This window comes from Bacillus cereus group sp. BfR-BA-01380, assembly GCF_022663535.1.
In the GTDB taxonomy this organism is placed as follows: Bacteria; Bacillota; Bacilli; order Bacillales; family Bacillaceae_G; genus Bacillus_A; species Bacillus_A cereus_BB.
On sequence record NZ_JAKUFS010000025.1, the window covers coordinates 1 to 57671 of the forward strand.

Here is a 57671-nt window from a genome sequence, read left to right on the forward strand (position 1 = left end):
ATTTTTGTTTGTGTGGTTACTTACAATTATAATGGATGGGCGATTTTTTTGTATACTCAAAAAAGAAAGGGCTGCCCATAAGTCGGTTTCACCGACTTATGGGACAGCCTCCTTTTTACTTATCATGTTTTCCCTTTTCTTTTTCATCATGTTTGGAAGAATTGCCATGCTTTTCTTCTTTTTTCTGCTCTTTTTGCTGCTCTTTTTGCTCTTTTTCATGATCTTTCTGTTCTTTTTTCTGTTCTTTTCTTTGCTCTTTGTCGTCTTTGTTCTGTTCTTTATACTCTTGTTTTTGTTCTTTATCGCTGTTTTCTTCTCTATGACCGTTATTTCTTTCTGGTTGCGGCGACGATGGTTGTACGTGAGCTGGCTCTTGTTCTATTTTTTGTTGCTCTTTCGGCTCATTTCTTTTTTGTTGCACAGAAGAAGAGGAATTCGATGGCGAATCTGAATTAGATGATGAATCCGGCTGCGAATGTACTTCCGGATGTTGTTCCTCTTGTACTTGCGGCGATGCAGGTGAAGCAGACGATTTCTTCTTCTCATTTTCCTGTTTTAGATAAATCCCTGTACTGATTCCTTCTTTTTGGGCATTCTCCCGTATCTGCATAGTACTTTCCTGATATGTGACTGTAACATGTTGTTTGTCATACTCTCTCTTTAACTCTTGTATAGCCTTCTGCAGTTGCGGCTCTAGCGATTTTTCTTTTGCAACAGATGTTAGCATGACTTGCTTGTCGCTCGTTAAGTATCCATCCTCTTTGCTTTGCTTTACAATCGCACGCACTACGTCTTGCAAAGGCTCATTTTTCCAATGTTTTATTTCTTTTAAAATACGCTTGCCATCCTCATTGCAAGCTCGTAATTCCGTAACACGAAGATCCTTTGTCACACTCGCTTCTAAGCTCGGGTTAATATCGATAGAAACATAGGCAAGCGCTTGTTCTTCAGGCCGATTGAAGAAAAACAAAAAGACACATAGAAAACAAGCAAAAATTAGCGATGCCGGTTTTAATATAGAAGGAACTGAAAAAGACACTAGTCTTTTTTCTTGTTCATGAAATACGATTTCCTGTCCGATTATATAAGAGCTCAACTTTTTCTTACAATTAATAAATTCTCCATCCGGTGTCAGAACAACTATACTGCGTTTTTTTATATCCATCACAATTCCCTTATTCATTACTCTGCCCCCCCTCTTATATATTCTTGAATGTATATGTAGTTGTTTACAAAAATAATGCACATTGCAATTATGTATTTCCTATGCCTCTCTAGCGTTTTACGACTTGTTCTAACATGCGGTTCAATTTGTTTGAGAGGTAACTTTTTCTTTCGGAACAACTCTTCTATCATTTTCTCTTCTTTTATAATAATCTTTACAATTTCTATTAAATGCTCCCGCGTATCACGGTGCTTCGGAGACTCCTTCGCAAGCTCGGCAAACGAGATTTTAAACTCAGATAGCACGCGTTGAAAATGAAGAATTTCCTCTTTTCGATTGCTGTTTTCTATCTCTTTCATATATTCCGTAAGTGCTGCCTGCATTTCCATAGTTTCCTCTTGCTGGTCTTCTTTTAAAAAGACGAGGTTATGTCTAGACTCCTTACGTATATAATCAATTACATCTCTTTTTATAAGAAGCTCAGCAAACGAAAGAAAAGATTTCCCTTTTTTATATGAATATTGTTCAATGGCTTGATGAAATGCAAACAGTCCAATGCTGTATTCATCGTCCTGCTCCGTAATATAACGACGACAGACAGCCGAAATCGATTTTAGAATAAAAGGCCGATACTGAACGATAAAAGCTTCCTTATCCTCTTCATTTTTTTGTATATTTAGTACTACATCTTCTATTGCCGCTTTTTTTACGACTTTCATCAATAAACTTAACACAGGTAATCCCTCTCCTCCTCTCTGCTATAAATAGCAAAACGGTCACTAAAGAAGTGACCATTTTACTACAGTATTCCCCTACTTTTCTTAGTGCTTTTCTTTATGTTTCTCTTCCTGTTTGTCTTCATGTTTGTTTTCTTGTTTGTTTTCTTGTTTCTCTATATGTTTTTCTTCATGTTTTTCATGACCGACTTTTTTACCGTTATCTTCATGATTTTCCTTTTGTTTGGATTGCTCATGATTCTCATGAGACTCAACAGCTTTATGTACTGGTTGTACTGGTTGTACTGGTTGTGCCGGTTGTGCCGGTTGTGCTGGTTGTGCTGGTTGTGCTGGTTGTGCCGGTTGTGCTGGTTGTGCTGGTTGTGCTGGTTGTGCTGGTTGTGCTGGTTGTGCCGGTTGTGCTGGCTGTGCTGGCTTGTTTTCCTTTGCAGCAGCACGCTCTTGCTTTTCTTGCGCTTTTTCTATTTTAGCAGCAATTTTTGCAAAACTCTTCTCTATATTTTTGGTAATTGCAGCTTTCGCTTTCGGATTTTTCACTTTATCAAGCACTTTTGCTAATGCTTCGATATTGTTTCCGATGTGCACTTTTACTTTTTCTGCTTCTGTTTTTTCTTTATCAGCTGGCTTTTTTGTTTCTTCTTTTTTTGCTTCAGCAGTTTTTTCTGTTTCTTCTTTTTTTGCTTCAGCAGCTTTTTCTGCTTCTTCTTTTTTTACTTCAGCAGCTTTTTCTGCTTCTTCTTTTTTTACTTCAGCAGTCTTTTCTGCTTCTTCTTTTTTTACTTCAGCAGTCTTTTCTGCTTCTTCTTTTTTTGCTTCAGCAGCTTTTTCTGCTTCTTCTTTCTTTACATCAGCAGTTTTTTCTGTTTTCGTTTCTCCTGAAAGTTTATCCGCTTTTTCTAAGTTTTCAGCTGCTTTTTCTAATGCATCTTTTGTGAAATCATCTTTCCCCTTTTCCATTAACACACCCGCTTCAGCAATGCGTTCTGCAGCTTGTTCAGATAGTAACTTTGCCTTGGCTAAATCATTGCTTGCAAGCGCCATTTTTATATCTTCCATCATCGTTTTTACGAAATAAAAGAAATCACCTTGCACTAAAGCCGGCTTTTCTGTCTCTGTTGTTTTTACTGTATCTGTGTTACTGCTAGCATACGCCGCCGTCCCCATTAAAAATGGACTGCATGCCATCATTGTTACCATAGTTCCTTTTAGTAATATCTTTTTCATGTCATTTTTCCTCCATTTGCTTTCTTCACTATACATATTCGGAGGGAAAATAAGTTTTATGGGGGTTAAAAAATATTTTTTATGTAATAAAAATAAGTTTTCGAAAAAAATAAAGAGTTGACTACTTATCAACTTTTAAGGTTACTTATTTTTATAAACAATCTTTTTTTCAAAATAAACAGCATACAATAAAGTGAAACTTCCATCAGTGGGGTTTTCTTCATCCCCCACCTATCTTCTTTAGAAAAGCGGAAGTGGCTCGTCCAGAATGCGAGGGGGATGGAGCTTCTGACGCAGAGGTGTTTTTTACCTCGTAGGAAGAAGCGAAGCCACCGAACATTCTAGCCACTGGAGCTGGCCAACGATTCTCTCTCAACCTTGAGGTGGGGGTCTTACTGCCCACGAATAGCGGGATAAAAATAAAAAAGAGGTGAAGAGCATGCCTGCAATTGTTGACAGCATTGTCATTTCACGATGTAATGGGACTGTAAATTTAGGAGACAAATACAATGTAAATCCTCAATTCCGCAATAAAGAATATCATGGTTCTGGATCATCAAATGCAGCAAAAACAGTGAAAGTCTTTAATGGGGTTAGTACCGCAAATGTCTTTGATAATGATCTAACTGATCAAGATACAAAATTCACATTGTAAAAAACGAAATAAAGACCCCTTTTTTTAAGGAGGAGACCAGAGTATCTGGCCGCGCATAGAAATGGTCAGATGCAAAGTTGAATACAAAAGGAGAAAACCAGTACAAGTCATCTCTCCATAACAGCAACTTATATGTAAAAAAACAGAAATGGATGTATAACAAAAAAGAACAAGTAGCTTCCTAGTATTTATACTAGAAATCTACTTGTTCTTTTCTATTTTTAGCCTCGATACACAATCACTGTTCATAACGACTATTTCTTCTTATATTCTTCAAACGTATGAATTCTTTCAAAAATTGGAGGATGCGTATACATGAAAAATTTCACCAAAGCCGGCGGGTTCACTTGACTTAAGCTCGTCTTCGATAAATATTGAAATGTTTTAACTCCCGACTGACTATCCTTTGTCATGTCTAATGCGTATTGATCGGCTGCCCTTTCTTCAACGCGTGATACGTAATTTGTGGCAGGACTTACCGCAAAGGAAAGCACCGAAGAGACAAGGAAAAATAGTGGTAAAACTGAGAAACTAGCAATTTTTGAAATATGCAGTGTATCGCCCCATTTACGAATACACGCTTGAATAATACGGCTAATGAGGTACATACCAACGAAAGTTAAAACGATATAACTTCCAACACCCCAGTATATATGTTTCATCACGTAATGACCCATTTCATGCGCCATAATAAATAATATCTCTTTATCTTTTAACTGCTCGAGCGTCGTATTCCATAAAACGATGCGAGAATTTGAGCCAATTCCCGTTACATATGCATTTAACGCATTTGTTTTCTTTGACATATCCACTTCATATACATGCTCTGTTGGAATATTCGCTTTGTCCGCTAATGTTAAAATCTTTTTCTCAAGCTCCTTATTATGTAGCGTTGAAAAATCATTATAGAGCGGATCAATGACTACTGGTTGAATGAATGTTAAAAAGATCGTGAATGGAACAGAAAGCGCCCATCCGTACAGCCACCAGCGTTTCGGATATTTTTTAATGAGCCATAATAACACCGTCACAATCAGAAACATAAGCAAAAAATTGACCCAAAAATCAAGTATATGCTCCTTTATCCAATTTGCTGTTGATTGTGTTGAAATGCCGTAATCAACAGATATTTGATGACCAATCCATTGCAGCGGCAATGCGAGCACCGTTGTCACAAGAGATAAATAAAACAAATAAATCGCAATTTGTAGTACGCGGAATTTTGTTGTATCTTTCGCCCATTGTTCAAACCGCTTCGATACACCGAAAATGAGTACAAATAATAAAACAATCCATTGCAGCGGCGTTGCTAAAAAAAATAATAAATCCTTTACCCGCGAGTAATCTTGACTAAGTGTCAACTCCCTTGCATTCATAAACGTTGCTGGATCTGCACTCGTTCCTTTATACGCTTCCGGTATGATCTCATGACTCCATCCAAATAAGTACCAATATATAAATAATGCAAATAGAGCGTACAAAAAAAGTGTCCAACTCATCACTTTTCGCATGATTTCTCCTCCTCATCGCTGCCTGTCTATTATTATTGTAGTTCGTTCCTCGAAAAATAGAACAAGCTAATACACGAATTGTCATGTAATATTCACTCATTCCTTCCTTATTTTTCAGATTTTTCTTATAAAATAAAAATTGGGAGGGATTGGAATGAAGAAGTTATACATTACTTTTACGCTAGGACTTATTATCGCAATCGGGATTGGAATTTTTTATTTTACCAGTTACCGAAAAGCATCAGCGGAAATACCAAAGGGGATTGTTATGGAAGATGTAAACGGAGCATCTGTATCATTTGATCAATTACCGAAAAAATTAAAATTAGTAGAATTTATGTATACAAAATGTCCAGATATTTGCCCTGTTACAACATACAAAATGAAACATTTACGCGATGAACTTGTAAAACAAAAAGTGTTCGGAACAAAAATCGAATTTATTACGATTACCATTGATCCGAAATATGATACGAAAGAAGTGCTAGAGCATTACTCCAAAACATTTGATATGAAGGAAACAACAGGTTGGCATCTGCTGCGCGGCGATGAGGAAGAAACGAAACAACTAGCCGAATCTTTTAACTTCCGCTACCGCGACCCTGGAAGCGGCCTTTACATTCATACTTCTAACTCTTACTTACTAGATGAAAATAATCGTTTAATTGAAGTATTCGGTATGGGAGAGCGCGGGTTTGATAGTAAAGAAGTGTTAGAGAAAATTAAGAAAGCGATGTAAATACAAATGAAAAACCCCCTTTCTTTTTAGGCGGGCACATTTTTTCTTTATAACAGGGACTTGTATGTAAAAAACCAAAACAGATTTATATAAATAACACGATATCGACGCTTTTTTAAAATATATCGACGCAAATGGTACTTTTATCGACGCTTTTTTAAATATATCGACGGTTCGACAGAGAATATCGACTCTTCGACTACGTTCGACATGTATGCACAGTAAAAAGACTGAGCCAAAAGGCTCAGTCTCATTGTATTTTATTGTTTCTTCTGCACTGGCAGCCAAATCTCCAATTGTGCAAGATCATGTTTATCTGCATGGCAGCGCTCATCGTATAATTCAAACTCTACAACACCAGCGTGCTCGTAGCCGGAATGCGGGAACCATTCTGTAAAGATCGTATTCCACGTTTGCTGAATAGATGGAACCATCTCTTCATGCGGAACTTTTGGCGTTGTAAATACTGCGTACGTTGCTTCAGGGAATGTGCGGCACGCCAGCTCACTTGATACACCATCAAAGCTTGTTGCTTCCATCCCAATAATATACGTAAACTCCCCTGTTTCTAAATTAAAATCCGTACACATCCCTAACTCTACAAACTCATTCGTATGCTTACGGTTTGGAATGTTTTCCGACAAATTATTTTGCAAATAATTTTGCCACATGGCTGGGATATCTTTCAGGTTTTTTCCGTCTTTGCTCGTTGTCTTCATTTCATACCCAATCACTTGAAAAGCTGGCTTTGTTTCTATACGAAATTCCATTTTGATTCCCCCTAAATACGGATTATATTTTCGCTGCATCACATTCACCTTGGAATATAACGGTGTTTGAATCTCTTGCTTTTGATATGCACTCGGCGTCATATGAAACAGCTTTTTGAAGGCGCGCGTGAACGTTTCATGAGATTGAAAGCCATGCTCTAGTGCGATGTCTAGAATTTTTTCCTCTGTGTGAGAAAGCTGATAAGCTGCCCGGGCGAGCCTTCTCTTTCGTACATACTCCATCACAGAGTCTCCTACTAGTGCTTGAAAAACGCGGTGGAAATGATAATCCGAAAATCCTGCCGTGCGCGCAAGATTCGCTAACGTTTGCTTTTCCATCACATCTTCTTCAATAGAATCAATTACTTTTTGAATTTGTATTTCATAACATCCCATCTCTGTTCACCTGCCTTATATGTATTATGATAAAGGGAACTTGTGTTTTCTTCTTGATGTTTTTTGCTTTTATTTTATGAAAGCATCACTTGGAGATATAGAACTATGGAACTGGTTCAATCGTCCACTTTCTGAATAGAAAGAAAGCTGCCTCATCAGCAGCTTTCTCCCTATCTATTATATTTTCTTTAATTCACTACCAAGAAATTTCGCAATTTCTAACATGCCGTATTTCCCAACAACCGCTTCAGCATCAGCATTGTAGTTTGTATTCGTATTTATATCATAGGTGAAAATTTCACCATCTGCATTTCGAATGAACTCAATGCCCGCGATCGCTATATCGTTAGCAGCCAAAACAGCCTCATATTTTTGAATGATTGGGTCATCAAAGCCCTCAATAATTTGAAACTTCGGTTTTTCCGGCGCTATCTCTCCAACTGGGCAGAACAAATCGCCAATTTGACAAGCATCAGCTGGGCATAATTCAAAGCCTTTCGATGTATCAACTTGAACTGCATACACAAACTTTCCGCCTACAAACTCACAACGCGTAATATAAGGTTCAGGAGCTTGTATATATTCTTGAATCAGTGTAATACCATCTACTGGTTCTTCAAACGCTGCACTTTCTACATAATCTTTTAAAGAAGCAACAGACTGGAACAGTTGAACCCCTAACCCTTTTCCAGCGCGGTTATGCTTCGTAATGAATGGACGTCCTTCAAATTGCGCTGCCGCTTCTATAATATGTTCCTTACCAACAGCGGCAATTGTCTTTGGCGTACGAATTCCTTGTGCGTTCAGCGCCATATATTGTGCCACTTTACTTACTTCAAGCTGCAATGCTCTGCTTCCGTTGAACACCTTTCGATTATGTTTCTCTAACCAAGCTAATACAGCAGCCGTAAACTCTGGTGCAAAACGGTGATTTCTTGTATGAGAAGAAGCGCTCATACGATTATAAAATACCCCCTGCGGTGGAACAGACGAAAGATCAACATTCCCTTTGTCTAAATGCCATTCTTCATAAGGAAGACCGAGTTCTTCCAGTCTTCTCGTTAGATGCCTTGTCCACTCAGTGTTTTCATGAATAATGTGAACTTTCCCCATAGAAATACCCTCTTTCTAGATGTAATAGTTTCATTATACTATTTGTACAATAGAGAAAAAAGCTGTTCAAAAATTTTACTTGGAACAGCTTCTTTACCTGAAAGAGGGTTAAAAATATTGAATGCTTTCGACTTACAGTACCAATCTAGTGAATAACCCCCTCCTTATCCACCTTACGGTCTGATTGAAGAAGGGGCTTCCTGTTTCTTAGACCGTTGCATAGCGGGGGGTGTCCCACTGCGTCTTACACAGTCTCCGCAGGCGTAGATTATACTGTTCGGACATAACCTTGCCCTACAGTTTGTAGACTTAGTTTGTGATAAGCAATTCTTCTAACCCTTTTTGTAAGATGTTCCGGCTCGCATTATAGTCTCTATCTAATACCGTTCCACACTTTGTACAAATGTGAGTACGAATGGAGAGGGACTTCTTCACGCGATTCCCACAAACAGAACAGTCTTGTGAAGTGTACTTTGGTTCTACTTTGATCAGCACACCGCCATGATTTTCACATTTGTAAGCAAGCATGTTTCGAAACATTCCCCACCCTGCATCAGAAATAGACTTCGATAACTTTCTATTTCTAACCATGTTACGAATATTAAGATTTTCTACAACAATAACAGAATGCTCTTTCGCTAGATTGTAACTGAGTTTATGAAGAAAATCTCTGCGCTGGTTCGCTACTTTTTCATGTAGCTTGCGAACACGCTCGATTTGTTTTATGAAGTTAGCAGAACCTTTTTTCTTCTTAGAAAGTTTCCGCTGTGCTTTCTTTAATTGTTTTTCTTTTTCACGGAGAAATCTAGGGTTTTCATATTCTAAACCATTAGAAAGAACGGCATACTTATGTAATCCCACGTCAATTCCTATCGCACGATTGGTATCGATATCAGATGGTACCACTTGTCTTTCGACACTGAAAATAGCATACCATCTTTTCCCTTGGCGTTTGAGAATCAGTTGCTTGATTGTTCCTTCGAGTGGTCTATGTATTAGGATATCTATTTCTCCCAACTTTTTATTGTATAACTTATCGTTATCAGAAAAAGACATGGCATAACGATGCTTTCTGTTTGGTTTGAATCCAAATTGCGGAAACGTCATACTATTGTAGTCTTTATACTTTTTCTGTTTTGGATACTTTGCATCTTTACGAAAGAAATGATCAAATGCTTTTTTCAGACGTACAAAAACTTCTTGCAAAGGCTGAGAAGGCATCTCTTTTAGAAAAGGATACGTCTTCTTGTCCAATGTAAGTTGTCTTTGCATGTCATAACGATCGTAATTTTCTTTGTTTTGCTTATATTTCCGTTCTTTGTCTAGCAAGGCAGAGTTGTAGGTTTGACGACAATATTGTAGCCAACGGTCTAACACCTCTTTTTGTGCTTCTGTTGGAAAGATTTCATATTTTTGATTCAACAACACTGTCATCCCCTCCTATTCGTTTTGCCCTTGTGTTTTGATGTATTGTTTTAGCATTTCTAATGGCGCACCGCCCACAGTCGATAAACAATAACTTTGAGACCCAAATCATTCTTTACATACATTCTATCTGATTTGAGGAAATTCCTTTTTCATTCCTTTGGCTTACGCCAACCAAAATTCATCCCCTCCCTACTCATTGGGCTTCACACCCTTTTCATTCCTTGAGGAAGGGGAATTCTTTTGGAAATCTATTAAACTGTTATAGTAGTACCATCGAATTTCGTAAACGTGAATCCACAAAACCGTTCATTATAAGTTGCTTTATAAGCGTGAAGAATTCCAATTGCTACTGCTTCACCTAGCTTTAGACCTTCACTCATATCAGAACGCCAGTGGACACCAGCTATATTGCGCCCAATCCCAATATTAGAAGCAAGTTTATTTAATTCGTCTCCCACTCTCAAAGGTTGTCCTAAATAAGGAAGCAAAGAAAGACCATCAGCGCTCGCTACAACCGGCTGTGGAATGACAAATGATTCATTAAAGAAGGCCTTCAATACCGTAACGCCAGCACCCATAATACAAGCATGACCAGAGGGATATGCTGGATGAGTCGGACACCCTTCTGGGTAAGCCATGGGTAACAAATACGTACCAAATCGGTTAAAGACTTCAGAAACAACCTGCGAATTCAATAATTCTGAATGAATTGGATAATGAACAGCACCTGTTAACTCATTATGAACACGGCCCCCAAATTCTTCGGGACGAATTCTGCGATGAACTAAAAATTTTTGAAACCAAGCCGCTTCGAGTGCTGTCTTTGCCGTTCTACCTACTAAATCTAAAATATGCGGAGCACCAAAGGTAGCAAAACCCTTTTGCGTTTTTGAATGCAAATACGGATTACTTTGCGACAATGCCGCTCCTCCAAAACTAAGTAACATTAAACATGCAGAAAGACAAGCTTGATAGGAAAAATCTTGATGAACAAATTCACCTAAATCACGTCCATTACGAATATAGCGTGAAGTAGAATCAAATAACATGTTTTGCGAGGATGAACCATTTTGAATATTCAGCCATTCTTCATAAGAAGTCATATAATCTTTATCCGGCAAGGCAATGCGATATTTTTGAACCATTGTTGCCGCTCCATAAGGTATGTCTTTCCACAAAAATTGAGAGATATAAGGACCCGTTAAATCGCCAGATGTTTCACCGCGGAACAAGGTCCCTGTCGTAACGACTCCCCCAACTTTTGGACCACGAAAATCTGAAAAACTTGAGAGATCAGAAGCAGCAGCGATAGCAAGTGGATTCGTATCATACTCTGTAAAAGGCACATCACGTAATAATGCATGCCAATATAATTCAGCTATTTCACTTGCTTCCCAGGCACTACTAAACATCGGAGGTACAGCTACACTTAAATGATGGCTATCTGCTCCTTCTAACCCATAAGCATATGCAGCTTGCGGATTAGCTAGTTTCGCAGTCCCACCTAAAATTAAGCGCTCAAAAACACTTGATTTTCCCTTCTTCAGTGCTTTAATCCATTTTTTATAAGCGGGCAATTCAACTTCTCCGTAATCATTATGTGGTAAAGCTTTAGAAAAATTAGCAATTTTATTAGAAAAACGTTTTTCATCTCCATTACATAATTGTTTTGGCACAGAAAGACGCTTTTGGTAAATTGCCGCTTCCATACGAATTTCTAGCGCCTCATCGCGACGCTTACCTGGACATATAGGTCCTATTTCACATTCTTTTTCTTTCTTCGATATATCCGCATACGGATATCCAGAATTGTTTACCTGATTACAATCTTTGCTCATTTACTACCACCTTATCGCACTCTGAATTTGTCCTAACTTAAACCATTGTGATTCATTTCATTTGAATTCTATTTAATATATTCATATATTCCTAATTACGGTACTAAATAGACTGCCTTTTTATTAAATTATTAATGGTTAATTGAATGGATTAAGCTTTTATAATGAACAATTTTGAGTGCTGTTCGGGCATTATAAAGTAAAACCACTATCTACAATTCTTTCATCTAGCTTCTTCAAATGATCCATATTTGACTACCTACGGGTTAAATCACAAAATCCTCCGGAACAAACACTTTCACTTCTTTCGGACGCACATATACTACCTCTCCTGCCCGAACATGTAACTGTGTAAATTGCTCCTTGCCTACTTCCGCTTCTAAATACTCTTCCGTTCCTAAGCGCTGCAATTCAATATATACAACCGGACCAACTGCATGTATATATGTAACTTTTGCTTGAATTGCATCTTCACTTTGTTTTGTACATTCAATTGACAACTGATACGGACGCACATAGGCAATCGCATCTGTATCTGAAACATGCGTATGCTCCGGCGCTTCTAATTCAATAGATCCTAAATTCAGTTTTCCTTTATGAACACGACCGTGAAATAAATTCACATTTCCAAGAAAGTCATATACAAACGGACTAGCTGGATTATCATACACATCTTCTGGTGTACCCATTTGTTCAATGCGTCCTTCGTTCATGACAACAATTCGATCCGCAACATCCAATGCTTCTTCTTGATCATGCGTGACAAACACACTCGTAATTTGAAACTCATCATGCAATTTTCTGAGCCATCTTCGCAATTCTTTACGCACCTTTGCATCTAATGCACCAAATGGTTCATCAAGCAGCAAAATTTTCGGTTCGACCGCTAAAGCTCTCGCTAACGCAATTCGTTGTCTTTGCCCCCCGGATAACTGCTCTGGATAACGCGCCGCAAAACCATCCATCTTCACAAGTTTTAATAACGCAAGTACCTTTTCTTCTATTTCCGCTGCTGACGGTCTTAATTTCTTTTTACGCACTTTTAATCCAAACGCGACATTTTCAAAGACATTCATATGTTTAAACAAGGCATAATGCTGAAACACAAAACCAACTTGCCGATTTTTCACATGAATATCCGTTAAATCTTCTCCCTCGAATAAGATCGCCCCTTGATCCGCTTGTTCTAACCCCGCAATAATTCGTAATAACGTCGTTTTCCCGGAACCAGATGGACCTAACAGCGCAACGAGTTCCCCTTTCGGAATTTCTAGATTAATTTGCTGCAGAGCTTGAAACGTACCGTATTGTTTCCATACATTTTGAATGTGAATACTCATCCTAATGTCTTCCTTTCCATTCAATCCAGTTCTTTATAATTAACGTAACGATCGCAAGCAATGACATTAATGACGCAACCGCAAATGCAGCGGAAAATTGATATTCGTTATATAAAATTTCAATATGAAGCGGCATTGTATTTGTAACGCCTCGCACATGTCCTGATACAACAGAAACAGCTCCAAACTCTCCAATCGCGCGGGCATTACATAAAATCATGCCATAGAGTAACCCCCATTTTATATTAGGCAATGTAACAAGAAAGAACATCTTCCAGCCGCTTGCTCCTAGTGATAAAGCCGCTTCTTCTTCACTTGTTCCTTGCGCCTCCATGACGGGAATTAATTCACGTGCTACAAAGGGGAATGTGACAAACACAGTGGCAATTACAATACCCGGTACAGAAAAAATAAGCCGCACACCATGCTCCATGAGCCACGCCCCTAGTTCACCGCGAGGCGTAAATAGTAAGACAAAAACTAACCCGGCAATAACCGGCGAAACAGCAAAGGGCAGTTCAATGAGTGATAAAAGAAATTGTTTCCCTCTAAAGCGAAATTTTGTAATCAGCCACGCTGCCGCCACGCCAAATATCGTATTCAGCGGAACAACGATGAGGGCAACAATTATTGTGAGACGAATAGTAGAAACCGCCTCACGATCTGTAATAGCGGCAATATACACATTCATCCCGCGTTCAAATGCCTTCATAAAAATCGTTGCTAACGGCAACAAAAGAAATACAGACAAATATATAACAGTGACCGCAATGAAAATGATGCGAATCACTTTCGATTCTGTAGTAACGACAGGTGTCTGAACTGTTTTTTGCTTAATCGGTTTCACGAATGACGGTTCCATCCTTTCCTCCCCTTTCTATTCATTTTGTAATCCACGTTTTTGACTCCAGCCTTGAATGATATTAATAGTAAAAAGGAAGAAAAGAGAGACAACCAGCATGACCGCTGCCACAGCTGTTGCACCTGCATAATCGTATTGTTCAAGTTTCGTCATAATCATCAGCGGCGCAATTTCTGTTTTAAGCGGCATATTTCCAGCAATAAAGACAACAGATCCGTATTCTCCTAGCGCTCTTGAAAAAGCTAACGAAAATCCTGCTAATAAGGTCGGCAAAATTTCTGGAAACACAACCTTCCAAAATATTTGTAAACGTGATGCTCCTAAACTAGCTGCTGCTTCTTCCACTTCCTTCTCCATATTTTGTAAGACAGGCTGCACCATACGAACTACAAAGGGCAATCCAATAAAAGTTAAAGCTATGGTAATCCCAAGTGGCGTAAACGCTATTTTGATATGAAACACATCAAAAATTTTTCCAATCCAGCCGTTTTGAGAATACAAAGTTGTAAGCGTAATACCCGCAACCGCAGTTGGCAAAGCAAAAGGTAAATCAATTAACCCATCCAGCAGCTGCTTTCCTGGGAACGAATAACGAACAAGTACCCAGGAGATTAATAGACCAAAACAAATATTTACAAGCGCCGCTGCCAATGAAGTTGTAAAACTAATTTGATAAGAATGCAAGACTCTTTCACTTGTGATAACTTGAAAGAATTTGTTCCATCCTAACTGAGAAGTTTGGATAAAAACGATAGATAATGGGATTAAGACAAATAAACTTACATATAACATCGTAAATCCAAGAGAAAGCCCAAACCCGGGTAAGATTCGCTTCCTATTATTCTTCCTCACATTCTTTCACCTCATTTCCTCAGCTACTGCTATTATTTTTGATAGATTTTATCAAACACACCACCATCATCGAAATGCGTCTCTTGCGCCTTTTTCCACCCGCCAAACACCTCATCAACTGTAAACAATTGTACGTTTGGGGACTGCGATACATATTTTTCAGCTACTTTTTGATCGCGAGGACGATAAAAGTTTTTCGCCGCAATCTCCTGCCCTTTTTCCGTATACAAATATTCAAGATATGCCTCAGCTATTTTACGCGTTCCCTTTTTATCGACAACTTGATCCACGACAGCTACTGGAGGTTCAGCGAGAATACTAATAGATGGTGTGACAATTTCAAACTTGTCTTTCCCTAGTTCTTTTTGTGATAGTAATGCTTCATTTTCCCAGGCAATAAGAACATCCCCAATCCCTTTTTCTACAAAAGTAGTCGTTGCCCCGCGTGCCCCTGAGTCCAGCACTTCTACATTTCTATATAGCTGACTTACAAATTCTTTTGCCTTCTCTTCGCTATTGTTGTTTTTTTTCAAAGCGTATCCCCATGCACCTAAATAGTTCCAGCGAGCGCCTCCCGATGTTTTCGGATTTGGCGTCACAACAGAGACCCCTTTTCTCGTTAAATCATCCCAATCTTTAATTTTTTTCGGATTCCCTTTTCGCACAAGAAACACGATTGTCGATGTGTACGGAGTCGAGTTATTAGACAAACGTTTCTGCCAATCTGCCGGTAACAGTTTCTTCTTACTAATAGCGTCAATATCATACGCTAATGCAAGCGTCACAACATCCGCTTCTAGCCCATCAATAACCGAGCGCGCCTGACTGCCCGATCCTCCATGAGATTGCTTCACAGTAACCGTTTGACCACTTTTTTCTTTCCAATATGTAGCGAAATCCTTGTTGAAATCTTGATACAATTCTCGAGTTGGATCATACGATACATTTAAAAGTTCAATAGACTTTCCTGAGTCCGACTGACTAGTAGATGTTGTCGATGCACACCCTGAAAACAAAAGCACCATCGACAACAAAATACTTGCTCTAATTGATGTTTTCCCCCACAGCTTCATTTAAGACTCCCCCTTGTTTTATCCAATAGAAAAAAGCACACAATCTTTTCACAAAGTGAATGTTGTGCGCCTTCAGTTTCTCTGATCAGCTTTTATTATTTCATTTTTTCGATTATTTCTCTTTATTCTAAATACACAATTCCGATATGTCAACTAAGAAATTGAACGATTTTTACACGAAAAGCAAAACTAACCAATTAGGGGCATTGAAATGGCAAAAGAACCATATAAAATTATGAAAGGAGGAGATTCATAACATGCAGATAATGAACAAACGTTCTCGTGTGAGTATGGTGTATATGATGACCAATAATGCAGTAATAAATCAAATCATTGCCTTTTACAGGGACACGAATGGAATGCTTACCTTTAGGGGTTCCTACCCAACTTATGGAAGAGGTACTGGTATAAGGGAAGTCTCAACTGCAACTGCAAACGATGGCATCGATCCCCTTGCGTCACAAGGTTCCCTAACGGTGTCCCGTGATGGCCGTTTCCTACTTGCAGTTAACGCAGGCAGCAATAGTATCAGTAGTTTCCTGATAACCGACAGCGGAGTACCCGCTCTCGTGGATGTGAAGCCATCAGGAGGTGCTCAGCCCAATAGCGTAGATGTGTTTGGTAATCTTCTCTATGTTTCCAATGTAGGTAATGCCGCTAACAATTTTGCATCCAATATCACTGGTTTTCGTATAGATGATAACGGACACCTTACTCCTATTCCCGGATCAACCCATTCTCTCAGTACTTTCAATGCTCAACCGGCGCAGGTTCTCTTCACTCCAGATGGCAGTAAAATCGTTGTATCCGAGCTTACTTCAAACCATCTCAGTGTATTTCATGTGAATAAAAATGGTACGGTTACAGGACCAATTATTAACGATTCAAGTGGTCAGGGACCGCTCGGCTCTTGTTTTCTATCCTCAGGACTACTTTTAGTTACGGAATCCTTTTCTAGTGCGCTGTCATCATATTCAATGAGCGACAACGGGCTTCTTACTGTTATCAGTGGTTCTGTACTGAACGGTCAGAAGACCACTTGCTGGGTTGCAACAACGAGGAATGAAAGATTTGCTTATACCACCAACACCTTAAGTGGCACCATCACCACATATCGTATAGATTCAAGTGGAACACTATCGGTTGTCGGGCATATTACCAGTACACCAGCAGGTACAGCTACAGGTCTGCCGATAGATGTTGGAGTAAGTAAAGATGACCGCCATTTTTATACACTAAACGGAAATCAGGGTACAGTCTCAGTATTTCATATCCAAGATGATGGTAGTCTTGTTAGATTGCAGGTTGCTGCTTGGACTAAATTTCCTTATTTCGGATCGCAAGGTTTAGCTGTTCTTTGATTCTACTGGGTTCACTCTATTTGGTGGCATAGAAAATAAGACGATATGGACGAGCGAGACCTAAATCATCAAGTTACTGGTGGATTTTTCAAAATTAAAACGCAAACAACATATAAAATTCGTGCATAGTTGTAAATCAAAGCTATCCATTGACAGCTTTTTCTTTTTGTACTATCGGGGTAGGTTAGTTCAAGTAAAATATTTATCTGTGCTCACTTTACTCATAATCACTAACAATAAAGTTGTTAAGAATCATATGTAACGAATGCAACCCTTCGTTTAAAAAGACTGTTCCCACTCTGTTCGTAAAATCCCCATTTTAATTGCATCAAAATATTTACCATCTACCATTCTTGCTTGTCTTATTCTTGCTTCTTCTCTCATCCCTAATTTTTCTGCAACTTTCATCATTCTCACATTTCCGGACCAAGTTGACATCCCTAATCGATGCAATTCAGTAGATTTGAATAAGAAATCAATCCAAAGTTTATAGGCCTCCGTACCATATCCACCGTTCCAGTAATTTTTATCATAAATAACGATACCGGTTTCTAACCAATTCGTATTTTTATCTACCCAATAAGCACCTACTGTGCCAATTAATTGATCTCCAGCGAAGATAACTAGTGTACTAGGCACGTTAGGAATAATTGAAGAGTCTTCCTCCCAACTTTTTAGAAATTCTTCTTTTGTTAATTTAGGTTCGGGTATATACGGACCATTCCATTTCTTCGCTTCTTGTTCCTTCTCTTCATATTTCCAATAGTATAATTCATCAAGATCTCGATGAGTTGCTTCTTTCAATACAATTTTTCGTCCAACGATTTTAATCATAATAAATAACTTTCCTCCTAAGCATCTATCTCATTCATATATTAATTTTATCATAGAATTCAAAACCTCTTCGTTAACTATATAAATAACTTCTTAGCTAAGAAGTTTGTACAGCGTTTCATTTGATTAAGGACACTTTGCAACAAAACCTTACTCTTGATACAATTAATGTAAAAATTGAATCGCATGATTGGAGAGATTTCTCATTAAAAAATTTATAGTATCTTACCTTTATTCTTTAACTAGCTTGATTATTTCGATGAATCTGTTCGGACTGATTATGTCTCCAAGTAAGATAGATTGGCAGGAAGTTTTTGGTCTTACCATAATACTAATAATTTATGGAACACCCATCGTATTAATAGGGTGTATAATTGGCGAATTATTATATAGATACTTTATAATTCCTAAATCAATATCTTTCAAACTAGCTTTCGTTATATATTTTTTATTAGGTAGTATCGTAATGTCATTAAATAAGATTGTTTTTGGTGGAATTCCCCAAAATATTAATGAATTATTCGATTTACAATTCATGATTTTTCCAACTATTTGTTCGATAGTTTTTTTTATAAAAAGAAATACATACAAAGAAACAACAGCAGCTCCAATACAATGAGCTGCTGTTTCATTCCCCTTATACTTGCATCGCTTTTTCTTTTAACGCTCTTCTTAAAATCTTTCCTGTCGTGTTTTTCGGAAGTTCTTCTAAAAACTCAATGCTGCTTGGTATTTTATATTTCGCAAGGTGAAGTGCGCAATACGCCATTAGTTCTTCTACTGTCACATTTGTTGTTTTCGGTACGACGTATGCTTTCACTGCTTCGCCTAAATTTTCATCTGGAACTCCGATTACAACTACTTCCGCGATCGCGAGGGCGATAAAAGTTTTTCGCCGCAATCTCCTGCCCTTTTTCTACAAAAGTAGTCGTTGCCCCGCGTGCCCCTGAGTCCAGCACTTCTACATTTCTATATAGCTGACTTACAAATTCTTTTGCCTTCTCTTCGCTATTGTTGTTTTTTTTCAAAGCGTATCCCCATGCACCTAAATAGTTCCAGCGAGCGCCTCCCGATGTTTTCGGATTTGGCGTCACAACAGAGACCCCTTTTCTCGTTAAATCATCCCAATCTTTAATTTTTTTCGGATTCCCTTTTCGTACAAGAAACACGATTGTCGATGTGTACGGAGTCGAGTTATTAGACAAACGTTTCTGCCAATCTGCCGGTAACAGTTTCTTCTTACTAATAGCGTCAATATCATACGCTAATGCAAGCGTCACAACATCCGCTTCTAGCCCATCAATAACCGAGCGCGCCTGACTGCCCGATCCTCCATGAGATTGCTTCACAGTAACCGTTTGACCACTTTTCCCTTTCCAATATGTAGCGAAATCCTTGTTGAAATCTTGATATAATTCTCGAGTTGGATCATACGATATATTTAAAAGTTCAATAGACTTTCCTGAGTCCGACTTACTAGTAAATGTTGTCGATGCACACCCTGAAAACAGAAACAACGTCGACACCAAAACGCCAGCTTTAATTGATGTTTTCCCCCACAGCTTCATTTAAACTCCCCCCTTGTTTTATCCAATAGAAAAAAGCACACAATCTTTTCACAAAGTGAATGTTGTGCGCCTTCAGTTTCTCTGATCAGCTTTTATTATTTCATTTTTTCGATTATTTCTCTTTATTCTAAATACACAATTCCGATATATCAACTAATTATGAGTACGCCCACTAAACGCTTCTGGGTGAATTCTACAATGAACTACAAATTGTTGAAACCCAGTAACTTCAAGCACTCCCTATTCCGTCCTATCTACTAAATCTAACATGTATGGAACACCAAAAGTAACAAACCCTAATTGAATTAAACTGTTACACTAAATTACAAAAAAATGTCTTTATAATAAATATTATTTTCACTAAAACAAATAACACAGAGAATTGCAATCTTTGTGCCATTCTCTGTGTTTTCATCCGTTAATAAAAATCTAGAATCATTACTTCTTCCAAAAATTAATCACTATATGTTTACAACATTATAGGTTCTTTAATTGTTGGGAAAAATCCTATTCCTATAGCATATTCCAATAATAAATTTATATATTCTTGACTTGGCTCTAAACAAGATATACCTACATGATCTAAATACCTTTGCGTATTTTTACAAGAAGGAATGGATACCGTTCCTTCTTCTACTGCTTCTAATAAAGGCATAATTAATTCTAGTGCTTGTTGATTTTGAGAACTTAAATGAGTAGCAAAGAATTTATCTATATACTCTTGTTCATCCAACAGTCGTATATCATATCCAAAACCTTTTAGATTGTTAATAAATTGCTCCCAATTTAGTTGGACTGGATTACAGATATGCATTGTCTGTCCTATTGTGTTATCCATATAAGATAATTGAGTAATAGCACTACTGCAATAATCCACTGGAGTTAAATCAATATACGTATGAACTTTTGGGGCTGCTTTTGAGAGAAATATCCCTTTCAATAAGCGATAAAAAGCATTTTCATTTATATTATATTGGAATTGTCCAGTAACAGAATCCCCCACCAAATTTCCAACTCGATATATGGTTGCGCGTATCCCTTTTTTTATTGCTTCTCTCACTATTTTTTCGGCTTGAAATTTACTTTCAAGGTACACATTATCTAATATTTGTCCTCTATCAAAGTCTGATTCAAAAAATAAGAATTCATTTGGATCATTTTCAGCATGACCTACCACACTTAAAGTAGATATATAATGAAAACGTGCATCTGCTTTTTTAGCTAACCTTAATAAATATTTTGTAGATTGAACATTTACCTTTTGGAAATGTTCACGTTCTCCATAATGTCTAACATCTCCACCACAATGAATGATAGTATCTAAATCATTTTTTAAAGTATTAATAATTTGTGAAGAAAGACCGAGGTTTATCAAAGATAAATCTCCTTTTAAAAGAATAATCCTTCCTTTCATTTTTGAAAGAATTTCAGTTCCAAAGTAAAATTCCATCCTCTCTTCTAATTTCCCCCCAAGCTCTTGTTTATCATTATTACGCACTAAACAATATATAACCGTTGAAGGTAAATCTAATAATTGCTTTAAAATATGAGCACCTAAATATCCAGTCGCTCCTGTAAGAAGTACTACTTTGGGATATTTGATCAATCCTTTATAAGACATTGATGAAAGATTTGGAATATCATCGTTCTTATTGCTATCTTTTTCACAATAAGAACGATTAGGTACTCTTTCTTCTTTTGTTTCCAAATCACTTATATTTTCAATATGATGCGATAACTTTTCTATTGTTCTATATTGAAAAAAGTCTTGAATTTTAAGGTTTGGGTACAATGATTTTAATTGCACTAAAACTGGCATAATTTTCAGGGAATGTCCTCCTAAATGAAAGAAATTATCCTTAAGACCTATAGATTTAATATTTAAAACTTCAGACCAAACCCTTGCGATATTTTTTTGCACGGTAGTTTTAAGCTCAATTATAGATTCCTCTCTAGAATTATGCTCATCTTTTATTTCTAGCAATTTTCTAAAATCAACTTTTCCATTTGTAGTGACTGGAATCTCAAGTACATGAGTATAATTTCTTGGCAACATATACTCTGGTAATACACTAGATAAATGTGAAGATAAATCTTGATTTGACACTGTTTGATCATCTACTGTTTTATAATATGCTTGTAATAACATCCCATCTTTGCTCGGGATTACAACCGCTTGCTTAATTCTTGGAAACTGTAAAATGGCATCTTCTATTTCTCCTAATTCAATTCGATGCCCCCTTATTTTAACTTGCTTATCTCTTCTGCCCATAAATTCTATATTTCCATTCGGTAACCATTTCGCTAAATCACCTGTTCTATACAATTTATGTTTTGTATCTCCTGAAAATGGATTTGGTATAAATGAACACTTTGTTTTATCTTCTAAATTCCAATATCCTTTCGCTAAACCCATACTATCAATATATAACTCACCTATAACACCAATTGGACAAGGCTGCATATAAGAATTCAATATATAAACTTTCGTATTAGAAATAGGCATACCAATTGGAACATTTTTAAAATCATCATTCACACATGTTGTGATTGGATAGAACATTGCTGTAACAGTTGATTCTGTAGGACCATATTCATTTACAATTTGTATTCTATTTTGAAACATACTTTGCCAATTTTTTATGGCAGTTGCTGACGCAGCTTCTCCGCCCATTATGATCATTCTTAAAGATTTTATCTTTTCAAAGTCTGTTGGAATCAGTGATGTAGATAACTCATTAAAAAACACTGTCGGTACATCTGAAATAGTCACTTGCATTTCTTGAATAGCTTGAATATAGGCTCCAGTTGAATATCGTTGTTCATTACTTAGTAGATATAATTGTGCTCCATTTAATAGAGTTGAAAAAATTTCTGATACTGACGAATCAAAGCTATGTGAATAAAATTGAGTCACTTTATCTACATTTGATACATCAAATACTTCTTTTCTCCATTGAGCTAAATTTAAAACACCTTTGTGAGTTAATAGCGTACCTTTAGGTTTTCCTGTTGATCCTGATGTATAAATAATATAAGCCAAATCATCTGGTTCATTTATAATGTTAATCTCACCATTCACATCAGTTTGTTGTATTTCTTCCATTGTAAAAATATTTATGGCATCTGAATTTAAGTGTTTTTTATATTCATGGTTAGTAATAATCCTACAAGCTTCACTATCTGTTAAGATATATTCAATTCGCTCTTTAGGATACTTCACATCGATTGATATGTAAGCCCCACCAGCTTTTAATATTCCAATCATCGCAACAATACTATCTACACTTCTATCTAAAAATATTGCTACTTTATCGCCTCTCTTTACGCCTTTTTCCCATAAATAATGAGCTACTTGATCGGAATAGTTATTTAATTGCTCATAAGTCAAGGAAGAATGCTCTGTTGATAACGCAATTTGCTTTGGATATAGCTCCACCTGTTTACAAAATTGTTCCTGAATATTTTTGAAATACGGATAAGATTTTTCAGTGTTGTTCACTTTTGTAAATAATTGTTTTTCTCTATTCGATAAAAAATTAAGCTTTTCATATGATACTGTCCGTTGTTTAATAAATCCTTGCAGTATAGTTAAAAAGTTTTGTGCAAATCTTGCAATAGACCCTTTCTTAAATAAATCCATATGATATTCAAATACTACATCCACATGATGTTCACATTCTTCAATAGACATTGAAAGATCAAATTTACTAAATTCCTGCTTAGAAGCTAAGAATTGAAGGCTATATTCATCATTACTTTGTAACATTTCTTTTTGATAGCTAAACATGGTTGTAAAAATTGGATTGCTATTAACACTTCTATCTGGATTTATAGACTCAATTACTTTATCAAATGGATAAGATTGATTTTGAAAAGCATCTAAACATTTCTTTTTAACTATTTGCAATAATTGTTGTAAATTTTTCACATCATATAATTGTGTTCTTATTGCTAAAGTATTTACAAAAAGTCCTTGTATATGTTCAAATGCCTCATGATCCCTTCCTGAAACTGGTGTACCTACAATGATATCTTTTTGGTCAGTTAAATAATGCAATAACTGAATATAAGTAGCAAAAAATAACATATACATGGAAACATTCTCTTGTTCACAAACTTGTTTTAAAGAGTGATGAACTTTCTTATCCACCTGTAGCCTAAATACCCCTCCTTTATTTTTCTTTTTACTAGAATGGTGAAAATCTGTAGGAAGATTTAATACTGGTAACGAGCCATCCATTTCAGAAATCCAATACTTTTTCTCTTTATCCCATTCCCCTGTATCTAATTTCATTTGTTGCCATGCACAATAATCGACATAACGATTATGAATACTAGATAAATTAGGAATTTCTCCCTTATATAAAGTTTGATAGACTGTCATTAATTCATCTAATAAATATTTAAGGCTCCATTCATCTGAAATAATATGATGTAAATTTATATATAGATACGAAGCTTCGTTGTCTATATTAAACAATTGAACACGGAATAATGGTCCTTTTTCCAAGTCAAATGGCAAACAATCCATTTCCTGTATTCTTTTGTTTATATATATCTGTTCCTCTTCTTTAGTAGTTAGAAAAACATCTTCATAATGAAAATGGATAGGAATTGTTTTTAAAATGATTTGTTGCGGTTCTCCATTCTTTTCAACAAAAATTGTCCGCAACATTTCATGCCTTTGAATAAGAAGCTCTAAGCTAGCTTGTAATACATTTTTCTGTAAGCCTGGTTTTATATATAAATGTATAGGGATATCATACACTCTATCTATAGGATTTAATTTATGCAAAAACCACATTCGTTTCTGCGCGTTAGAAAGCTGATAATATTGTTTATCTTTTATTTTGGAAATATTTATATCTATTTTAGTATTTTCATTCTGTTGGTCACTTAATTTCTCAATATAAGCAGACAAACGAGAAATTGTTCGATACTTAAAAATATCTTTAATTTCTAATTTCACATGAAATACTCTTTGAATTTGATTCAATACTTGTACTGCGATTAAAGAATGTCCACCTAGTCCGAAAAAGTCTTCATCTTTACTAATCATTTGTTTTTCTAGTTTTAAAACATATGCCCAAACTCCCGCCAATTTCTTTTCTGTATTACTTGTAGGTGGCATATACTGATCAGCTTTTTTTTCAAGCAAAGATGTTATTTGCATCTCTAATTTCTTTCTATCAATTTTTCCACTTGGTGATAATGGAAATGTTTCACACTGAAATAAATAATTTGGAATCATAAAATCTGGTAGTTTTGTATTTAAGAATTCTTTTAATTCATCATCTTTAATAACTTTATTATCTTTGGATACATAAAAAGAAACCATTTTATCGTTTTTATAAACAAATGATACTGTATCTTCTACTTTTGGATGTTGTAATAATACTTCTTCAATTTCACCAAGTTCAATTCTATATCCTCGTAATTTTACTTGATTATCTTTTCTACCCAAAAACTCTACATTTCCATTTGGTAAAAGACGGGCTAAATCACCAGAACAATAAAACACTTTATTGGAATTTTTCAACAAGTCAGAAGTAATGAACGCTGCTTTCGTTTTTTCTTCTTGATTGATATAGCCTTTCGCAACACCTTCTCCACCAATATATAGTTCCCCAATTACATTCGGAGGACATAAGGTACCAGATGGACTTACGATAAAAACTTCACTATTATGAATTGGTCTACCGATGGGAATGATAGACTGTTCATCCAATATCTCTTCTTTAATTTCATGCATAGTTGTACATACAGTTGCTTCTGTAGGCCCATATGCATTAATAATCGGAATTTTTAACCCCATTTTTTCTTGCCAGTTACGAACTGATTCAGCAGGTAATGTTTCTCCTCCAACAAATATACATTTTAAAGAATGCAGATTACATAACATATCTTTTGGCATCGTTACTAACAGTTTAAAAAATACAGTCGGTAATATACAATAATTCACATGTTTTGTTTGTATTACTTTTATGAAATCTTCCACAGAACGCTTTTGAATTTCGGAAATGATATATACTTCTCCACCCGATAAGAGAATCGGAAAAATTTCTATTATAGACGCATCAAAAATAATAGATGCAAACTGTAAAAATATTTCCTTATTTGTTAATGAAAAATTATTTTTCAATGAATAAGATAGATTCACTACCCCTTTATGTGGCACCGCTACCCCTTTAGGTAAGCCCGTTGACCCAGAAGTATAAATAATATAAGCAATATCCGCACTAGTATGTTGACGCTCGAAAGGTTCATAAGATGTAAAGTACTCCAATTCATCTATACATAACATTTTTATATCACACTTTAAAATGAACTCCCTATATTTTTTGCGTGTGATGACAATCTGACTTTCACTATCATTTAATATATATTGAATTCTGGATTCAGGGAATTCCGGGGTAATCGGAACATAAACTCCACCTGATTTTAGTACACTAATTATTGATACAATTGTATCAATCTCTCTTTCCATCATAATCGTTACGCGTTGGCCTTTTTTCACATTATTTTCACATAGGTAATTAGCGATTTGATCGGAGCGTTGTTTTAATTCACGATATGTAATCTGTTGATTTCCCATTGATATCGCTACTTGGTTAGGTGATTTCATTGCTTGGATGTCAATTAATTCGTCTAAAGTTTTAGAACCCGGATATTCTTGAATTTGCGAATTTATATTTCTATACAATGCATAGTCCTTATCTAGAAGTAAATCTAATGAATGGATAGGTTTGTTCGCATTTAAAATGAATTTTTGTAATAAACGTTCAAATCTCTCTATTAAATTATGAATTGTTTCCGGTTTATATAAGTTTGTATTATAATCAATTTCAATTTTACATTCATCATTTTCTGTATATCTTACAATCCTCCACACCATATCAAACACAGTCACTCTTTTACTGTCTGTCATCACTTTCGTTTCAATACCAGGTAAATGCAATTCTGGAAGGTTGATCATATTAAATGCGGTTGAATATGTAAAATCCAGATTCGAATTATACATTGATTTTACATTTTGAATAAAATGAGAAAAAGGATAATTTTGATACTTTATTGCTTCATTAACACGCATATCCACCTTCTTAAGTAATTCTTGAAACGTATCATTTTTTGAAACAGACACAAATATTGGTAACGAATTAACAAAATACCCAAAAACATTTTCTTTTAAAAATTTAGGTCTCGTATTAATCGGCATACCAACAACCATTTCTTCCTCATTTGTCATTTGGTGAAGCAAACTAAAATAAGTACTCAACATTACTCTATATACGCTTACTTGATTTTTTTGTGCAAAGTCTTTTATTTTAACAAATACATCTTTATCCAGAATTTTACTTATACACTCTCCAGAGCCTTTCTCACTATCCATTCTATTCTCATTAAAATCAGCGGGGAATTTTGTATACGGTAATTCACAATCAAAAAATTTTTCCCAATACAAATGCGCTTCATTATAAGAAGTACTATACATTTTATTATTTTCATATTCGATAATTTTTTTATAAATGGATTCTTGATTAATAATTTGTTGATTTGAAGCTAATTCCGTATAATTATCAGATAATTGTTGAATAAATATTCCTAAACTACATCCGTCAAAAATAATATGATGAAAGACTATCTGAAAAATGTATTCATTAGAATCTAATTTTATTAATTGAGTTCTAAATAATGGTCCATCTTCTAAATCAAAATGTTTATAAATTGTATGTTCCAGATATTTTGTCAAGATAGATTCTTTTTCTGCTTCATGAAATTGCGTTAAATCATGCACTGGCATATCAAATTCTATTTTCCTTTTAATAACTTGTTTAACCGTTGAATCATTTTTTATAAAGACAGCTCGTAGTGCATGATGAGACTCTATAATATTAGAAAGAGCTAATTTTAAAAATTCTATATTAAGCCTTCCTTTTAGATGAATAATTACTGGTTCATTATAAATCCCCTCCTTTAACTCCATTTGATTCGCAAGCCATAATGAATCTTGCCCTACAGTTACATTCATTTCATCAATTGCTTTAGCATTTCTCTGCATTTCTTTCATAATAAATTCCTCCTTTGATTTTATCTATCAAACTAGAAATTAGATATTTTTTACATTTAGAACTATATAAGTAAATTCCAATCTTTGTAAATGTATTTCACTCGACCAAATTCTACATTTTTTGTATTTTTTGAATAATTATTAACAACATGAATAAAACGCTTTTCAATATAGTAATTTTGTTTGCATTTCATTCAAATTGAGCATAAAAATAAACTTATTTAATAATTCGAACTTTTTTCGAAATATCAAAATAAGTAATCAACTCAAAATGAACACATCCATTGCACCGAAAAATTGTTTATGCAATATGTTAAATCATTGAATAATTCCATAAAAATTCTATATATATTTCTAGTAATGTCTATCTAGAAAGGATGAATTTTTTATCATGGAATTTAGGTTATTAGGCAATACTGGATTAATTGTTTCAGAAATTGGATTCGGTGCTTGGGCAATTGGTGGTGATGAATGGGGAGATGTGAAAGATTATGAATCGATTGAAGCTATAGAAAAAGCTATTGATCTTGGAGTTAATTTTATTGATACTGCAGACGTATATGGATTAGGACATAGTGAAAAACTTGTTGCTCAGGTTATTAAACAACACCGAAAAAACATTGTTCTTTCTACAAAAGGTGGATTGATTGGTCATCACTATGACCCAAATCAAAAAGCAGTTTATGGAACACCACAAAAAATTATCAATGCATTTGAAGCCAGTTTAAAAAGATTAAAAACGGATTACATAGACGTTTATTTCTGTCACATATGGTGGAATAAGAGAGAGGAAATGGAGGCATTCTTAGAAGCATTTCAAATATTAAAACAAGATGGAAAAGTTCGAGCAGTTGGAGTTTCCACTAATGATTTAGAGTACATTAAACAATTTAACCAACACGGAGATCTCGATGTTATACAATTCGATTATAGTATTCTTAATAAGGAACCTGAAAAAGACATACTTCCTTATGCAAAAAAACACAATCTCGGCACTGTCATTAGAGGACCACTAAAAATGGGTATATTAACTGGAAAGTTCTCCCCAAAAACTACCTTTCCAGAAAATGATTTACGAAAAGATTGGCCTACAGAAAAATGGTTTCAAGATAGCTTAGAGAAAGTAGAAAAGTTACGTACATTAGAACGAACAAATCGAACGTTAACACAAATTGCCCTACGATATGTACTAAGTCATCCAGCTGTTTCAGTTGCAATTCCTGGAGCCAAAAAGCAACTTCAAGTTGAAGAAAACTCTGCCCATTTAATACGTCCATTATTATTAGAAAATGAAATGAAATTTATTAAAGCACTCTGATTATAGTAAATTATTTTCATGAAAGTTATCCTCCATTATCGACTTTTATAATGGAGGATAGCATCAAATATATTTCATTTTATGTAATAATCACTAAGCAAAATAAAATATTATCACGAAAACAAGTCTTTATATCGGTTGAACTAATGTATTCCCTTTCAACCGATATAAAAGAATCTAATTATACGTAACAATTGAAATATTATCTATAAATTTAATTTATTTTAAAAGACTATTTTATACTTGCATCGCTTTTTCTTTTAATGCTCTTCTTAAAATCTTTCCTGTCGTATTTTTCGGAAGTTCTTCTAAAAAATCAATGCTGCTTGGGATTTTATATTTCGCAAGGTGAAGCGCGCAATACGCCATTAGTTCTTCTACTGTCACATTTGTTGTTTTCGGTACGACGTATGCTTTCACCGCTTCGCCTAAATTTTCATCTGGAACGCCGATTACAACTACTTCCGCAATCGCTTCGTGCATATATAACACTTCTTCTACTTCGCGCGGGTAGACGTTATAACCGCCCACAAGGACGATATCTTTTTTCCGGTCTACAATGTAAAAATAACCTTCTTCATCCATTTTTGCTAAGTCGCCTGTGTAAAGCCAGCCATCTCGAAGTGTTGCGGCTGTGTCTTCTGGCGCTTTGTAATAGCCCTTCATTACATTCGGGCCGCGAACGATTAATTCTCCCACTTCTCCAACTTGTACTTCATCGCCTAGCTCATTGACAACTTTGTTTTCCACATTCAAAATGTTTGTTCCAATTGATCCTGGTTTACGCGGACGATCAAGCGGATTAAAACATGTTACAGGTGATGCTTCTGATAATCCATATCCTTCCGAAACGATGACGTTAAATCGGTTTTCAAAGTTTTTAAGAAGGGCAACAGGCATAGATGCACCGCCAGAAATACAAAAGCGGAGCGTATGAACATCTTCGGCACTTGCGTCCTCATGTAAATATAAATAATTGTACATCGTTGGTACGCCAGCAAATATTGTAGCTTCGTATGTACGGCAAATGCGGAATACTTCTTTCGGGCTAAACTTCGGCAACATTAAAATCGTAGCGCCGTTTACAATTGGTGCATTGACAGCAACCGTTAAACAAAAGACATGGAACATCGGCAGCGCCGCAATGACACGGTCATGCTCTGAGTATTGTAAATACGAAGCAACATCGCTTGCATTACTATATAAATTTTTGTGCGTTAACATCGCCCCTTTTGGCTTTCCTGTCGTTCCTGATGTATATAAAATAACGGCAATGTCTTCTTCTTGTATATCTGGACCTTGGTAAGCGAGGTCCCCGCTCGCCACTAACTTCGTAAACGTTTTCAAATTTTCGGTTTCTTCATGAGTTGAATCTGCTGAGGTTTCACAAATGATAATATTTTCAATAGAAGGAAGTCTAGATGTAAGTGATTGCATAACTGGTAGAAGGATGTCTAGTGTGATGATTGCTTTAACGTCTCCATTTTGTAAAATGTAATATAGTTCATCCGGTGTATAAATCGGATTGACTGGAATAACTGTTGCCCCGGCACGCATCGCTCCGTATAAACCGATTAAAAAGTGCGGCGAATTCCCAACAATTAATGCGACATTGTCTCCTTTTCCAATGCCCATTTTTGCTAAATTACTAGAAAACTTTATGACCATTCCGTTAAATTGGTCATAAGATACCGACTGATCCTGAAAAATATAAGCCGGCTTGTCTCCTTTCTTTTTCACCGTTTCGGCTAATCTTTGAACGAGATTCACAAAATCCCCACCTTATATAAAATTTAAAAAATTCTAAATACATTATATTAAAAGAAAATTGCCGGTGCAAGTTACATTTTATAAAACATATATAAAAAAACAACCACACGTAAGATATGGTTGTTTTTCAAATGGTTAAAAGAATAAAGATAAAAAATCTTCTTTTGTTATATTACCAAAATAACGTGGCACTTCTACATCAGCTAGCGCCGTCGCAAATGCTTCCTTATCAAACACCTTACCACTTAAGCGTTCTTCAATATCACGTACATCTTCAACACCGAAAAAGTCCCCGTAAATCTTGCATTCTGAGACTACGCCTTTCTGTACTTCTAACCGAACATCTACTTGTCCAACTGGGAAACGGTGTGAATGCTGTATGTTAAACTTTGGAGATTTCCCATAGTTCCAATCCCAATTTCGATAACGTTCTTCTGAGATTTTATAGATTTCTTTCCAATCTTCTTCCGTTAATTCATACGTTGGAATCTCACTTTCTCCTTCAAAAATATTTTCTAAAAGCAGCTGTTTAAATTCTTCAATTGTAATTTTTTCATTTAAAAATTCCGCAATATTTGCAACGCGACTGCGAATCGATTTAATTCCTTTTGATTGAATTTTATCCATCTTTACATTCAATGCCGAAACAACATGGTCGATTTCGGAATCAAATAATAATGTACCGTGACTAAACATACGTCCTTTTGTCAGGAATTGAGCGTTACCAGAAATTTTTCTTCCTTCCGCTAAAATATCATTACGGCCGCTTAATTCTGCGTTAATCCCTAATTTCCCAAGCGCTACTGTCACCGGCTCTGTAAACTTCTTAAAGTTATGAAAACTATCTCCATCATCCTTCGTGATAAAGCTAAAGTTTAAGTTTCCTAAATCATGATACACAGCGCCGCCGCCAGAAAGACGTCTTACAACGTGAATTCCCTTTTCACGTACGTAATCAGCATTAATTTCTTCCACTGTGTTTTGATTCTTTCCGATAATGATAGATGGTTCATTAATGTAAAATAGTAAATACGTTTCATTAATGTTTAAGTTTTTCACACAATATTCTTCAATCGCTAAGTTAATCGTTGGATCTGTAATTCCTTTATTATCGATAAATAACATCGTTTCACCTCAAGATTCCCAAACGTAACCGCTATGTGCAAGTACGATGCGGCCGTTAAAAATTTGTTTTGCCTCCGTTACTAAATCAGATAACTCTCCTGCATGTGGCAAATGAGTTAAAAGCAGTTCTCCTACATTTGCATGTTTTGCAATTTCTCCTGCTTCTGTACTATTCATATGCCCAGCTTTTGATCCATCTTGATGCGCATACATGTTACATTCACAAATGAAGACATCTGCATTTTGTGCAAATGAAACAAACTCCGGAATGTAACTAGAATCCGCTGTGTATACAACCGTTTTTCCACCTGCTGTAATACGCATCGCAAAACAAGTTACTGGATGAACTGTTTTTAAAAACGAAATAGAAAACGGACCAATTTGCAATGTTTCTTCTGGCTGATACGCAATCCCCTTCGTATAAGGCGTATGTGTTAACGAGGCAAACCCATTTTCGTCAAAAGTATGTCCATAAATCGGCAGTTCTGGTAATACACCATTTATCAAGCTTGCAACTAAACGTGCATACTGAAGTACCCCAATATCAGCAACATGATCGTGATGATAATGCGATAGCAGAACAGCATCTATATCAGAAGGAGTTATGTATTTTTGAAGCTGTGCTAGTACACCACTGCCACAATCGACAAGTAAACGAAAGCCATCATGTTCAAATAAATATCCAGACGTTGCTTCTCCCACCTCTGGAAAACCGCCCCAAAAGCCGACAACTGTCATTTTCATATGCGTTCATCCTTTCTATTTCACTTTCTCTTTTACATTCTTAACTATAATGGATTTTCTACACATTTTCATTATTTTCAATTTTGTTATAAAACAGTTATTGACTTTAATCTTTTGTACTAATACAATAATACTAAGAAATGGAAATGGAGGGATTTACATGTTAGATCAACCAATGGAGTTTTTTAGAAATTTACCGGCAAAAACTTGTTCCCACTGCGGAAAAGAAATTGATGAGCAGCACGAAGCGTATCACAATAAATGCGAAGATTGTACACACGAAGAATAATAGATTGTAAACATAAAAAAACCTAGCAGACATCGTCTACTAGGCTAGCATCATTGTATTTTTCACCGTCGAGCCTTTCACCAAGAGCTCCAGTTCAAACTCGTACACTTCTTTATTTCGATAATTTTTCGTATGGATTTTATCCATCATCAGTTCCACAACTTTACGTGCCATTTCATCAATTGGCTGATCAATTGTTGTAATGCCTGAGTCTGTAATTTGTGATAAGAACTGATTATTAAAACCAACTACAGCTAAATCATCAGGAATGCTCCAGCCTTGTTTGCTTGCTTCTGCGATAATTCCTGCTGCGACTTCATCCCCCCCTGCCAAAATAGCGGTAGGATTTTTTTTGTCTTGTAAAAACTCATAGAATATATTTTTTCCATCTTCAATGGAGTAAGCGCTTTCAACAAAGTCAATTGACTCCACTTGTTTGCTCGCTTCTGTTACAGCACGCAAGAAGCCCATTTTTCTTTGTTGGTTAATCACCTTTGTCTCTCTGCCCCGGCAAAAGACAAGATGGCGATATCCTTGATCTAATACATGCTTCGCTGCTATGTATGCTCCCTGTGCATGATCAAAATTTACAGTTGGAATGTTTGCTTCTTCAATATATTCATTGCATAAAACAATCGGTCCATGCTGTAAATAAGGCTCAACATCCTCCCAAGCATTTTCAAGTGAACATAAAATAATCCCATCTACTTGTTTCGTAGATAATAGCTGTAAATACTCCATCTCTTTCTCTGGTAAATATCTTGTTTGACAAATAATCAGTTTGTATTTATGATCTGAAGCTACAATTTCAATCGCCTCAATAAATCTACTGAAAAAAGGATTTGTGATACGCGGAACCAACACTGCAATTGTTTCCGTCTTTTGCTTACGTAGTCTTCTCGCCGCAGAATTCGGAACAAATCCAAGATGTTTCATCGCTAATTGTACTCTCTTTTTCTTTTCGTCGGATACATACGGATGATTATTAATCACCCGAGAAACCGTTGTTCTTGATAACCCCGCTAATTTCGCTACGTCCTCGATCGTCGACACGAAATTCTCCCCCTTTAAATGAAAACGTTTTCTTAATTAGAATTATATAGTATATAATTGGAAACTGCAACACACCTTAATAAGAAATTACTATATTGATATTGTAAATATAAAAAATAAGAAAAGTATTATTATAGAGGAACATTAAGCTTAAACGTAAAACGGGTCATCTTTCCACGTAATATGCACAGAAAGATGACCCGTTTATATATTTTTTTCGTCATATAAGTTGCTGCTATGCAGAATACAACACGACCTACCCCCGCTTTTCTCCCTTTGTTTTAAACTTCGCAGGTGGCAGGAAAAAGCCCTGACCGCTTCTATGTACGGCCAGATGCTCTTGTCCCCCTCCAAAAAGAAAGGAGTTTTATGTCAGCTTTTTCATTTGTATATCGTTAAAAGTTATTCATTTTCTTTCGTTAATGTCCATGATTTTTAAAAACCTTTAAATGTATCTTTTAAATCATCATCCGTTACTTTTATATCTGCTTGTTTCAATAAGTCTTTATAAAATTGCTGTTGCCATTGTTGATCTTTTAAACGTCTATTTTCTAACTCTTTACGAATATTTTCTTTTTCCTGATCAAAAGGTTTCAATTCTTTTTTCTCTGTTAATTTAATAATGTGATAACCAAAAGATGATTTTACTGGATCACTTACCTGCCCCGTTTCTAATTTATAAGCAGCTTCCTCAAATTTTGGATCCAGTTGACCTGGACCAAACTCTGGTAATTCTCCACCTTTTTCTTTTGAACTAGGATCTTCCGAATATTGTTTTGCTAGCGCAGCAAAATCTTCTCCCTTATTCAATTTTTCTTTGATTTCTTTCGCTGTCTTTTCATCTTTCACTAGAATATGACTAGCTTTCAGTTTTGGCTTATAATAATCCTTTATCTCTTTTTCTGTAACTGATGATTTAATACCTTTTTCAAAAGCTAGTTGTACTTTCATTTTATCTTTAAGCTCTTTTTCATTTTTAACACCCATTTGTGTTAAATAAGCGTTAAATTTGTCGCCCATTTGTTTTTTTACTTCTTCAACTTTTTTCTTTGCTTCATCATCGGAAACCTTATATTTATCAAGCAAAATTTTCTCCAGCATTGCTTGCTGTAAAATAGCTTTTCCAGCTTTTTCTTTTAATTCTTTATTAAACTCTTCTTTTGTTAAATTTCCTGATTTTGATGTAGCAATATTTTCAGAATTACCACATGCTGATAATAAAAGCATACCGCTCATTGCAGCTCCAATAAAAATATTTCGCTTTTTCAATATTTTCTCCCTCACTCTTGGGTCCTACTAACATGCTGAAAACACATTTTCATTAACGTATATGTTCCGATTTTTTAGTACTGCCCTTTATTTGATTTTTAGTAATACTTATTTACACACGTACAGCTGTGCCACTTACAGCAACCATTAGCATTCCGTCACGAACGACCTCGTAGTCTACATCGATACCAACAATTGCATTTGCACCTTTTTGCTTCGCAAGACTTTTCATTTCTTCCATCGCAATATCACGTGCTTCTTTTAACTTACTTTCATATGCGCCAGCACGGCCACCGACAACGTCACGAACAGAAGCAAATAAATCGCGTACAATATTTGCCCCCATAATTGCTTCACCGTTTACAATATCGATATATTCAATAATTTCTTTTCCTTGAATAGCAGAAGTTGTTGTTATAATCATCACTAGCACTCTCTCTCTACAAATTTATTATTAATTCTTATGTTCTTATTATTACATTGAAACAATAAGGAAACTATCTCATAACCTTACATGAAGATTACAATTCTGTAAGGTTGCATAAGTAAAAAAAGAAAGAAGAAACAATCGTGCTTACTGACGATTGTCTCTTCTTTCTTTTAATGCTCAAATGGTAGATCAGAAGTCAACTGCTCTTTTTCATTATGATTCACCGCTTCGACTCGACTATGCTCTATCAAAAGAAACACTCCTTAACAATGGTAATGTCAATAAATAAGCCCCAAAAGTTTTTTCATACACCATCATGCGTACAGACAACTTATTTTTAAGACAATACTTGCTTTCTCTTCCCTTGAGAGTATCTTTCACTGCAGTTTCCAGTGAATTTTTGATCATACTATAAGCTTACCTGTCTGAAGTGAATCTTCTTGCATTTGAACTTGTAATTGACTTTTTCCTCTGATGGCCTTATCTGTATAGTGCCATCATTAACACAATTACCCCTAATGGACCTGTAATCATTGCTTTTTGTACCTTTCATATTTTTCACCTCGCATAATTTCCCAAGCTACCCAACTCATCTAGAGTATACTGTCTATTTATGTCTAAAAAAAGGAAAATACCAATTTATCAATATTTTTCTAAAAATTCATAATTTATGTTTTTTTACTTGTTTTTCACAAAATGGAAGCTCTAATTGTAGGGGTTAAAAAAGGAATTACATTTGTAATGGGTATGATCATTCTGAAATTATAGTAGAAAAAATAAAAGAAGATATTACGAAACATATGCACCATTTGCTTTGCTCAGTTTTACACTTATCCTTGCAGGACATACATCGTTTTCGTAAGAAGAAAAAAAGATAGTGGAGGATAACTGCAGCAGACTTTCCATCAGTGGAGAAAGAAAATCCCCACTAATGAAAGTTTCACTTTATTTAGGTCACCCTTGAAGCAGGTTATAGATATCTTCTTTTACAGGAATAGAAGATATTGCTCCTTTTCCTGTCGTAGTAAGGGCACCACTTGCATTCGCGAATGTTAGTATCTCCTGCCAATGCATATGAAGTACCTCTTCTACATTTTGTTGCCCTACGTTTTTCTCTAACAATTTATACAAGAAACCACCGATAAATGCGTCTCCTGCACCTGTTGTATCCTGCACTACAACATGATATCCATTTGATTGATATTGTTTATCCTTCATATATAATTCCGCACCTTGCGCTCCTTTTGTATAAATAACGACTTGTACATCTCCTATAAACAAGGACTCAATCGCCTCTTTGGGATCAGAAATGCCCGTAATAAACTCCAGCTCTTCATCTGAAATTTTCACGATATGTGCAAGCGGAATAAATTCCAAGATTGTTTTTCTACAATCTTCAGCATGTTTCCAAAGCGGCAGGCGTACGTTAGGGTCAAAGCTGATAATCCCTCCATTTTCTTTCGCAGAGCGAATCGCCTTCACATGCGCATATTTCATCGGGCTTTCTACTAAATCAACGGAACAAAAATGAAGAATATCACCTTTTTCAAACCAGCTTTCCTCTATTTCATTTTCATGAAACAACAAATCTGCAGAAGGATTGCGATAAAAGGAAAAATCACGTTCACCATCTTCGCGTAATGAGACGAAAGCAAGGCCTGTATTGGCTTCGTTCGTTCTTGTAACCTTGTCTGTATTTACGCCCACTTCTTGTAATTGTTCTAAAAGGAAATCGCCAAATGCATCGGTACCTAGCTTTGTAAGCATATATGACTTTCCTCCGTACTTTGCAACTGCGGCTGCTACATTCGCAGGTGCTCCTCCAGGAACTCGTTGAAACTCTACTACATCTTTTAAAGCCTTTCCTTTTTGAATAGGAATGAAATCAATTAAAACTTCCCCGATTGCATATAAGTTCTTCATATATTCCAGCTCCTTCTTATTTATAATCCCATTTAGTTGCTTGTACGAATACATTTCCTTCTTCCGCAAAAAAATAAATTTCTTTGCTGCCGGTTCTCGGGAAAATGCGACTGGTAAATACCTGTTCTCCATCATTATGAATTTATATACTTTGAAAATCAAAAGTTATCGCAAAACACATTTTCATTCCCATACACCGAAAACTCAACCTTACAATTCTGTAAGGTTAATGTAATAATCAGAAATTGTTCCTAATATATGTTTTTCTGTAAAATAATAGATATAGAGATCATTCAAACTATTTTCCAGGGGGAACAATCGTGAAAAAGGGCATCATCGTACTAGTAATCTTATACATAGTCTTAACTGTACAAACAATTTCTTCGCTTTTTGGAAAGGAACATTATAACGACGCTGTAAACAAGCTAAAAGAGACAAAAGAAGTATCCTCTTTTCAAACAGCGAAAGATGGTGTGATCCTATTAAAGGGAAACATAACGGCCGAACAGCCAGTAAAAGATGAAACAATGGTAAATAAAGAATTTTCCTTACTCGAAAAAAAGTCATATAGAAGAAAAAAATTAAGTTGGAAAACTACGGATACAGAAAAACATATTCCTGCGCACCTTTCTGTAAATGGTGAGTCACTTCCACCGCTAAAAGAAAAAGAAGTTCGATTGGCAATCGAGCCTATTCCACTTTCTTCAAAAGACATTGCTACGACTGAGGAATATACATTAAAAAAAGACGATACACAATTAACGATACATAGTAAAGGATATCGCTATCACGGGATCGAAAATAACACGGAAGCTCTCATTTTTGGAATTAAAAAAGGAAACACACTTGAAGGGTATAATGGTTCTGAAGTCATAGTAGGAAAAACAAAAGAAGAAATCACAAAAAATATGAAAATGAAAACACTCGCCGAAAAATATGCACCATTTGCTTGGCTCATTTTTACACTTATCGTTGTATGTTACGGCGTACAACGTTTTCGTAAAAAGAAAAAAGTAGCGTAATATAATACAAACCTAAAGGGCTTCCCCTTTAGGTTTTTTATATAGTGACTTTAAGAAAAATATAATCTACCATTTATCTTATTTCTAAAATTAAATTTACAATCAAATATAAAACAAACTCTCTAATATGGGAGTTTATTCTCGCAAATTTTCCGCCTATTGGTGTGATAAATAAGAGATAAGAGAATTGCTACGTTTATAGTAGACGGCTATTATGAAGCACTATTAAACTAACGGCGGATCCAGATAAGTCTGAGTTAAGTAAAGTTCAAATATATTATGTTTATGAAAAAGAATCTCACTGAATATGAAGCATTAATTTTGGAAGGAGAATTATTTTGTCAGAGGGAAAAAGGGACAAATTCCAACAAATATGACAGTCTCAAATTCCATTGATACGAACAAATTGTGTGTTGATAATTAGGAGGAGTAACTTTATGATTACTGGAACTGATGTAGAAGCTATGCCTGCATTTTTTTGGAGAATATATTATAGTGTTTTATTTATCTTTTTAGTCATTGGTATTTTAAATTGTTATCAATTTCAAAAAGATAAACTCAAAACGAAATTGAATATCTTGAATTTAATCTTTATTGTTTCAATTCCAGTTGTTTCTTTATTGAATTCAATTAATCGAAAAGGTAACGAATATGATCATTTTATGTATTCTTTAAAACAGTTTGATATATGGGCTATATATACAATGATAGGGTATTTGTATATAATTATTCATTTCTTTTACAGTCTTTACGAGCTCGGATTTTCAAAAGAATCTTTATACCCAAAAAAGCCTAAAGGTTAAACCTTTAGGCTTTCTCTCATTTATCCCGCATTAACGGGCAGTAATACTCCCACCTCAAAATTCGGCGAAAGCATCGTCCAGCTCTAGCGGCTAGAATCTCCGGTCGTTTCGCCCCCTCGGACGAGGCAGAAAGCGCCTCTCTGTCAGGTGCGTGGGCGTCCTGCGATTCTGAGCGAGCCGCTTCCGCTTTTCTTAAGAAGTTAGGTGGGAGATAAACTGCCCGTAAAAGCCCGATTGGTGAGGGCTGATAATCAGTGGGGGATGAGGAAACCCCCCACTGATTAAAGTTTCACTTTATTCTGTTTCCGAAAATCAGCTTCACGAATGTGAATATTTACTAAAATTTTATTTCTTGCGTACATTCGCATTTAAAATATCCTTGCATTTCCTAATATTTTGTTTGATTTGCCGATTTTCAAAAAAATAAACCTCTGTACCTGCCCAAATAAAAACCCAACACACAATGCTCAATACTCCTCCAATATAGGCATGATTGCTTGCAAGCTTCAAGTATATCACTCCAACGATAATACCAATTACAAACAAAATAATGGCCTTTTTGACATTTCTAGCATATGTATATTCCTCTTCGTTCAAGAAATTAGAAAAAGTGTTAAATATAGCAGTCTTCAATGACTTTTCGTCAAAATCATTCTGACCTAAAAAAGATATTTCTACTTCTTTTCTTTTACCACTGTGCAGTTTTGACAAAAGAAAATCTTCAAGGTCAGAGCTTAGGTGAACATCATCTGGGCTATAATATCTTGAAAACGGAGTATCCGTTTCATCTAAGTAGATATTTATACTTAATTCATCTTTCACGTTAACCATCCTTTAAATTCGATTTACTATATATAAGTTAAAAAACGACATAAAAAACCCTTTCCTTTTAGGAAGACGAGAGCATCTGGCCGTGCATAGAAGCGGTCAGGGCCTCTTCCTGTCACATGCGAGGTTTAAAACAAAGGAAGCAAGTCAGTAGCGGTCATGTTGCACTCTGCATAGCAGCAACTTATATGTCGAAAAATGAAAATGAGTTTATATAGTTGAAAGGCAACCTTTTATCCCGCATTAACGGGCAGTAATACTCCCACCTCAAAATTCAGCGAAAGCATTGTCCAGCTCTAGCGGCTAGAATCTCCGGTCGTTTCGCCCCCTCGGACGAGGCAAAAAGCGCCTCTCTGTCGGGTGCTCCAACGTCCTGCGATTCTGAGCGAGCCGCTTCCGCCTTTCTTAAGAAGTTAGGCGGGAGATAAACTGCCCGTAAAAGCCCGATTGGTGAGGGCTGATAATCAGTGGGGGATGAAGAAAACCCCCACTGATTAAAGTTTCACTTTATCAGTATGGTCAAGATAGCAACAATTTTTACGAAAACAGCGAAAGAAAAAATAGCATAATAAAAAATCCTAAAGGCTACAAGCCTTTAGGATTTATCAATTATTCTGCTTCAGAAAATTTCCCATATTGACGCTTATGCATCCAAGTGAATGTACCAATTGTTCCAAGTGATAACAGAACAATAAAGATCATTAACATGCCTGCGTTTTGCCACATAAAGCCGAAGTCACCACTTGAAATAACTGCTCTATATCCTGCTATAGAATATGTCATTGGTAACCATCCATAAAACACTTGTAATGGTTTCGGGATTAACTCAAGCGGGAACGTACCAGCACTTGTTGTTAATTGTAAAATCATCAACAAGATCATAATAAAACGGCCTACATCACCTAACATTGTTACAAAGAACTGAACTAACGTAATAAATGCTAAACTTGTAATTATACTAAACAATATGAAATATGGAACACTTTGTACTTTAACACCTAACCCTAACAATAATACTGCATCCACAATAACGGCTTGAATCACACCAACTGTGAATACTACACCAAACTTACTAATAAACCAGCTAAATCCTGATTTCGGTATACCAACTGTTTCACGTAGTGGGAACACGATAGTTAATAAAAGTGCCCCAACTAATAAACCAAGAGATAAAAAGTATGGTGTAAAACCTGTTCCATAATTCGGAACCTCTGTTATTTTCTCAGTTTTCACTTTCACTGGACTCGCGAACATTTCGTATATCTTATCGTTACCTTTTGTTTCACTTGTTTTCTCAGCGCCTTCGCCAAGTTTTGTTGCGAGTTCGCTACTACCATCATTCGCTTTTGCGAGACCTTCAGTCACTTTACCTGAGCCGTCTGCTAGTTGGCTGACGCCATTTGCCATTTGTTTCGAACCAGAAGATAATTCACCTAAGCCACCTGCTAATTGATTTGCTCCAGTAGATAACTGACCTAGTCCTGCTGTTGCTTTTCCTGATAAGTCACCTAAACCACTTTCTAATTGATTTGCTCCTGTAGATAACTGGCCTAAGCCACCTGCTAACTTATTTGCTCCAGTATACAACTGACCTAAACCTGCTGTTGCTTTAGTAGAAAGTTGATCTAAACCACCATTTATAGTACTTGCACCAGTCGTTGCTTCTTTTAACTTCTCACCAAAAGTTTGGAAGTTTGCTATAAATCGCTGTTGACCTGCTGCTAATTTATCTGTACCTTCTACAAGAAGTTGTTGACCTTTTTGTAGTCCGATTACACCAGCTTGTAATAATTTTTGACCATTGGCCACGCCCTTTGCAGTACCCGCAGTTTGCTTCGCACCTGCTACAACATCTTTATTATCTTTCACAAGTTCTTGAACAGTTGGTGCTAATTCTTTTTTATATTCCTCTGGTAACCCATTGATTTTTTCTTGTAGCTGCGCTAAATCATTCACAGCTTTGTTCGCGCTACCTGCAGTATTCTGTGCAAGGCTGCTTACTAGTTCAGATCCACTTGTTAGCTCTGGTAACTTACCTTGCATATCCGTTACACCTGCTAACGATTTTTTCAATCCAGCGTTCGTATCTTGAATACCTTTTTGTATGTCTGTTGCCCCAGTAGCTAATTTTTCTTGCCCACCTTGAAGTTGACCAAGGCCATTCGCTAACTGATTAGAACCTCCGAAAAGAGAAGCAAGCCCTGTCTGGAACTCTCCTTTTGGATCTACAAATTGACCCAAACCTCCTGCAATTTGCTGGGAACCAGTTGCTGATTCTCCTAAACCTCCTGCAATTTGCTGAGAACCACTTGTTAATTTTCCTAAACCACCTTGGAATTCTCCTTTTGGATCAATAAATTGTCCTAAGCCTCCTGAAATCTTCTGAGAGCCGTCTAATAATTTCCCAATCCCCGTTTGCATTTCACCGGTCTTACTATTTAAAGTATTTAATCCATCTGTTACTTTCCCAGAACCATCTTTCAATTCACCTGTACCATCATGAAGCTGATTTGCTCCATCTCTTGCATCAGAAAATCCTTTAGAAACATCTTTTAATGAATCAAACATGTTCTCGGCATACGTTTTTGTTAACGTACTTGATACTTCACCTTTGATTTTTTCGGTTGCTGTTTCACCGATTTTAGAAAATAAATAGTTAATACCTTCATTTGGTATATACTCTAATTTTAATTTTTGTGGACTTGCTTCAAGAAGCGTTGTTGCATCTTTAGAGAAGTCTTTTGGAATGCGAATCGTCATGTAATATTTGCGATTGTCCATTCCTTTTTTTGCTTCTTTTTCACTAACAAAATCCCACTTAAAGCTTTTATTTTCTTTTAAATTATCAACAAGTTCATTCCCTACTTCAAGTTCTTTTCCATTGTACACTGCACCTTTATCAAGGTTAACAACGGCAACTGGTAAATCATCTAATTGACCATACGGGTCCCAGAATGCCCATAAGAATGTAGCAGCATACAATAATGGAATAAATAATACTGCAATAATTGGGATTAAGATTGTTTTGCTTTTGATAATCGTAGCAAACTCTTTTCCCAGCAGTTTCAATCCTCGCATTTCTTACTCTCCCTTTTTAAAATATCGACCATTTTGGTCATTTGGTCATTTTTGTAAAAAAAAGAAGAAAATAACGACCAAATTATCTTCTCGTATGTGTTGCTATCTTCTTATAATCCCTCCTCACTAACTCATGACCGAATTATTCATTCGGTCACATTTTATAATAATAAGAGGATTATCTCATTTTGACAATCCTTTTAATAAATATAATTCAAAAAGTTCAGCGCTATGCCCTTTTTCTAACGGTTCATGATATTTTTCCCAATCAAAAATAAGAGATACGTACAAACGAACCATGATAAATGCAGTAATTTCTGGGTCACATGCCGTAACTGACATCCCTGTTATCCTTAAACGGATTACAAAATTGATCCAGGAAATATCAGATTCAGCATACTGGCGATAACCGTTTATATCTCGTTTCACCTCATTAAGCAATCCAACTTTTTCGTAGTAACGCAAAGTGTGCACACTAAGTCCGGTCATCTTTGAAATTTGTTTAATAGTAAATGCCCTTTCCACGAGTCCTTAACGCAATCTTTGTGGCAAAACAAATTTTTGAAGAACATAAGCTGAACTTAGAATCAGAAACTGTTCACGAATAAAACCACTCTCTATAACATAAAAAATCCTAAAGGCTACAAGCCTTTAGGATTTATCAATTATTCTGTTTCCGAAAATCCCCCATATTGACGTTTATGCATCCAAGTTAATGTACCAATTGTTCCAAGTGATAACAGAACAATGAAGATCATTAACATGCCTGCGTTTTGCCACATAAAGCCGAAGTCTCCGCTTGAAACAACTGCTTTCAATCCTGATACAGAATATGTCATCGGGAACCATGCGTTAAGTGCTTGCATCGGTTTCGGAATTAACTCAAGTGGGAATGTACCCGCACTTGTTGTTAACTGTAAAATCAATGTCAAGATCGCAATAAAACGTCCTGCATCGCCGAAAGTCGTTACTAAAAATTGAACTAACGCAATAAACGATAAGCTTGTAATAATACTAAACAATACGAAGTATGGAACACTTTGTACGTTAACACCTAACCAAAGTAGTAACACCGCATCCGCCACAAGTGCTTGAATCACACCAACTGCAAGTAATACCCCAAACTTACTAATAAACCAGCTAAATCCTGATTTCGGTGTACCAACTGTTTCCCGTAATGGAAACACGATCGATAATAACAGTGCTCCAACAAATAAACCAAGAGATAAGAAGTACGGTGTAAAGCCTGTTCCGTAGTTCGGAACTTCTGCCATTTTCTCAGTTTTCACTTTCACCGGACTAGCGAACATGTCATATTTGTTCTCGTCGCCTTTTGTTTCACTTGTTTTCTCAGCACCCTCGCCAAGTTTTGTTGCTAATTCTTTTGAACCGTTATTTGCTTCGCCAAGACCATTTGTTACTTGACCTGAACCGTCTTGTAAACGAGTTAAGCCGCTTTGGAAATCTCCTTTTGGATCTACGAATTGACCTAGGCCGCCTGTTATTTGCTGTGAACCATTCAATAACTTGCCTAAATTCGTTTGTAATTCTCCTTTTGGATCTACAAATTGACCTAAACCGCCTGTTATTTGCTGCGAACCATTCAATAACTTGCCTAAATTCGTTTGTAATTCTCCTTTTGGATCTACAAATTGACCTAAACCGCCTGTGATTTGTTGTGAGCCAGCATATAAAGCATTTACTCCACTTGCTAATGGACCCGCACTATCTGCTAAGGTATTTAAACCACCTGTGATCTGTCCTGACCCATTTGCCAATTTATTTAAGCCAGTTTGGAATTCCCCTTTTGAATCTACTAACTGGCCTAGACCGCCTGTTACTTGCCCTGAGCCATTTGCCAATTTATTTAGACCTGCTATTGATTTCTCCGACAGCTGATTGATTCCTTTATTTAAATCACCTGCACCACTTGCAAGTTTTGTTGCTCCGGCTTCAATTTTTTCAGCACCTTTTTCTCCAGCTAATCCTTGTACACCTTGTGCAACATCTGATGTACCTGCGGCTACTTTTTGACTCACTGCAATTAGTTGTTGTAGTTGTTTCTTATCTTCTTCCGGTAAGTCTTTCAATTTTCCATTTAGCGCCGCTAAACCATCGGCAACTACTTTTGCTCCACCTGCTGTTGTATCTGCACCAGCACTTAGCTTATCTGCTTTTTCCTTCCATTTAGATACCCCTTGTGAAAGTTCAGCAGCTCCTCCGCTTACCTCTTGTGCACCGTTTTTAGCTGCTTTTAATCCAGATTGATAATCACCTTGTGGATTAGTATATTGCTTTAATCCACCTGTAATTTGTTGCGAACCATCTAATAACTGACCTAAACTTGATTGCAATTTCCCTTTAGGATTAATTAGTTCATTTAAGCCACCTGTAATTTGTTGTGAACCACCTAATAACTGATTCACCCCACCTGGCATGCCACTTACTTTACTATTTAACTCTCCTAAGCCATTTGTGATTTGATTAGAACCATTTGCTAATTGACCCAATCCATTTTGGAATTTCCCTTTTGAATCTGCTAACTGACCTAAGCCTCCTGTCAATTGACCTGAACCATTAGACAATTGGTTTAATCCATTTTGAAATTTCCCTTTTGAATCTACTAACTGACCTAAGCCTCCTGTCAATTGACCTGATCCATCTGCTAACTTATTCAATCCATCATTAGCTTTCCCAGATAACTCACCTAAACCATTTGTGATTTGCTGTGAGCCATCTTTTAATTTCCCTGTTCCATCATGAATCTTACCAGCGCCCTCACTTGCATCAGCAAATCCCTTCGACACATCTTTCAATGAATCAAACATTGTCTCAGCATATGTTTTCGTTACTGTAGCTGATACTTCGCTTTTAATTTTTTCAATGGCTGATCCACCAATTTGTGAGGATAAGAAGTTTAAGCTTTCATTTGGAATGTACTCTATTGTTGATTTTTTAGGGTGTGCATCCAACAATGTTGTTGTATTTTTAGAGAAGTTATTTGGGATGCGAACCGTCATGTAGTATTTACGATCGTCCATTCCTTTTTTTGCTGTTTTCTCGCTGACAAACTCCCATTTGAAGCCTTTCTTTTCTTTCAATTTAGTAACAAGTTCTTTACCGGCTTCAATCGGTTTTCCATTATACACTGCACCTTCATCAAGGTTTACAACTGCAACTGGTAAATCATCTAATTGTTTATATGGATCCCAAAACGCACCTAAGAACATACCAGCGTACAATACTGGAATAAATAAGACTGCAATTATTGGAATTAAGAGTTTTTTGCTTTTGATAATCGTAGCAAACTCTTGTCCAAGCAGTTTCAATCCTCGCATTGTTTACTCCCCCCTTTAAATTGTTGACTATTTTGTTCATTTGGTCAGTTTTTGTAAAAAAAAGAAGAAAATAACGACCAAATCATCCCCTCGTATGTGTGACCGTTTTCTTATAATTCCCCCTCTACTAATTTATGACCAAATTATTCATCTGGTCAGTTTTTATAAAATTAAGAGGATTATCTCATTTTGACAATCCCTTTAATAAATATAATTCAAAAAGTTCAGCAATATGCTCTTTTTCTAACGGTTCATGATATTTTTCCCAGTCAAAAATGAGCGATATATATAAACGAACCATGATAAATGCTGTAATTTCTGGGTCACATGCTGTAACTTCACCTTTTGCAATTGCAGATTCAAGATGCGATTTTATAAATGTAATAATTGCCGAATCCAATTGTTGCATAACATCTTGCACTTCTTTTGTTCCCATATCTCGTTCTTCTTGAATGAGCTTAATCATAAGTTGATGGTCTTTTCGGAATTCTAAAATACTGCATAATGCACGGTGTACGTTTTCAAAAAATGAAACAGTTGGATCGATTGTTGTTTCTGCGGCTTGTTTCATTTCTGTAATTAAATTAGAGATAATTTCACCAAACAACTCTTCCTTATTTTTGAAAAACGTATAAATTGTCCCTTTCCCAACATTCGCAAGCTTTGCAACTTGATCCATCGTTGTTGCTTTATAACCAAATGCAGAAAAAGATTTTGTTGCTGCTTCAATAATTGCTCGCTTTCGATCAATTGCCATGTTTTCACCTCCAAAAATGACCACTTGAACATCCTGGTCATATAGTACATTCATGATATTACCATAACTTCCCAACGATTTCAAGTTTTATTGCTTATTATATTGTAACAGAAAAGTGACAATGCGGGAAAAAACAAGAGAATCGCACATAGAAATATTGAAATTACTATTATTTTATATATAATGATTAATATAATATTGTATTTAGAAAGGAAGATAAAATGAAAAAAATTATCTCAACACTATGTATAGCTGGAACGACTTTAAGTATTTTAGGATCATTCCCTCAACATAGCTATGCTCATCTCGATCAAATTGATTTAAGTGAGAATGATCCCGTTACTGCAAAATGGTCTGCAGAGGCTCCGTATCATTCTGATAAAAGTACACATTTATGGATTGCAAAGCAAGCCATTGAAATTATGAAAACAGAATCGAATGTGGAAATAAATAAACAGGCTGTAGACTTCTTAAATTTCCCGCAATATAAAGATTTATTTTCAAAAGGATTATATGATGCAGATTATAATTCTGAATTTAACGATGGCGGGTTAGGAATCGGTGGAGTTTTCAAAGGTGGATGGAAGTCTCACTTTTATGATCCTGATACGCAGAAAAATTATAGAGGCGAAACAGATCCAACAGCTCTTACACAAGGAAAGAAATACTTTTATGAATCTGGAGAGCATTTTCGAAATAAAGACTATGAAAAAGCTTTCTATTATTTAGGAGTAGCCACGCATTACCTTACAGATGCTACACAACCTATGCATGCAGCAAATTTTACCGCGATTGATACAAGGGCTATCAAATATCATAGTGCCTTTGAAAATTATGTGACAACCATTCAAAATCAATTTGCAGTCAATACTGGCGGGAATTATAACGATTCTTTCACTAAACCTGAAGAATGGATTGATTATGTAGCAAAGGTAGCTAAACCTGAAATCCAGAATATCACTAATGATAATACATTGAAGTATTACAATAGTGGTAAAGAACAATTGTGGCAAGAGATGGTTATCCCGGCTGTGCAGCGAAGCTTAGTAGCAGCTCAGCGTAATACAGCAGGTTTCTTAAATCTTTGGTTTAAAACTTTTGCTAAAAATGAGCAGGCTCCAAGTATAGAGAAGGCATTAATCTATGATGCAGAAGGAAATGTCGTAGAAGCAGGGAAAAACTATTATATCGTACCAAGTGAATCTCCTTATCAAGGTCTAACATTTAAATGGTTTGCAGCAAATCGTTATGATTATGTGTTACTTGCAAATGGCAATAATAATGCACAATCTGGTACACCTATGGAATTTGAATTTTATAAAGAAAATGATGCAAAATTACACCATGGTGAGAGCGTATATCTTCACATGAAGAACTCGAATTATGATCAATACCAATATTTAAATTGGTCTAAGTATTCTAGCTGGGTTCACCTTGCTCAAAAATCTGATAGTTTAGCTGATTTTAAAATTCAAATAAACCCTAATAATCCTAATGAATATTATATCTTTACAGATGGTTACCCATTAAATTATAAAAATATAAATACAGATAACAGTTGGATTGTACTAGGTGGGAAAACGGAAAAACCTAGTTCTTGGAAGTTTATACCTTGCAGATAAAGTGAAACTTTAATCAGTGGGGGTTTTCTTCAATCCCCCACTGATTATTAGTTGAACCAATCGGGCTTTTACGGGCAGTTTATCTCCCGCCTAACTTCTTTGCTTCCGCTGAATTTTGAGGCGGGAGTATTACTGCCCGTTAATGCGGGATAAATTGATGCTATCCTTATATGAACTGTACCCCGAATCATGTCCCTGATTCGGGGTTTTTGTATGATGCATATTGCAAAGTGTTCCAATGTACCGTTTTGGTTGAGCTTTTAGCGTAGGGAGATCATGTTTAACGGTATTCGTCACGTACACATTGAATCCAGCTACCAATTTACTTTTCTCTGCGTACGTTCTATTTTTGTAAGTCGAAGTGGATATTATGCTTGGCTTCATCAAACAGACAAGCACATGGAAAAAGAACGAAATGATGAAAAAGATTATGAATGGATCCAAGAAATTTTTAATCGGAAAGAGAAAAAATGGCTCCGGTGCAATACCGGAACCATTTTTGTCCCATCTCCTTAAAAGTTTTATTCTATACTTTTTAATGATTCAATCATATTTATTTTGGTAACTTTTCTCCTAAGTAGTAAGTTAGATACAATGGTAAGTAAAAACTCAAGAATAATTGAAACCACCATGATAAAAATATTTAATTTATCTGGGATTTGTTGATGGGTACTAGACAGAGCCTTTACAATAATTGTATAAACATAGCCACTTATCGGTAAAGCTACAATTACCGCAAATGTGGTTAGTATGATGTTCTCAAAAAATATTAATCTGTTTATTTTATTTTTTTGATAGCCTAATACCTTAAGTGTTGCAAGCTCACGATTCCTTTCATAAATGTTTATGGAAGATATCGTATATATGGCGCCAAAGGAGAGTATGATGGCACAAGTAATAAACATGATAAATACAAAACTGTTTTGTTTCAAAATATATTGAGCTGATTTCTTTAGATCATTCTTATCTGCAATTGTATCTACATGACGATCTTGTTCAAAGAAGTTACGAACGCTTATAAGATCTGTAGAGCTATTTGCTTTAACTAAAAGCGAGGTTGGACTGTAGTCTATGTCAAAGCTCTTTAAATAAGCTGGTGTACTATAAAACGACGGATTCGAATACTGTGTAGATATATGTAAAACCTTCATATCTACAGATTTATTTTTAAGCTCTGGTGCTGTGAACTTTATTTTGATTATATCCCCTTCTGAAATATGATATTTGTCAGCGTAAGATTTTGGTACCAGCAAACCATTATTTTCTAAAGATATCCTATTGTCATTTTCGTCAAAGAAATGAATGAGATTGTTTTCTTTTTCAGTAACAACTAAAGTGGCATTTTCTTTTTCATTATCTTTTATGAATTCAACAGGAAAGGTGGATAAAAAATAACTATTTTTAATACCGGAGGGTAGTTTTACCGTATCAGAAGATGTCCCCCTCGTATAATCTACTCTTAGATCATAAGTATAAACATTTTCAACTTGGTTAGCTACTTTTAGCAAGGCCATTTGAGTGCCAAAAGCTGTTATCAATAAAACAGTGCTTACAACAACACCCGTTGAGCTCGCTAAAGCTTTTTGTTTATTTAAAAATATATTTCTCAAAATGAGTTTATAACTGTAGGAAATATGACTCCACAGACCCGGAACTCTTTCTATAAATAGCTTTTTCATCTTCTTTGGCGGTTTAGGACGCATAGCCTGAGCTGCACGTTCTTTTAATATGGTTCTACCACTTAAGTAACATGACAGGAGTCCAAAAGCACTAGAGAAAATAATGGGAGGAATAATTGAATAAAAAGAAAGTGAGAATTTAATATCAGGTAGAGAGTAGGCCCTTGCACTCGATGCAGTTACTAATGGAATAAATACAATAGCGGCAATGGCACAACCTATGATTGAGCCAATTATACCTGCCAGCACAGGGTATCCCATGTAGTGAAGCATGATGTTTCTGTTTTTTATACCCAAAGCCTTCATAATACCTACTTGATTTCTTTGAGAATCTATAATCCTCGACATAGCCAGAAATAGGATTATCGCTTCAATCAAAAAGAGAACGAAAGGTATAACTTTACTCATCAATTTATTATTATATATTGTTTGATTTATCTGAGAAAAATTGAAAGTCCGTTCTTTACTTACTTGATCCAAATAAGTAAGTTGTTTGGATTGTACTTCAATTGATTTACCTAGTTTGTCAATATCGTAACCTTCTTTAGCATCAATAATGATTTCATTATAGTAAAAGTCGTCTAAGATTTCAGGTATTGTCTCTTCGGCAATATAAGCTACTCCGTAGGTTTTATGGTCTTGTATTTCGTTCTTTTTTGCATGTTCAACATTCTCACCCAAGCCGCTAATTGTAAACTTAACATTTCTTTCATTCGCACTTATACTGATTTGATCACCGACACGATAATGATGTTCTTTAGCATAACGGGAATCTAATAAGATCTCATCCTTTTTTGACGGGATACTACCCTCAATCATAGTAGGCGTATTTATTTCATTTTTTACAGGGATCGAATGAATTTTTAATGAGGTTTTGTATCCTTTAAAGGCTTGCCTGGCATCAAAGGTATAACGTCCTTCTATTTTATTTATACCTTCAATTTCGCTTAAACCAGCCACATCATATTTGGAAAGTTTACTGTAATACACATGTAAGTCGCTTAAATTATGTTCTTTAAAGTAAACCTTAGTATAAGCACTAAGATTATTGCTATAAGTCACCAGACCCGCATAGAAAAAAGCTCCTACTGCGATAACCACAACTATGGCTACAAATTGCCCTATAGATTGTTTAATATCCCTTAATAATTTTAAAAATAATTTCATGATTACCACTCAATCCCTTCAACGCTTTGTTTTTCATCATTAATCGTAACGCTTTCTATCATTCCGCTTTTAACCTTAATAATTTTATCGGCCATAGGAGCAATTGCAGAATTATGTGTGACCAAAACGACACATTTTTTCGTTTCCTTGTTCAAATCTTGAAGAAGCTTTAATACGGACTTACCTGTAACATAATCCAAAGCTCCGGTTGGTTCATCACAGAGTAAAAGTAAAGGATTTTTTGCAACAGCCCTAGCTATAGCAACTCTTTGTTGTTCTCCTCCAGAGAGCTGGGAAGGGAAGTTTTTGATACGATTTTTTAATCCGACTTTATGTAAAATATCTTTAGCATCCAGATGGTTTTTACATACTTCAGTGGCAAATTCAACATTTTCTAGAGCGTTTAAATTAGGAATTAAGTTATAGAATTGAAATACAAATCCAACTTTCTCACCACGATATTCTGTTAACTTTTTTTCGTTGAATCTTGTTATCTCTTGATCACCAACAAACACTTGACCTGAGGTAGCCGTATCCATACCGCCAAGTATATTCAAAATCGTACTTTTACCGGCACCGCTTGCACCCAAAATAACGACGAATTCTCCCTCAGATATGGAAAAGTCAACACCATCAAGGGCTTTGATTAGCACTTCTCCTATTTTGTATTCTTTCGTTACTTTTTTGAATTCGATTAACTTTTTCACTTATTACATCTCCTCGTATAGTATTTTTGTAAACGTTAAGTAACTCCAAAATAAACGACTTTTTTCGTATGTAGGTTGATTTGAATGTGAAGGTATTGTTTTCATAGATAAATAAATTTGACAAGATTATTCAAACTCCTTTTACATATTATGCTAATGCCTTTACTAAAAATCCGGCCTCTTTTAAAGTCATGCAAAAATTAGGATTGAAACATGAAGGAACATTTAAACAGAGCTGTTTGTACCGTGGAGTTTATGAAGATACTGGTGTTTATGGTTTGACAAAGTCTGATTATTACAAAGGATAACGCCACATCACGATCAAGCTAACAAAACAAAGTACCCCCAGCTCATCAACTTATTAGACTTTAAACACTTCAAGCCCTTCAAGAAAGGATATGAGTATTAAAAAAGATGGCTCCGATACAAATCGAAACCATCTTTTATGTGCTTAAGTTCTAAAGCCGTTTATGAAACTGTTCTAGGGTACAGTTCATAAACTGGTGTGTTCTTCTGTTTCTCCTGTACGTAACTGAGCGCAGTTTTTCTTTATTATGAAGCTTTCTTCAAATCAATTTGTGCAAGCACTGGATCATGGTCACTCATACGACCATGTTCTTCCATAACGTTCGAGTTTAAATGAACTGGATCCACAATTGTGTGCGGTGCGATGTTATTCGTTACGAAAATATGATCTAACACCTGTGCATTTCCATCATGAATATATGTGTAACGATTTTCTTGTGGAACTGTTTCAAGCATTTCTTTCATAATGTCGCCTTTTAATGCTTGCATTGGTTTTGAGAAGTCGAAGTCGTTCATATCGCCAAGCGCAACAACTGGTGCTTTTGCATGTCGCCCTTGAATGCCTTTTACGAAACCATTAACTTCCTCAGCAAGCTGCACACGTTTTGCTTCACTTTTTAATACAAGCGGCTGGACTTTTCCAAATGGCGATGCATCTCCTAATTTAGAGTTTAAGTGATTGGCAATCACAACGATGTTTTGCCCTTGGAATGTAAACTCAGCAGCTAACGGTTTACGTGTGTCGTCAAATAATGCATTATTTTCTCCAATTCGTACAACGTTTTTCTCAAGTAGAACTGGTTTTTGTGCTAATTTCACGCGAGATGGATTATAGAAGAAACCAACGCGAATATTCGCCCCTGGCGCACCGCCATCTTTATTATTTTCCGGTGCAATTTCTACATACTCATACTTTGGTCCGCGAATTTCTTGAATTGCATCAATTAAACGCTTTGCACTAAGCGATGCATCTGTTGTGCCATCATTAACTGTTCCATTGTTATCTTGCATTTCTTGAACACCAATGATATCTGGCATTTTTAAATTGTATTTAATAGCGTAAGCAAGACGTCTTACTTTCTCATCGGACGTTTCTTTTTTATTTGCTGAGAAATTCTCAATGTTATATGTTGCAACTGTTAGTTTATCAAGGCGCGGTTGAATGTTTGCGCCAAGTTGTTTAAATCCGCCATCTTGCAGCGCTGGAAGCTCTCCAATTGGTGAAATGCGATAGTTTCCATAATCATAACCAACAATACCTGTTACATCTCCAAGAAGTTGATCCCCTGATTTCGCTACATAATTACGCGAAACCTTAATAGAAAGGCGCTCTGGATTCTCATTGTTAGCTTGCAGCAACGGTGTTCCGAATTTTGTCGTTACTTTCTGGCTGCCATTCGCAGTTGTTACATATAAGTTACCATTTTTTTGCGGTCCAATGACTTTTGGCTGCGGCACTGTTACAAGCATGCCTTCTAAACTTTCATAAAAGTCAATTGCATCTTCTGCTGGATCAAAAATGCCAAATCCGTCATTATCAATAATTGCATCTGGTATTTTCAAACCATTTTCTCCTAATACAACCGCTTCAGGTAATTTTTGATTACTCTCTTTCACAATAACGCGCTTTGCTTTCATTTCTGTAATCGATAAATCTGTATCAAAACGATCTGCATATCCTGGTCCGACAAACTCTGCCACTTGTCCATCAACAGAAACGAGGTCGCCTACGTTTACGCCGCCGTCTTTCTTATACACATAAATCCCTTCTGATGTAGCTGGATCGTTATCAGGCTCTGGATCTTGCATATAAAATCCAGATTTATCTACTTGTGTCACAATGCCAGTAACCGCTTTCATATCTTTTCCATTATAAGGAGAAACATGAGATTTCCCTTGAATATCGTGAATACGAACTGGTTCATTTTTTATCATTGTAAACGAGAATGTCGAAATAGCGGAATTTTCAAGTCCCTCTTTCACAGCAATCGCTTTCATGACACTATTTTCATTCAGTATAATCTGTTCATTATAGCGAATGCTTTGAGACGTTGGATTTGACCCATCTAACGTGTAATAGATGGCAGCACCTTCTGTTTTAGTTGATAATGTTACTGCTGTTCCTTTTTCTACTTCGCCCCCGTTTGGACTAGCAATGACATCACTTACTTTCTGCGTTTCTTGATTTTGAAACGCATAAGCTGTAACAGACTTTAACCCCGGGCTGCTAAAATAACTATCTAACGTACCTGTTAGACGCACTTTTTTCCCCATATTTTCTGGATGATCTTTTACATTCACTGCTTTTCGAACTTCACCGATCGGCAGCTGAACAGGCATAATTTTCTCAGCGTTCACTTCATCTGGAGAAGCGGCAATTGCAACGTTTGTATCTCCAAATTTCGCTGGGTCTTTCGTATATTTACCTGCATTTTGCGTGTACCCAACAATATATCCCTCTACAACTGCTGGTTTCTTACCTTGCTGCTGAAACAATTGAATTGCTTCATCAACAGTTAACACTTGTTCCTGTTCGGCCTTCACAACAATATCCGATGCTAGTATAACAAATACAAATGAAAACAAGATAATTGCTAGCTTTTTCAAAGAAATCCTCCCCCTAAATGTTTTTCCTATTCCCTAGCATGTCTATCATAGCAAAGTTCCTTATAAAGAACATTATATTTATATAAATTTACAAAAAATTTAATTTCCTATCAGCCAATTCAAAATACCATTTTTGTATTCAAGTAACCCTTGCACTACAATCTCTTGTTATTCCAATCATAGTAATTTATACTATTAAGTGTGCATGGTGTGTATGGTGTGTATGTTTCACCATAACAATGATTAACAAAGAGGGTGTCTAATGAAAATTATCTTAAACAATGTATCAGATCAGCCTTTATACCAGCAGATAAAAGATCAGATTAAAACTTCCATTTTTAATAATGAACTTAAAGAAGGAGAACAACTTCCTTCAATCCGTTCATTGGCCAGCGATCTACATGTGAGTGTCCTCACTACGAAAAGGGTCTATGCTGAGCTAGAAGCTGAAGGATTTATTATTACTAGAGTTGGTAAAGGATCCTATGTGGCACCTGAAAATTTAGAGATGTTAATGGAATCTAAGCGGCACATGGTGGAAGTTAAACTAACAGAAGTCTGTAAAATGGCTCAAAATTTAGGAATAAATAAAGATGATCTTCATTCGATGCTGGACTTAATTTTAGAGGAGGAGAATGAAAAGTGAACCCTGTTTTAGAGGTTAACAACTTAAATAAAGCTTATGACCATTTTTCCTTAAAAAACATTTCGTTTTCACTACATGAAGACTGTATTACAGGCTTTATCGGTATTAACGGTTCTGGGAAAACCACCACGATTAAAGCAATCTTAGGCCTCATTTTGAAGGAATCCGGAAAAATCAATTTTCTAGGTAAGAATATGGATGATAATGAAAGAAAGGCAAAAAACAAGATTGGTATTGTATTAGATGAGGGATATTTCTATGAAGAGTTAACATTGAAAGAAATGAAAAATGTGATTGCCCCTAGCTACACTGAATGGGACGAATCAATTTTCTTAGCTTACATAAAACAGTTTCATTTAAATTTAGATCAGAAAATTTCTACCTTATCAAAAGGCATGCGAATGAAGTATGCAGTTGCTTTAGCGCTCTCCCACCATGCAGATTTATTAATTATGGACGAACCAACAAGTGGTTTAGATCCATTAGTACGAAGGGAATTGATGGATATTCTCCTCGACTTTGTGAAGAAGCCAGGAAAAAGTGTCTTTTTTTCAACTCATATTACCTCCGATTTGGATAAAATCGCCGACATGATCATCTTAATTGATGACGGTAGAATCCTACTTAATGAAGGGAAAGATGAGTTGCTAGATACACATGCACTAGTAAAAGGAGACAATCACTTCATTAATGAACAAACTCAAAAACTGTTTTTAACTTTGCATCAATCAAAGTACGGATTTGAAGGGATTACAAATAAAAAAGAGGAAGTACGGCGCACTATGCCTGATGTATTGATGGAAAGGCCAACGATAGAAGACATTATGCTTACTTATATCGGAGGTAATAACAATGCTCATTAACCTTGTAATAAAAGATTTTATGCTAATTAAAAAGTATTGCTTCGTCTTATTCGTTTTTACTGCCATTGCTCCTATTTACATTTCTTCACAAATAGGCGACGGCGGTCTAGTCAGCTTCCTCTTAACAACAATTCTAGTGGAGTATATTTTGTTTGGTACAGTATCTAAATTTGAAGATAAATATAAGGGAGCTGCTTTGCTTTGTGCGACTCCATATACAAGAAATGCATTTGTAAAGGCAAAATATCTCTTTATTTTTGTTATTTTCATTTCTATCGTCATGATCCATATTATCTCATCTATTATCGTTCCATCCGGCATAGAAACATTAAACATTCATACTCTTGGAATAACGTTTTTGATTCTTAGTATACTATTTGGAACACTAATCCCTGTTCAATTTAAATTTGGTTATGACAAAACAAAACTCATTTCTTTTTTTGTTATCTTTTTAACACCATTTCTCCTCCCTACTCTTATAAAGGGAGTTCAATCGAATCATATTAGCTTTACAATTACATTGCCACAAATCATTCAAGCATGGGCCCCTTGCTTCATTTCGCTAGTCATTGGGGTTGTTTCAATGATTATATCTCTAAACATATACGCAAAAAAGGATTTATAATTAGATAAAAAATAGAATAGAGGCACCATACAACTACAAAAAGCATCCCTTCTCCAAAGGGATGCTCCTCTTATTACGCCATTAACTCTTTTTGATTCGTTTGTTCTAAATAAGACAATACATATTTTACGGCAGCTTCGCCTTGATCGATACAATCTGGCAATC

The 57671-nt window shown here is 35.8% G+C and carries 43 protein-coding genes and 4 pseudogenes (1 of these 47 running past the window's edge); 12 read left to right on the forward strand and 35 right to left on the reverse strand.

The window, feature by feature from the left end:
• Positions 1-115: 115 nt before the first annotated feature.
• The 3 genes from MR076_RS19810 to MR076_RS19820 all read right to left on the reverse strand — a co-directional run bounded on the left by MR076_RS19810 (position 116) and on the right by MR076_RS19820 (position 3126).
• The gene (locus MR076_RS19810) at positions 116-1183 is read right to left on the reverse strand and encodes an anti-sigma factor domain-containing protein (RefSeq protein WP_242223451.1); all 1068 of its coding nucleotides are present in this window, start codon (positions 1181-1183) and stop codon (positions 116-118) included.
• Positions 1183-1899, reverse strand: coding sequence for an RNA polymerase sigma factor SigI (gene sigI / locus MR076_RS19815; protein WP_242223453.1), 717 nt, complete (start codon positions 1897-1899; stop codon positions 1183-1185). Before sigI ends, MR076_RS19810 begins: the two co-directional genes overlap by 1 nt.
• 87 nt (positions 1900-1986) lie before the next feature.
• On the reverse strand, positions 1987-3126 hold the full coding sequence (locus tag MR076_RS19820) for a DUF5667 domain-containing protein (RefSeq protein WP_242223454.1): 1140 nt from the start codon (positions 3124-3126) through the stop codon (positions 1987-1989).
• A 439-nt stretch (positions 3127-3565) separates the two neighbouring features.
• Here MR076_RS19820 and MR076_RS19825 point away from each other — a divergent pair, with 439 nt between their 5' ends.
• On the forward strand, positions 3566-3781 hold the full coding sequence (locus MR076_RS19825) for a spore germination protein (RefSeq protein ID WP_242223456.1): 216 nt from the start codon (positions 3566-3568) through the stop codon (positions 3779-3781).
• Between the two features lie 254 nt (positions 3782-4035).
• Here MR076_RS19825 and MR076_RS19830 read toward each other — a convergent pair whose 3' ends face one another.
• Positions 4036-5292, reverse strand: a complete 1257-nt coding sequence (locus MR076_RS19830) for a M48 family metallopeptidase (RefSeq protein ID WP_242223458.1) — start codon at positions 5290-5292, stop codon at positions 4036-4038.
• Between the two features lie 154 nt (positions 5293-5446).
• Between MR076_RS19830 and MR076_RS19835 the strand changes: the two genes are divergently transcribed.
• Positions 5447-6031: an SCO family protein gene (locus MR076_RS19835; protein ID WP_242223460.1), complete on the forward strand. Its 585-nt coding sequence runs from the start codon at positions 5447-5449 to the stop codon at positions 6029-6031.
• 260 nt (positions 6032-6291) lie between these two features.
• Here the strand turns inward: MR076_RS19835 and MR076_RS19840 are convergent, their stop codons facing one another.
• The 8 genes from MR076_RS19840 to MR076_RS19875 all read right to left on the reverse strand — a co-directional run bounded on the left by MR076_RS19840 (position 6292) and on the right by MR076_RS19875 (position 15703).
• Complete coding sequence (locus MR076_RS19840) at positions 6292-7197, reverse strand: AraC family transcriptional regulator (protein ID WP_242223462.1); 906 nt, start codon at positions 7195-7197, stop codon at positions 6292-6294.
• Positions 7198-7374: 177 nt separating this feature from the next.
• Entirely contained in the window at positions 7375-8310 is a 936-nt protein-coding gene (locus MR076_RS19845) for an ATP-grasp domain-containing protein (RefSeq protein WP_242223464.1), read from the reverse strand.
• Between the two features lie 309 nt (positions 8311-8619).
• Positions 8620-9744 (reverse strand): RNA-guided endonuclease InsQ/TnpB family protein, encoded by a 1125-nt coding sequence (locus MR076_RS19850; protein WP_242223473.1) that lies wholly within the window; start codon positions 9742-9744, stop codon positions 8620-8622.
• A 245-nt stretch (positions 9745-9989) separates the two neighbouring features.
• Positions 9990-11576: a vanadium-dependent haloperoxidase gene (locus MR076_RS19855; protein ID WP_242223475.1), complete on the reverse strand. Its 1587-nt coding sequence runs from the start codon at positions 11574-11576 to the stop codon at positions 9990-9992.
• A gap of 266 nt (positions 11577-11842) precedes the next feature.
• Entirely contained in the window at positions 11843-12916 is a 1074-nt protein-coding gene (locus MR076_RS19860; protein ID WP_242223477.1) for a sulfate/molybdate ABC transporter ATP-binding protein, read from the reverse strand.
• A gap of 1 nt (position 12917) precedes the next feature.
• A complete protein-coding gene (cysW, locus tag MR076_RS19865) occupies positions 12918-13778 on the reverse strand; it encodes a sulfate ABC transporter permease subunit CysW (RefSeq protein WP_242223479.1) in 861 nt (286 codons plus the stop codon).
• Between the two features lie 15 nt (positions 13779-13793).
• On the reverse strand, positions 13794-14630 hold the full coding sequence (gene cysT / locus MR076_RS19870; RefSeq protein ID WP_313897353.1) for a sulfate ABC transporter permease subunit CysT: 837 nt from the start codon (positions 14628-14630) through the stop codon (positions 13794-13796).
• A 32-nt stretch (positions 14631-14662) separates the two neighbouring features.
• Positions 14663-15703 carry a sulfate ABC transporter substrate-binding protein gene (locus MR076_RS19875; RefSeq protein WP_242223481.1) on the reverse strand — a complete coding sequence of 347 codons (1041 nt, stop codon included), beginning with the start codon at positions 15701-15703 and terminating at the stop codon, positions 14663-14665.
• 257 nt (positions 15704-15960) lie between these two features.
• Here MR076_RS19875 and MR076_RS19880 point away from each other — a divergent pair, with 257 nt between their 5' ends.
• Positions 15961-17064 (forward strand): lactonase family protein, encoded by a 1104-nt coding sequence (locus MR076_RS19880; RefSeq protein ID WP_242223483.1) that lies wholly within the window; start codon positions 15961-15963, stop codon positions 17062-17064.
• Positions 17065-17343: 279 nt separating this feature from the next.
• On the opposite strand, the gene MR076_RS19885 is transcribed toward MR076_RS19880, so the two are convergent.
• The 5 genes and pseudogenes from MR076_RS19885 to MR076_RS19905 form a co-directional block, all read right to left on the reverse strand.
• Positions 17344-17898: a GNAT family N-acetyltransferase gene (locus tag MR076_RS19885; RefSeq protein WP_242223484.1), complete on the reverse strand. Its 555-nt coding sequence runs from the start codon at positions 17896-17898 to the stop codon at positions 17344-17346.
• A gap of 339 nt (positions 17899-18237) precedes the next feature.
• Complete coding sequence (locus MR076_RS19890) at positions 18238-18435, reverse strand: hypothetical protein (RefSeq protein ID WP_242223486.1); 198 nt, start codon at positions 18433-18435, stop codon at positions 18238-18240.
• A 100-nt stretch (positions 18436-18535) separates the two neighbouring features.
• A pseudogene (locus tag MR076_RS19895) lies at positions 18536-18772 on the reverse strand (AMP-binding enzyme); the annotation flags it as partial.
• Positions 18773-18806: 34 nt separating this feature from the next.
• A pseudogene (locus MR076_RS19900) lies at positions 18807-19466 on the reverse strand (sulfate ABC transporter substrate-binding protein); the annotation flags it as partial.
• A gap of 469 nt (positions 19467-19935) precedes the next feature.
• On the reverse strand, positions 19936-27537 hold the full coding sequence (locus MR076_RS19905; protein WP_242223488.1) for a non-ribosomal peptide synthetase: 7602 nt from the start codon (positions 27535-27537) through the stop codon (positions 19936-19938).
• A 391-nt stretch (positions 27538-27928) separates the two neighbouring features.
• On the opposite strand from MR076_RS19905, the gene MR076_RS19910 reads away from it, so the two are divergent.
• Positions 27929-28855 (forward strand): aldo/keto reductase, encoded by a 927-nt coding sequence (locus MR076_RS19910; RefSeq protein ID WP_242223490.1) that lies wholly within the window; start codon positions 27929-27931, stop codon positions 28853-28855.
• 237 nt (positions 28856-29092) lie between these two features.
• Here MR076_RS19910 and MR076_RS19915 read toward each other — a convergent pair whose 3' ends face one another.
• From MR076_RS19915 to MR076_RS19925, 3 genes are all read right to left on the reverse strand, one after another.
• Positions 29093-30625: a fatty acid--CoA ligase family protein gene (locus MR076_RS19915; RefSeq protein ID WP_242223492.1), complete on the reverse strand. Its 1533-nt coding sequence runs from the start codon at positions 30623-30625 to the stop codon at positions 29093-29095.
• 135 nt (positions 30626-30760) lie between these two features.
• Complete coding sequence (locus tag MR076_RS19920; RefSeq protein WP_242223494.1) at positions 30761-31750, reverse strand: lipoate--protein ligase; 990 nt, start codon at positions 31748-31750, stop codon at positions 30761-30763.
• Positions 31751-31759: 9 nt separating this feature from the next.
• A complete protein-coding gene (locus MR076_RS19925) occupies positions 31760-32494 on the reverse strand; it encodes an MBL fold metallo-hydrolase (RefSeq protein WP_242223496.1) in 735 nt (244 codons plus the stop codon).
• A 160-nt stretch (positions 32495-32654) separates the two neighbouring features.
• On the opposite strand from MR076_RS19925, the gene yhfH reads away from it, so the two are divergent.
• Positions 32655-32783, forward strand: a complete 129-nt coding sequence (yhfH, locus tag MR076_RS19930) for a protein YhfH (protein ID WP_242223497.1) — start codon at positions 32655-32657, stop codon at positions 32781-32783.
• Positions 32784-32822: 39 nt separating this feature from the next.
• Here the strand turns inward: yhfH and MR076_RS19935 are convergent, their stop codons facing one another.
• The 5 genes from MR076_RS19935 to MR076_RS19955 all read right to left on the reverse strand — a co-directional run bounded on the left by MR076_RS19935 (position 32823) and on the right by MR076_RS19955 (position 37600).
• Complete coding sequence (locus tag MR076_RS19935) at positions 32823-33836, reverse strand: LacI family DNA-binding transcriptional regulator (protein ID WP_242223499.1); 1014 nt, start codon at positions 33834-33836, stop codon at positions 32823-32825.
• Positions 33837-34271: 435 nt separating this feature from the next.
• Positions 34272-35105 carry a peptidylprolyl isomerase gene (locus MR076_RS19940; protein ID WP_242223501.1) on the reverse strand — a complete coding sequence of 278 codons (834 nt, stop codon included), beginning with the start codon at positions 35103-35105 and terminating at the stop codon, positions 34272-34274.
• Between the two features lie 112 nt (positions 35106-35217).
• The gene (locus MR076_RS19945) at positions 35218-35529 is read right to left on the reverse strand and encodes a heavy metal-binding domain-containing protein (RefSeq protein WP_242223503.1); all 312 of its coding nucleotides are present in this window, start codon (positions 35527-35529) and stop codon (positions 35218-35220) included.
• A 960-nt stretch (positions 35530-36489) separates the two neighbouring features.
• A complete protein-coding gene (locus tag MR076_RS19950) occupies positions 36490-37458 on the reverse strand; it encodes a carbohydrate kinase family protein (protein WP_242223505.1) in 969 nt (322 codons plus the stop codon).
• Positions 37459-37474: 16 nt separating this feature from the next.
• Complete coding sequence (locus MR076_RS19955; RefSeq protein ID WP_313897355.1) at positions 37475-37600, reverse strand: GH32 C-terminal domain-containing protein; 126 nt, start codon at positions 37598-37600, stop codon at positions 37475-37477.
• Positions 37601-37778: 178 nt separating this feature from the next.
• On the opposite strand from MR076_RS19955, the gene MR076_RS19960 reads away from it, so the two are divergent.
• Complete coding sequence (locus MR076_RS19960; protein ID WP_242223506.1) at positions 37779-38480, forward strand: hypothetical protein; 702 nt, start codon at positions 37779-37781, stop codon at positions 38478-38480.
• A gap of 437 nt (positions 38481-38917) precedes the next feature.
• Positions 38918-39283 carry a hypothetical protein gene (locus MR076_RS19965; protein WP_242223508.1) on the forward strand — a complete coding sequence of 122 codons (366 nt, stop codon included), beginning with the start codon at positions 38918-38920 and terminating at the stop codon, positions 39281-39283.
• A 345-nt stretch (positions 39284-39628) separates the two neighbouring features.
• On the opposite strand, the gene MR076_RS19970 is transcribed toward MR076_RS19965, so the two are convergent.
• The 6 genes and pseudogenes from MR076_RS19970 to MR076_RS19990 form a co-directional block, all read right to left on the reverse strand.
• Positions 39629-40105 carry a hypothetical protein gene (locus tag MR076_RS19970; RefSeq protein WP_242223509.1) on the reverse strand — a complete coding sequence of 159 codons (477 nt, stop codon included), beginning with the start codon at positions 40103-40105 and terminating at the stop codon, positions 39629-39631.
• Positions 40106-40720: 615 nt separating this feature from the next.
• Entirely contained in the window at positions 40721-43189 is a 2469-nt protein-coding gene (locus MR076_RS19975; RefSeq protein WP_242223510.1) for a YhgE/Pip domain-containing protein, read from the reverse strand.
• Positions 43190-43372: 183 nt separating this feature from the next.
• A pseudogene (locus MR076_RS26855) lies at positions 43373-43519 on the reverse strand (TetR/AcrR family transcriptional regulator); the annotation flags it as partial.
• A 9-nt stretch (positions 43520-43528) separates the two neighbouring features.
• Positions 43529-43714, reverse strand: a pseudogene (locus tag MR076_RS26860) (MerR family DNA-binding transcriptional regulator); the annotation flags it as partial.
• 140 nt (positions 43715-43854) lie between these two features.
• Entirely contained in the window at positions 43855-46527 is a 2673-nt protein-coding gene (locus MR076_RS19985) for a YhgE/Pip domain-containing protein (protein ID WP_242223512.1), read from the reverse strand.
• Between the two features lie 184 nt (positions 46528-46711).
• On the reverse strand, positions 46712-47284 hold the full coding sequence (locus MR076_RS19990) for a TetR/AcrR family transcriptional regulator (RefSeq protein ID WP_242223514.1): 573 nt from the start codon (positions 47282-47284) through the stop codon (positions 46712-46714).
• Between the two features lie 221 nt (positions 47285-47505).
• Between MR076_RS19990 and MR076_RS19995 the strand changes: the two genes are divergently transcribed.
• A complete protein-coding gene (locus tag MR076_RS19995; protein ID WP_242223516.1) occupies positions 47506-48906 on the forward strand; it encodes a zinc dependent phospholipase C family protein in 1401 nt (466 codons plus the stop codon).
• A gap of 276 nt (positions 48907-49182) precedes the next feature.
• Entirely contained in the window at positions 49183-49422 is a 240-nt protein-coding gene (locus MR076_RS20000; RefSeq protein WP_242223517.1) for a hypothetical protein, read from the forward strand.
• A gap of 5 nt (positions 49423-49427) precedes the next feature.
• On the opposite strand, the gene MR076_RS20005 is transcribed toward MR076_RS20000, so the two are convergent.
• From MR076_RS20005 to MR076_RS20015, 3 genes are all read right to left on the reverse strand, one after another.
• Positions 49428-51752 (reverse strand): ABC transporter permease, encoded by a 2325-nt coding sequence (locus MR076_RS20005; protein WP_242223519.1) that lies wholly within the window; start codon positions 51750-51752, stop codon positions 49428-49430.
• Between the two features lie 2 nt (positions 51753-51754).
• The gene (locus MR076_RS20010; RefSeq protein WP_043065411.1) at positions 51755-52459 is read right to left on the reverse strand and encodes an ABC transporter ATP-binding protein; all 705 of its coding nucleotides are present in this window, start codon (positions 52457-52459) and stop codon (positions 51755-51757) included.
• Positions 52460-53011: 552 nt separating this feature from the next.
• Positions 53012-55330 carry a DUF6359 domain-containing protein gene (locus MR076_RS20015; protein ID WP_396021723.1) on the reverse strand — a complete coding sequence of 773 codons (2319 nt, stop codon included), beginning with the start codon at positions 55328-55330 and terminating at the stop codon, positions 53012-53014.
• A gap of 304 nt (positions 55331-55634) precedes the next feature.
• Here MR076_RS20015 and MR076_RS20020 point away from each other — a divergent pair, with 304 nt between their 5' ends.
• The 3 genes from MR076_RS20020 to MR076_RS20030 are packed head-to-tail and all read left to right on the forward strand — an operon-like array spanning position 55635 to position 57506.
• Complete coding sequence (locus MR076_RS20020) at positions 55635-56018, forward strand: GntR family transcriptional regulator (RefSeq protein WP_090915644.1); 384 nt, start codon at positions 55635-55637, stop codon at positions 56016-56018.
• Positions 56015-56881 carry an ABC transporter ATP-binding protein gene (locus MR076_RS20025; RefSeq protein ID WP_242223522.1) on the forward strand — a complete coding sequence of 289 codons (867 nt, stop codon included), beginning with the start codon at positions 56015-56017 and terminating at the stop codon, positions 56879-56881. Before MR076_RS20020 ends, MR076_RS20025 begins: the two co-directional genes overlap by 4 nt.
• Positions 56871-57506 carry an ABC-2 transporter permease gene (locus MR076_RS20030; RefSeq protein ID WP_242223523.1) on the forward strand — a complete coding sequence of 212 codons (636 nt, stop codon included), beginning with the start codon at positions 56871-56873 and terminating at the stop codon, positions 57504-57506. The genes MR076_RS20025 and MR076_RS20030 overlap by 11 nt, the downstream gene beginning before the upstream one ends.
• Before the next feature lie 73 nt (positions 57507-57579).
• Here MR076_RS20030 and hemY read toward each other — a convergent pair whose 3' ends face one another.
• Positions 57580-57671: the 3' end of a protoporphyrinogen oxidase gene (hemY, locus tag MR076_RS20035; protein WP_242223525.1), read on the reverse strand. It continues 1333 nt past the right edge of the window; 92 of the gene's 1425 nt are visible here — the last part of the coding sequence; the start codon falls outside the window, past its right edge; the stop codon is at positions 57580-57582.

What these genes read in the sequence shown, in the direction of transcription:
- MR076_RS19810 (WP_242223451.1), bottom strand. Translation starts at nt 1,183, where the DNA reads ATGAATAAGGGAATTGTGATGGATATAAAAAAACGCAGTATAGTTGTT.
- MR076_RS19820 (WP_242223454.1), bottom strand. Translation starts at nt 3,126, where the DNA reads ATGAAAAAGATATTACTAAAAGGAACTATGGTAACAATGATGGCATGC.
- MR076_RS19825 (WP_242223456.1), top strand. Translation starts at nt 3,566, where the DNA reads ATGCCTGCAATTGTTGACAGCATTGTCATTTCACGATGTAATGGGACT.
- MR076_RS19830 (WP_242223458.1), bottom strand. Translation starts at nt 5,292, where the DNA reads ATGCGAAAAGTGATGAGTTGGACACTTTTTTTGTACGCTCTATTTGCA.
- MR076_RS19835 (WP_242223460.1), top strand. Translation starts at nt 5,447, where the DNA reads ATGAAGAAGTTATACATTACTTTTACGCTAGGACTTATTATCGCAATC.
- MR076_RS19840 (WP_242223462.1), bottom strand. Translation starts at nt 7,197, where the DNA reads ATGGGATGTTATGAAATACAAATTCAAAAAGTAATTGATTCTATTGAA.
- MR076_RS19845 (WP_242223464.1), bottom strand. Translation starts at nt 8,310, where the DNA reads ATGGGGAAAGTTCACATTATTCATGAAAACACTGAGTGGACAAGGCAT.
- MR076_RS19850 (WP_242223473.1), bottom strand. Translation starts at nt 9,744, where the DNA reads ATGACAGTGTTGTTGAATCAAAAATATGAAATCTTTCCAACAGAAGCA.
- MR076_RS19855 (WP_242223475.1), bottom strand. Translation starts at nt 11,576, where the DNA reads ATGAGCAAAGATTGTAATCAGGTAAACAATTCTGGATATCCGTATGCG.
- MR076_RS19860 (WP_242223477.1), bottom strand. Translation starts at nt 12,916, where the DNA reads ATGAGTATTCACATTCAAAATGTATGGAAACAATACGGTACGTTTCAA.
- cysW (WP_242223479.1), bottom strand. Translation starts at nt 13,778, where the DNA reads ATGGAACCGTCATTCGTGAAACCGATTAAGCAAAAAACAGTTCAGACA.
- MR076_RS19875 (WP_242223481.1), bottom strand. Translation starts at nt 15,703, where the DNA reads ATGAAGCTGTGGGGGAAAACATCAATTAGAGCAAGTATTTTGTTGTCG.
- MR076_RS19880 (WP_242223483.1), top strand. Translation starts at nt 15,961, where the DNA reads ATGCAGATAATGAACAAACGTTCTCGTGTGAGTATGGTGTATATGATG.
- MR076_RS19885 (WP_242223484.1), bottom strand. Translation starts at nt 17,898, where the DNA reads ATGATTAAAATCGTTGGACGAAAAATTGTATTGAAAGAAGCAACTCAT.
- MR076_RS19890 (WP_242223486.1), bottom strand. Translation starts at nt 18,435, where the DNA reads ATGAATTGTAAATCGAATAATTCATTAATATTTTGGGGAATTCCACCA.
- MR076_RS19905 (WP_242223488.1), bottom strand. Translation starts at nt 27,537, where the DNA reads ATGAAAGAAATGCAGAGAAATGCTAAAGCAATTGATGAAATGAATGTA.
- MR076_RS19910 (WP_242223490.1), top strand. Translation starts at nt 27,929, where the DNA reads ATGGAATTTAGGTTATTAGGCAATACTGGATTAATTGTTTCAGAAATT.
- MR076_RS19920 (WP_242223494.1), bottom strand. Translation starts at nt 31,750, where the DNA reads ATGTTATTTATCGATAATAAAGGAATTACAGATCCAACGATTAACTTA.
- MR076_RS19925 (WP_242223496.1), bottom strand. Translation starts at nt 32,494, where the DNA reads ATGAAAATGACAGTTGTCGGCTTTTGGGGCGGTTTTCCAGAGGTGGGA.
- yhfH (WP_242223497.1), top strand. Translation starts at nt 32,655, where the DNA reads ATGTTAGATCAACCAATGGAGTTTTTTAGAAATTTACCGGCAAAAACT.
- MR076_RS19945 (WP_242223503.1), bottom strand. Translation starts at nt 35,529, where the DNA reads ATGATTATAACAACAACTTCTGCTATTCAAGGAAAAGAAATTATTGAA.
- MR076_RS19950 (WP_242223505.1), bottom strand. Translation starts at nt 37,458, where the DNA reads ATGAAGAACTTATATGCAATCGGGGAAGTTTTAATTGATTTCATTCCT.
- MR076_RS19965 (WP_242223508.1), top strand. Translation starts at nt 38,918, where the DNA reads ATGATTACTGGAACTGATGTAGAAGCTATGCCTGCATTTTTTTGGAGA.
- MR076_RS19975 (WP_242223510.1), bottom strand. Translation starts at nt 43,189, where the DNA reads ATGCGAGGATTGAAACTGCTGGGAAAAGAGTTTGCTACGATTATCAAA.
- MR076_RS19985 (WP_242223512.1), bottom strand. Translation starts at nt 46,527, where the DNA reads ATGCGAGGATTGAAACTGCTTGGACAAGAGTTTGCTACGATTATCAAA.
- MR076_RS19990 (WP_242223514.1), bottom strand. Translation starts at nt 47,284, where the DNA reads ATGGCAATTGATCGAAAGCGAGCAATTATTGAAGCAGCAACAAAATCT.
- MR076_RS19995 (WP_242223516.1), top strand. Translation starts at nt 47,506, where the DNA reads ATGAAAAAAATTATCTCAACACTATGTATAGCTGGAACGACTTTAAGT.
- MR076_RS20000 (WP_242223517.1), top strand. Translation starts at nt 49,183, where the DNA reads ATGTTTAACGGTATTCGTCACGTACACATTGAATCCAGCTACCAATTT.
- MR076_RS20005 (WP_242223519.1), bottom strand. Translation starts at nt 51,752, where the DNA reads ATGAAATTATTTTTAAAATTATTAAGGGATATTAAACAATCTATAGGG.
- MR076_RS20020 (WP_090915644.1), top strand. Translation starts at nt 55,635, where the DNA reads ATGAAAATTATCTTAAACAATGTATCAGATCAGCCTTTATACCAGCAG.
- MR076_RS20030 (WP_242223523.1), top strand. Translation starts at nt 56,871, where the DNA reads ATGCTCATTAACCTTGTAATAAAAGATTTTATGCTAATTAAAAAGTAT.